The organism is Verrucosispora sioxanthis (assembly GCF_010560025.1).
GTDB classification, from domain to species: Bacteria; Actinomycetota; Actinomycetes; order Mycobacteriales; family Micromonosporaceae; genus Micromonospora; species Micromonospora palythoicola.
The window spans coordinates 1-55964 of sequence record NZ_SAIY01000007.1 but is presented as its reverse complement, the minus strand read 5'-3'; the positions used below and the strand labels follow the sequence as shown (position 1 = coordinate 55964).

The following is a 55964-nucleotide window of genomic DNA, read 5'->3' as shown; positions in this document are numbered from 1 at the left end:
TTTCGGTGCTGCCGGCTTCACCGCCGCTGGCTTGACCACTGCCGGTCGCGATGTGGTTCCCGCCGATGCGGCTTCCGTGCGGGCCGCCGTCGCCTCGCCGGCCACCGTCTGGTCGAGCCGGTCGCCGGCCGCCGAGGACCGCGCGGCACCCGCCGAGGACAGCGGGGCACCCGCTCCGGAGCGCTCGGCGTCCGGTGCGGGCCGGTCGACATCCGGTTCGGCCCCGGGCGTGTGCCGGTCGGAGTCGCCGACCCGCTGCCGGGGCACTACGGGGGCCGCGTCGGGGCCGCTCGACCGGCGGGCCGCCAGCCGGGCCGACCGCTGGGCCAGCGCCGCCACCAGGACCGAGCCCCCGATGCCGACGATCACCGCGTACGGGGCGGTGAGGTGGGCGGACACCTGTTCCGGGCTGATCGCCGTGAGCCTCGGCACGGCGAGGAAGTACGCGATGGCCACCAGCAGTGGACCGGCGGCGCCCGAGGCGGTGGCACCGACCCGTCGATCGGTCGCGCGGACTCCGCCGCGGGCCGCCAGCGCGCCGATCACCAGTGCCGAACCGAGCGACAGGGCCGCACCGGGCCAGTAGAAGTAGTCCCGGACCCAGAACTGCTCGCTGTCCGAGCTGAGTTGCCAGATGCCGAGCTGCGCGGTGGTCAGCCCGCGACCGGCGAGCACCGAGTCGACCACGGCGATGACCGCGAGCAGCCAGAGCCAGCCGGCGGTGGCGATGACGTTCGTGGCGGCGGCGCGGCACCGCAGCGCCCAGATCGCCACGAGTGTCCCGATCAGGACGCCGACTGCCGCGTACCCGGCGGCCATGTCCCGGGGAGACGGGGTGTCCGGCACCACCGCCACCCGCGCCGGCACGGCGACCAGCAGCACCGTGATCAGCGCACCCAGGCCGGCGGCCACGGCCAGCGCGATTCCCCGCAGCCCGCCACCGGCCTGCTCGGCGGTGGCGGACGGCAGCGCGCCGGAGGGCGGAACGGGACCGTCGGACGCGGCCGGTCCGCTGACCGCCGCTGCGGCACCGGACGGCGCTGCGGGGCCGGACGCCACCGGCCCACCGACCGCCGCTGTGCCGGGAACCGCAGTTCGGCGACGGTCGTGCAGCCGCTGCGCGCAGACCGCTCCGAAGATCGTCGACGTGGCGGCGATCCAGGTGGCCCAGATCAGGCTCGCCACCCAGGCCGCCGTGCCGGCGGTCGCCTCAGGGGGTGCCCAGTTGAGGATGCCCAGGCCGTAACCGAAACCCAGTTGGGCGGCACCGGCACCGGCTGCCACGCCGGCCGCGGTGGCGATCAATCCTCCCCAGCCCTGTCTGGCCATGCCGGGCAGCGTAACGTCCTGTGGTCGGTGCGGCGAGTCGTGCGCGGCATCGACCGGCAATGGTCACGGAGAGTGCTTGGCCCCGGTCGGTACGGTCGCGGGGGAATGAGGCGGTGGGCGGGATGACGGACGGAACCACGGATGGGCGGCCGGGGGGCGGTGGTACCGCCCGGGACCGGACGAGAATGGTCATCGGTGGTGGAGTCGCCGCCGTGCTGCTCGCGATCATCGGTGCCGCCGGGGGCTGGGTGCTCGCCGGCGACCAGGCGGGACCGGACCCGGTGGCCTCCGGCGCGACCGGCACCCGCACCCCGACGCCCACCGTCCGGACCTCGCCACCTCGGAAACCGCCGACATCGACCACCCCGACCCGGCCGAGCAGCAGCCCCAGCCCGTCGCGACCGACCGGGCTCACCGTTCCGGACCTGGTCGGCATGGACTTCGAGGAGGCCCGGGACAAGCTGCGCGACCTGGGCCTGGGCTGGCAACTCGTCTTCGGCAGCGGCGACGGCGACGGCGTGCGCAGCACCGACCCGGCCCCGGGCACACCGGTGCGGCGTGGGGTCACCGTAAAGATCAACGTTGCCGGGGCCGCACCGCCGAACGAGGTGCCGGATCTGATCGGCGAGGCGTGCAACGAGGCCGGTGCCGAACTCGTCGACGACGGCTTCTCTCCACGCTATCCGGACGGGCGCTCCGGCACCGTCACCGCACAACAACCGGCGGCCGGCACGGTCGGCAGGTGGAACGACGTGGTCCAGCTCCGGTGCGGCACGCCGCCGAGTGCGGACGCGAGCGCTCCGGCGCCGTGACGCGCACCCGACACGCTGATGCCGACCGATGACCGGCAGAACCGCTAGGTTGACCGTCGAGGGGCCTGTTGCCCGCCCGATCGGCGGAAAGGACGTGCCGTGAGCGACGAGCGCCAGGAGTCGACCGACGGGCAACCGGACGACCGGACCCATCCAATCTCGCCGTCCGGCGACAACCCGGACGAGACCGCGCCGCTCGGGCGTACGCCGGACGAGACGGCGCCGCTTGGTCGTACGCCGGATGAGACGGCGCCGCTTGGTCGTACGCCGGACGAGACCGCGCCGATTGGGCGTACGCCGGACGAGACGGCGCCGATGGACCGCGTGGCCGGAGCGTCGGCCCAGGCACCCGACGCGACCGCGCCGATGGACCGGGCGGCGGGAGCACCGGCAGACGCCACCGCGCAGCTACCGCCTACCCAGCCTTCCGGTCCGGCGGCGTGGTCCGGGCGTGCCGAGGTCCCCTCGGTGCGGCCGGGTGTGGAGCGTGAGTCGGCCGGCGGCGACTGGTACGCCGACGAGCAGCCGGGCCGACCGTGGTGGCTGCCGATTCTCTGGGGCGTCCTGCTGCTGCTCCTGGTCGGGCTGATCGGGGGCGGGTTCTGGTTGGCCAGCCAAGGGCTCGACGACGACGGGCCGTCGGAGTCGCCCTCGCCGACCACCCAGGCTCCACCGACCACGGCGTCGCCGTCGCCGACCACCGCGTCCCCGTCAGCGGCACCGACGACGAGCGCCGCGCCGGCCCAGGTGCCGGTACCGCCGCTGGTGGGTCTGCCGGAGGCCGCGGCACGGGCGGCCCTGGACGGGCTCGACCTCGACTATGAGGTGGAGTACCGCCCGTCGGACCAGCCGGAGGGGACCGTCATCGCCACCGACCCCGGAGCCGGCGAGTTGGTGGCGGCCGGCGACGAGGTTCGGCTGGTGGTCGCCGAGGCCAGCCCGAGTCCGTCGCCGACGACGGACGAGCCGACCACCGAGCCGACCGCGACGGCGAGTCCCACGGGTTGATCGCCCGGGTCACCACATGCGGCGTCTGGTACCGACCAGACCCAGGCCGGCAAGGGAGATCGCCAGCCCGAACACCCCGGACCAGAACAGCGAACGGCTGAGTTCCTCCCGGCTGTGGTCACCGGTGGCCCTGGCCGGCGCTTCCTCGTCGGTCGGGTATGCGGGCTGCGAGGAGTCGGAGGACTCCGTCGGTCGGTCGGCTGGCTGGCCGAAGAAGCCGTCGTGGGCGAAGGCATCCCAGACACCATCGGTCGTCGCGGTGTCCGGCTCGACCGGTTCGCTCTCCACGACAGTGATCTCCGGAGCCGGTACGGGCTCGGCCAGCCGGGTGGACGACAGGGCTGGGTCGCGGCCCAGCACCACCAGGGTGGTGACGGCACCGAGAAGCGCCAGGAGCCCGAAGGTGTAGGCGATGCGGGGCCGGCGTGGCTCCCGCGCGGACATATTGACCATGGCCATCCCAGGTTCGGGGTCCGGGAGGCGCGGGGTTCAGTCATGCCGGGGTGGGCATACCGATTCTATGTCGGCGGCATGCCCCCGAATCCTTTTCACCTCAGGTTCGTGATGCTCAGTGCACCCGAACCGGCGTCCGTGCGACCGGCCGGCGGGCCGACCGTACGGTGTGCGGACGCGGCTGTGGAGCGGCCTGGACCTGCCGCAGCCCGGCCCGCTGGACGAAGATCGATCGACGGTTGACCGCGTCCCCCGTCGCGTTCAACTCGTAGCCTTCGAGCCAGAGCCAACCGTCGTAGGTCGGCCGGTCGAGTACCCGGATCACCCGGAACAGGATGGGTCTGCGGAACTGGACACTCGCCGCGCGTGTCACGTGCAGTACGTCACCGGAGCGGGGAAGCACATGGGCTCCTGGAAGGGTCGGCCGGCGGGGAAGGGCCGGCTGGGAATGATGGGGGGTTGTGCGGCTCCGGCGACGAGGTCGTGTCTCGGGGGCCGGAGTGGCTGGCCGGTCCGTCAGTGCGGAGCTGCTGATGGCGGGCTCCTGCGCGATCGGTCGGTTGATCAGGAGGTGTCGTCTTCGCACGTGGGCGAGCGGCTCCCGATCCCGCGGGCCGGGCTGGCGGGTGTCGACCGGAGGGACTCCTGGTCCGTCGCCCGGCAACGTTGATCACGCGTGGAGACGGATCGGAGACGGTCAGTAACCCGGGTCATACGGACAGAGTGCATCAGGAGGGTGCTTCATGCAAGTTGCACGTCGACTTTTGCCGATACGTGAGCGGCTCGCGCGAAACGGCGCTTGAACGGGCCGCCACCCGGGCGGCACACTGAGAGCCGGTTTCGCCCGCCGCGGCCGGCCGACGACCGGACCACCCATGCCGCGAACGCTCGCCGGGAGGATCGCGCCGTGGGCGGGCGGTCAGCGCGGCGCGTCGAGGCGGAGAGGTGACACGGTGAGCGAGCGGCGCAGCCCGACCATCCGGCGGCGCCGGCTCGGCGCGGAACTGCGCCGCCAGCGCGAGGCAGCCGGCATCACCATCGAGTCCGTGGCGGAGCAGTTGGAGTGCTCGGCGTCCAAGGTGTCGCGGATCGAGACCGGCCACACCACCGCCACGCCCCGCGACGTGCGCGACATGCTCCGGATCTACGGGGTGGTGGGTGCCGAGAGCGACGAGCTGGTGCAGATCGCCCGTGAGGCGCGGCAGAAGGGCTGGTGGCATCCGTACAGCACGGTGCTGGTCGGGGCGTACGTGGGTCTGGAGGCGGCGGCCAGTTCGATTCGCGCCTACGAGCAGCAGGTGGTGCCGGGGCTGCTGGAAACCGAGGACTACGCGAGCGCGATGATCCGCGCGGCCCGCCCCGATTTCAGTCCGGAACAGGTACAGCAACGGGTGCGTGTCCGACTCGGCCGTCAGTCGTTGTTGACCCAGGATGATCCGGTCGATCTGTGGGTGGTGCTCGATGAGGCGGTGTTGAGCCGTCCGGTGGGCGGGGACACGGTCATGCGTGACCAGCTCAAACGGTTGGTGGAGGTGGCCCAGCTGCCGAACGTGACGCTTCAGGTCCTGCCGTTCGAGGTGGGAGCGCACGCCGGCATGGACGGCACCTTCACGATCCTCAGCTTCCCCGAACCCGGTGATCCGGATGTCGTGTACGCGGAGAACGCCACGGGTGGGCTCTTCCTGGAGAAGAGCGACGAACTACAGAAGTACAGCTTCATCTTCGATCACATTCGAGCAGCGGCCGAACGTCCGGAGGAGTCCGTGGAGTACATCGCGAGACTGGCAGAGGAGCCGTTGTGGAAGTGGCGACGCAAGGATTCTCCGTGAACCTGGCGCAGGCGACGTGGTTCAAGAGCTCGAAGAGCGGGCCGAACTGCGACAACTGCGTCGAGGTGGCGTACGTGACCGGGGCGGTCGGCGTCCGTGACTCGAAGGACAAGGCCGGACCGGCCCTGGTCTTCGCGCCGGGCGACTGGCACGCTTTCGTCGCCAGCACCAGGGACGGCGCGTTCCCCCGGGTCTGACGTGCCCCGGGGACGGTGACGACGGATCCCCGCCCGGCCGGTGGCCGAGCGGGGATCCTGCCGTTACCCGACGGTGGTGACGGACAGCAGAGTCGGACGGCGTGGGCGACGGCCCACAGCCCCGCGTGCTGGCGCCGGCTGCCGTCGCCACATCGTGCCCGTGTCGTTGTACCTCTCGGTACGCGCTGGTCGACATCCCCCCGGCAGGGCGGGTAACCGAGCGAGGCAGGCGAGACGGATGACGAGTATCGGGTCGGAGAACCTCACCAACGGGCCGGGAAAGCCGGAACGGTTCGGCGGCAAGTATCGCGGGGCCCGGCGGGACACCGTGCTGACCGAGGTGGTGTCGGCGGAGACCGAGCACGCGGGCCGGGAGACCCCGGCGACCGCGGAGCCGCCGTCGCCGCTCACCCTGCCGTCACTGGACCCGAATCCACTCACCGAGCCGTCCTTCCCGGCCACCGGCTGGTCGACGGTGGACGACGGCTCCCTGGTGGACCATCCGCTGCTGCGTGGGCTGTTGATGGAGTTGCCGCCCAAGGGCAGCGTGCCGCCACCCGGGTGGCTCGACCGCTGGTTCGAGGCGACCAGGGCGATCCTCGAACTGCTATACGTGCAGGGCTCCGGCGGCCGGGCGCGGTGACGCCACCCGTTCGGGCATGGCCCGCTCGGCGAACCGGTTGTGCCGCAACGCGTGGCGTACGCCGATGGCCGCGACGGCCAGCGCCGCGATGGTGATCGCCGGCCCGGTCGCCGAGGGGCCGAGATACTGGCCGGCACCGCTCGCGGTGATCATCGCCGGCAGCAGCGCCAGACCGGTCACCTGCAACGGCAGTCCGATCAGCGGGTGGGCGGCGGCGGCCCGCAGCCCGTGCGGGGCCGGTGTCCCGGCGGCCACGGCAAGTGCGCCGGCTCCCGCCCACAACCGGCGCAACCGACGCACCGTGCAGCCGGCCACCAGCAGGGCGGGTACGGCGGCGAGCGTCAGCCCGTCGGCAGCTCGATCCGCCACCGTCGGCCCGACGGTGACCAGCCCGGCGATCGGCAGAGCCAGCGTCAGACCGAGCCCGGTGAACGTCAGCGCGAGCAGCCGGCCGGCTTGCTGACGCAGCTCGCGCGCATGGCGCAGGCGGGGCAGCCCGTCCGCGAGATAGCCGGCGGCCAACCAGACGGCGGCGACCGGAAGCAGGAGGGCGAGATGGCTCTGCATGGCCATCAGCCTTGCCCGATTTCCGGCCCACCGAATCCGGGTCCGTCCCCCGTTCCTCCCGTACCCGTCCCCGTAGGGGAACCATCTCGTCAGTGTTATGAGGGATCCGACATGTTTAACTGTCCGCACACATCCAACTACCCTCACCGTGATCGGCATTCATCGATCAATCTGCCACGAGCAGGTGGACGTTCGGTGCCGGTCGGAGGGAGGTAGGAAGATGGCTCTTCCACAGAGATCCGTGCTCGTCGGGCTGGCCACACTGGCCATGGTGGCGGCGGCCACGCCGGCCATGGCGGCCGAGCCGGTCGGCACCGTCCGAAGCGCCGGTGGCGCGACCGCGGTCAAGGACAGCTACATCGTCGTGTTCAAGGACAGCGAGGTCAGTCGTACGTCCGTCGGCTCCTCGGTGGACCGGCTGCTGCGTCGGCACGGCGGTGCCACGGCCCGGACCTACAGCGCCGCCGTGCGTGGTGCCGAACTGCGGGTCAGCGCGCGCGCCGCGGCGCGGATCGCCGCGGACCCGGCCGTCGCGTACGTCGAACAGAACCACGTCGTCTCCATCGCGGGAACCCAGACGAACCCCCCGTCCTGGGGCCTGGACCGGATCGACCAACGGAACCTGCCGCTCAACAGCTCGTACACGTACCCCAACACGGCCACGAACGTGACCTCGTACGTCATCGACACCGGCATCCGGACCACCCACTCGGACTTCGGCGGTCGGGCGACCTGGGGCACCAACACGGTCGACTCCAACAACACCGACTGCAACGGCCACGGCACGCACGTGGCCGGCACGGTCGGTGGCTCGGCGTACGGCGTGGCCAAGGCGACCCGCCTGGTGGCGGTCAAGGTGCTCAACTGCTCCGGCAGCGGCACCAACGCCGGTGTGATCGCCGGCATCGACTGGGTCACCGCCAACGCGGTGAAGCCGGCCGTGGCCAACATGAGCCTCGGCGGCGGGGCGAACACCGCGGTCGACAACGCGGTCGTCAACTCCATCAACTCCGGCGTCACGTACGCGGTGGCCGCCGGCAACGGCAACGCCCTCGGCCAGCGGCAGAACGCCTGCAACTACTCGCCGGCCCGGGCCGCACCGGCGATCACCGTCGGTGCCACCCAGAGCAACGACGCCGCCGCCAGCTTCTCCAACTACGGCACTTGTGTGGACATCCTCGCGCCCGGGGTGAGCATCACCTCCGCCTGGCACACCAGCGACAGCGCGACGAACACCATCAGCGGCACGTCGATGGCCTCGCCACACGTCGCCGGTGTGGCGGCGCTGGTGCTGTCGGCCAACCCGTCCTGGACGCCCCAGCAGGTCCGGGACTACCTGGTCAGCAACTCCACCCCGAACGTGATCTCGAACGTCGGCACGGGAACCCCGAACCAGCTGCTCTACGTGGTCAACGGCAGCACCCCGCCGCCGACCAACGACTTCTCGGTCTCGGTGTCGCCGACCTCCGGCTCGGTCACGGCGGGCAGCTCGGCGAGCGCCAGCGTGGCCACCGCCACCACCAACGGCTCCGCCCAGTCGGTGAGCCTCTCGGCCAGCGGCCTGCCGTCCGGGGCGACCGCCTCGTTCAGCCCGGCCACCGTCACCTCCGGCGGATCGTCCACGATGACCATCAGCACCTCGGCCAGCACGCCGGCCGGCACGTACACCGTGACCGTCACCGGCACCGCGGCCTCCGGCACCAGGAGTGCGACGTACTCGCTCACGGTGACCGGCGGCAGCGGCGGTGGCTGCTCCGGGACCAACGGCACGGACGTGTCGATCCCGGACTCGGGCTCGGCGGTGACCAGCTCGATCACCATCTCCGGCTGCAACCGGAACGCCTCGTCGAGCTCGACCGTCGCGGTGAACATCGTGCACACCTACCGTGGCGACCTGGTCATCGACCTGCTCGCTCCGGACGGCTCGTCGTACCGGTTGAAGAACAGCAGCATCTTCGACGGCACGGACAACGTGAACGCCACCTACACGGCGAACCTGTCCAGCGAGGCGGCGAACGGCACCTGGCGCCTCCAGGTTCGCGACGTCTACGGCGGTGACACCGGGTACATCAACACCTGGACGCTCACCCTCTGACGTGCGGTACGGCGAACGGGCCCCGGCGCTACGCCGGGGCCCGTTCGTCGACTCGGGTCAGACCGCGAACTCGGTCGGACGTTCGGTGGCCGGCGCGGGTGGCCGGGCCTTCCACAGCCCGGTCTTCTGCGCGAACAGCCGACCCAGGTACGCGGGATTCAGGATCACGTAGCGCCGCCACAGGCGCTTGGGCTCCAGGCCGAGACGCCAGAACCACTCCAACCCGGCGCGCTGCATCCACGGCGGCGGCTGACGCAGCAGCCCGGCGTGGTAGTCGAAGGCCGCGCCGACCGCCATCATCGGCATGTCCAGCAGCGGGCGCATCGCGTACGTGAAGATCTCCTGCCGGGGGCAGCCGAGCCCGACCAGGACCAGCCGGGCGCCGCTGGCCTTGATCCGGTCGGCGATCTCGACGTCCTCGCCCGGCTGCACACCGCGGAACTTGGACGCCTCCACCCCGGCGATCTTCAGCGCCGGGAACATCCGCTCCAGCGCCGGAATCAGCCGGGTGAGGGTCTCCTCGGTCGAGCCGTACAGGTAGACCGGCAGCCCTTCGTCGGCGAAGCGGGAGAGCACGTGCAGGGTCAGCGTCGGCCCGTAGACCCGGTCGGTGAGCCCTGCGCCGTGCAGCAGGTTCAGCGCCCAGCGCACCGGCTGGCCGTCCGGGGTCACCACGTCGAAGGAGTTGAGCCGGGCGTTGTGCGCCCGGTCCAGCACGCCGGTCATCACGCCGTGCACGGCCAGCGCGGTGAGCGCCAACGGCTGGCGTTCCTGTGCGGCGGCCACCACCCGCTCGGTGGCCTCGGCGTAGTCGGTCGCGTCGACCAGGACACCGAGCACGTTCTTCTTGGTCATGCCGCCGGCACCCACTTGTCCACGTTGGCCTCGTAGATCTCTCGCATGATCATTGGTACGTCGTACACCTGCTTCCAGTCCGGATAGTCCGCCTGGAACGCCTCGTTGGAGCCGATCCACCACTTGTGGTCGCCGATCCGGTTGGCCTCGACGTACTCAGTGATCATCTCCTGGCCGGTGATCTGCTCGGCCAGCGTGAACGCCTCCCGGTTGGAGGTGTTCGAGTGCCGGCCGCCGCCGAGGTTGTAGACGGCGGCGGAGCGGGGGTTGCGGAAGAACGCCTCGAACGCGGACACCACGTCCGAGCTGTGGATGGCGTCCCGGACCTGCTTGCCCTGGTAACCGAAGATCTTGTAGGTGCGGCGCTCCATGTTCGCCCGCATCACGTAGCCGAGGAAGCCGTGCAGCTCGGTCGCCGAGTGCGCCGGCCCGGTCAGCGTCCCGCCCCGGAAGCAGGCCGTCTTCATGCCGAAGTAGCGGCCGTACTCCTGCACCATCACATCCGCCGCGACCTTCGAGGCGCCGAAAATCGAGTGTAGGCAGGCATCGATCGACATGTCCTCCCGGATGCCCTGCTCGTACGGGTGGCCCGGCTCGATCTCCCACCGGGTCGCCAGCTCCACTAGGGGCAGGCTGTTCGGCCGGTCGCCGTAGACCTTGTTCGTGGAGCAGTGGATGACCGGGGCGTCGATGCAGTGTTCCCGGACGCTCTGCAACACGTTGAGCGTGCCGGCGGCGTTGACGTCGAAGTCGGTGAACGGGTCGCGTACCGCCCAGTCGTGCGAGGGCTGTGCGGCAGTGTGGATCACCACAGCCACGTCCCGGCCGTACCGGCCGAACAGCGCGCCGAGCGCCGCCCGGTCCCGGATGTCGATGCTGTGGTGGGAGTACGCCTCACCCAGCTCGTCGGTCAGCCGGCGGACGTTCCACGCGGTGGACGCCTCCTCGCCGAAGAACTCCTGCCGCATGTCGTTGTCGATGCCGACGACGTCGAGACCGAGGCCGGCGAAATGCCGGACCGCCTCGGAGCCGATCAGCCCGCCCGACCCGGTCACGAATGCGACACTCACATGCCACTCCTGGTGCGTCGGAGGCAGAAACCATCGGAGCATAGCGTGACGTCCGGCACGCCCCGATACGGAGCGAGGGCCCCGCATTCCGCGGAGCCCTCGGCTGTGGTGGGGAAGGGGGGAGTTGAACCCCCACGTCCTTTCGGACACACGGACCTGAACCGTGCGCGTCTGCCATTCCGCCACTTCCCCGTGGCTTGACCTCGATGAACGTGGCCTGCACCGGCCTCGCCGGTCACCGGCGAGCCTCGGCCATGCTACGTGACCTCGGTCTGTCGCCGCGAATGGCTTTCGCTGCTCGCAGCGGTTACCGTTCGTGGCGGACGAAAGAGTAGCACGACAATCAGAAGCCGTCCGAACGGGCCGTGGCCTGCCGGCCGAGCGGCGTGTGAGCTGCGTGCGCTCTGGACGGATACCATCATGTCCTCGGGACCCGAGGAGGAGCCGGTGAGCGTGCTGCAACGCTTCGAGAAGCGTCTGGAAGGCCTGGTCGAAGGGGCTTTCGCCAAGGTCTTCAAAGGGGTGGTCCACCCCGTGGAGATCCTCAACGCCATGCAGCGGGAGGCCGAGGCACACAAGGCCATCCTCGCTGGTGGGCGTACGTTGGTGCCCAACCGCTACGTGATCGATCTCTCCCCGTACGACCACAGTCGGCTGGCGCCGTACGCCGCCGCGCTGGCCCAGGAGTTGGCCCAGTCGCAGGCGGAGTTCATCGGCGAGCAGGCCTGGACGGTCTACGGGGACGTGATCGTCGAGATCGAGCGCGGTGAAGGACTGGACACCGGGATGTTCCGGGTCACCGCGGAGGTCTACACCGGTGGCGAGGTCGCCCCGGTCTCGGCGCCCGGTTACGACGCCGGTCCGCCCGGATACGACGCCGGCCCGCCCGGCTACCCGTCCTACGACCAGGGTGGCGGCTACGGCCCGCCGCCGGGTCACGGCGGCGGGCGCAACATCCGGCTGGTCTCCGGTGACGGCCGCACCTATCCGCTGCAGATGGGTTCGACCGTGATCGGTCGAGGCGACCAGGCCAACCTGCGCCTGCCGGACGTCGGCATCTCCCGCCGACACGCCCGGCTGGACTTCGACGGCGGGCAGGTCGTGCTCACCGATCTCGGCTCGACGAACGGCACCATGGTCAACGGCCAGCGGGTCTCCGCCGTGGCGTTGAACCCCGGTGACATGATCCAGCTCGGTACGACCACTCTGACCTTCCGCGTGGACGGCTGATCCGCCTTGCCGGAACTCGTTATCACCGTTGCCCGGTTCGGATTCCTCGTGCTGCTGTGGATCTTCGTGTTCACGGTGGTCGGCGTCATCCGCCGGGACCTCTTCGCGGGGGCCCGCTCGGGTCGGCTGGTGGCCGCGCCCCGGGCGGTGGGCGCGTCGACAGGTCAGGCGACGGCGAAGCCGGCGAAGGTGAAGCGGGGGCGGGCGGCGCACCAGCTGGTGGTGACCGCGGGCCAGTTGGCCGGCACGCGGATCACGTTGGGTGAGGCGCAGATAACGATCGGTCGGGCCGAGGACTCCACCCTCGTCATCACCGACGACTACGCGTCCGCGCGACACGCCCGGCTGGTGCCGCGGGACGGGCAGTGGTTCGTCGAGGACCTGGGTTCGACTAACGGGACGTACCTGGATCGCGCTAAGGTCACCGGACCGACCCCCGTCCCCCTCGGCGTGCCGATCCGGATCGGCCGCACCTCTCTCGAATTACGGCCATGACTCTGACCCTGCGCTATGCGGCCCACAGCGACCGCGGTCTGATCCGAGACGGTAATCAGGACTCCGTCTACGCCGGGCCGCGGCTACTCGCCGTTGCCGACGGCATGGGCGGTATGGCCGCCGGTGACGTCGCTAGCAACATTGTCATCGGTGCCATGGCGCCACTGGACGAGGACGTCCCGGGCGACGCCCTGGTCGACGCGCTCCGCTCCGCCGTGGGCACCGCCAACCAGCAACTCCGCGAGACGGTGGAGGCCAACCCCCAGTTGGAGGGGATGGGCACCACGCTCACCGCGACCCTGTTCTCCGGCAGCAAGCTGGGCATGGTCCACATCGGCGACTCGCGGGCCTACCTGCTGCGCGACGGAGAGTTCGCGCAGATCACCAAGGACGACACCTACGTCCAGATGCTCGTCGACGAGGGCCGGATCAGCCCGGAGGAGGCGAGCAGCCACCCCCAGCGCTCGTTGCTCACCCGGGCCCTGGACGGCCGCGACATCGACCCGGAGTACTCGGTCCGGCAGGTGCTGCCCGGCGACCGGTATCTGATCTGCTCCGACGGGCTCTCCGGCGTGGTCAGCGCGGAGACCATCGCCGAGACCATGCGGGAGTACGCGGACCCGCAGCAGTGTGTCGAGCGGCTCGTCCAGCTCGCCCTGCGCGGCGGCGGTCCGGACAACATCACCGTGATCATCGCCGACGCCACCGACCGGGACATCGTCGAGGCGGCCCCGATCGTCGGCGGTGCGGCGGCCCGGGACCGGGGGATGGCCACCTCGGCCGACGTCTCCACCCCGGCGGCCCGTGCCTCGGCGCTCTCCGCGCCCCGGCCGCCGACGCCCGACGATTCCGCCGCGAACGCCGACGACGAGCCCGAGGCGCGCCGGCGCCCACTGCGTGCGCTCGCGATGACGACCGCCCTGCTGGTGATCGTCGGCGGTGGTGTCTTCGCCGGGTGGAGCTACACGCAGCGCCAGTACTACGTGGGCGCTACCGAGGACGGCCAGGTGGCCGTGTTCCGTGGCGTCCAGGGTCAGATCGCCGGGATGGACCTCTCCAGCGTGCACTCCGAGAGCGAAGCCCAACTGGACGACCTCACCCTGGCCGCGCAGGAGCAGGTGAAACAGGGCATTCCGGCCAAGAGCGAGCCGGACGCGGAACGACGGCTGGCGGAGCTGACGATGGACAGCCCGACAAACGTGAACCTCAAGCCGATCTGTCCGCCGACACCGAGCCCCACGCCCTCGCTCGTCGGATCGCCGTCCCCGACGCCGAGCGCGCCGACGGGATCGCCGAGCGCCCCGGCCGGCTCGCCGAGCAAGGTGGGTGGCGTCCGTCGTCACCGAGCGGCGCGGCGACGGGCACCCCGAGCGGTGCCTCCGCCGCCGCGCCGGACAGCACCCCGACGCGCCCCCGTCGACACCTTCACGCCCACGGTCGACCCGGCGGCCTGCCGGTCGCCCGAGTAGGCACCGGCTCCCACCCGAGGACGATCGTGACCGCAGCGGCCACCCCGGCATCCTCGCCCGCGACCGCGGGCGAGCGACCCGGCGTACGCATGGCCCGGTCCCGCCGCAACGCCGAGCTGTCGCTGCTGCTGCTGGCGATGGCGCTGGTGGCCGCGTACGGGGCGATGGTCGAGGCGAACGTGCTCGACACGGTCACGCCGGGCTTCTGGGTGCCGGCCGCCACGCTCACCGCGGTGTTCCTCGGCATGCACCTGGTGATCCGGTTTCTGGCGCCCTTCGCCGATCCGGCGCTGCTACCGGCGGTGGCCCTGCTCAACGGGCTGGGCGTCGGCTTCCTGCGCCGGCTCGACCTCGCCAACGCGGCCCCCGAGGAGCGGGCCGACCTGGCCATCTTCGCCGGCACCGGCGGCCGCCAGCTCGCCTGGACGCTGATCTCGGTGGTCCTCGCCGGCGGCCTGCTGGCGTTGATGCGCGACCACCGGTCGATCTCCCGGTACGCGTACACCCTGGGTCTGGCGGGCATCGTGCTGGTCATGCTGCCGGCGGTGCTGCCGGCCAGCATCTCCGAGATCAACGGCGCGAAGCTCTGGGTACGCATCGGCAGCTTCTCGATCCAGCCCGGCGAGTTCGCCAAGCTCGCCCTGCTCGTCTTCTTCGCCTACTACCTGGTGCGCAAGCGCGAGGTGCTGTCGCTGGCGAGCCACCGGTTCCTCGGCATCGACTTCCCGCGCGGGCGCGACCTCGGCCCGGTGCTCGTCGTCTGGGTGATCAGCCTGCTGGTCCTCGTCTTCGAGAAGGACCTGGGCACCTCGCTGCTCTACTTCGGCATGTTCGTGGCCACGGTCTACATCGCCACCGAGCGGGTCAGCTGGCTGCTCATCGGCCTGGTCCTCTTCTTCGGCGGCGCCTACCTCGCGTACGTGCTCGGCGAGGCGGTGGGCGGTCCGTTCGCGAACTTCTATCTGCGGGCACAGATCTGGCTCGACCCGTTCGCCCAGCCCTACGACGACGGTTACCAACTGGTGCAGGGGCTGCTCGCGCTCGGCTCCGGCGGGTTGTTCGGTGCCGGGCCGGGCGGTGGTCAGCCGCTGATGCTGCCGGAGGTGCAGAACGACTTCATCTTCGCCGGCATCGGTGAGGAGATCGGCCTCTTCGGTCTCTCCGCGCTACTGGTGATCTACCTGCTCATCGTCGAGCGGGGTCTGCGGGCCGCCCTGGCGGTCCGGGACTCGTTCGGCAAGCTGCTCGCCGGTGGCCTGGCCTTCACCCTCGCGCTCCAGGTCTTCGTGATCGTCGGCGGGATCAGCAAGCTCATCCCGCTGACCGGTCAGACCACCCCGTTCCTCTCCGCCGGGGGCTCCTCGCTGATGGCGAACTGGCTGCTCATCGCGGTGCTGCTGCGCGTCTCCGACGCCGGTCGCCGGCCGGTCGACGGTGCCGGCGGCAAGGTGACCCGCCCATCCGGGCCGCCCGAGCAGCTGCACGGTGCCCCCACGGAGGTGATCAAGCCGTGAACGCACCGCTGCGTCGGGTCGGCGTCGTCGTGATCGTCCTGTTCGGGCTGCTCTTCGCAAACCTGAACTGGATCCAGGCCTACAAGGCCGACGAGTACCGCACCAGCGACTACAACGGTCGGGTCCAGGTCGCCAAGTACGACCGCAAGCGCGGCAACATCGAGGCCGGTGGCACCGCGCTGGCGGTCAGCAAGGAGACCGACGGCGAGCTGAAGTACCTGCGTACCTACCCGGGCGGCGCGAAGTACGCCCACGTGCTCGGGTACGAGCCGGTCAACGGCGCCGCCACCGGGCTGGAGCGCGCCGAGAACGACTTCCTCGCCGGCACCAGCGACCAGCTCATCGTCAACCGGCTGCGGGACATGGTCACCGGCGACACCACCGCCGGCGGCAACGTGCTGCTGACCCTGTCGAAGCGGGCGCAGGACACCGCGTACGACGAGTTGCGCGGCAACAACGTCGGGGCGACCAAGGGCGCGGCGATCGCCCTCGACCCGGCCACCGGGGCGGTGCAGGCACTGGTCTCCATTCCCAGCTTCGATCCCAACCCGCTGGCCAGCCACGACACCGACGAGGCGACCGCCGCGTACAACCGGCTCGAGCAGGAGGCGGGACGACCGCTGCGGAACCGGGCGCTCGGCGAGGTGCTGCCGCCGGGCTCCACCTTCAAGATCGTGGTGGCCGCGGCGGCGCTGGAGAACGGGATCACCAAGGAGACGAACATCCCGGCCGGATCGAGCTACACCCCGCCCACCTCCGGCGAGCCGATCCGCAACGCCGCGCCGTCGATCTGCCCCGAGTCGCAGGTGACCCTGATGAACGCGGTCACCGAGTCCTGCAACACCGGCTTCGCCAAGCTCGGCGTCCAGCTCGGTCCCGACGTGCTCAAGGAGAAGGCCCGGCAGTTCGGGTTCGAGCAGGAGGACCTGACCGTCGGCCGGCTCGGCGAGGGTGGGCTGAGCGTGGCGGCCAGCCGGACGGGCAGCATGGAGAACCCGGACGGCGGCCCCGACCCGGCGGCGCTGGCGCAGTCCTCCATCGGGCAGCGGGACGTGCGGATGACCCCGTTGCAGGGCGCCATGATCGCTGCCGCGGTGGCCAACGGCGGCAGCCAGATGCGGCCGTACCTGGTGCGTCAGCTGCTGGCACCGGACCGCACCACCGTCTACGACACCGCCAACCCGCGCGAGCTGCGCCGGCCGGTGAGCAATCAGGTCGCCGCCGACCTGCGGGACATGATGGTCAGCGCGGTGGAGAACGGCACCGGCCGCAACGCCCGGATCAACGGCTACACCGTCGGTGGCAAGACCGGTACCGCACAGTCCGCGCCGGACCGCCCGGACCACGGTTGGTTCATCGGCTTCGCGCTCGACTCCGAGGGCAAGCCGGTCTCCGCCGTCTGTGTCGTCCTGGAGGAGGCGGGCAGCGGCGGCAGCGCCGAGGCCGCCCGGATCGCCGGTCAGATCATGCGGGCCGCCATCGCCGAGCCCGGAGGGCGCTGACATGCTCAGTCCGGGGGTCCAACTCGGTAACCGCTACCGCCTCGACGAGCGGATCGCCAGCGGCGGCATGGGCGACGTCTGGCGCGGCACCGACCAGGTGCTCGGTCGTACGGTGGCGGTCAAGAGCCTGCTCCCGGCGTTGCTGGACGAGCCCGGCTTCGCCGAGCGGTTCCGCGGCGAGGCCCGCACCATGGCCACGATCAACCACCCCGGCGTGGTCGACGTCTACGACTTCGGCAACGACCAGCACATCGCCTTCCTGGTGATGGAGTACGTCGAGGGCGATCCCCTGTCGGCGACGCTGAGTCGGGTCGGCCGGCTCACCCCGGCGCGGACCATGGCGCTCGTCGCCCAGGCCGCCGACGCGCTGCACGCCGCGCACGTGAAGGGCATCGTGCACCGGGACGTGAAGCCCGGCAACCTGCTGGTCCGCCCCAACGGCACGCTGGTGCTCACCGACTTCGGCATCGCCCGGTCGGACCTGGTCGGGCAGCTCACCGCGGCCGGCTCGGTGCTCGGCACCGCGTCGTACATCTCGCCGGAGCAGGCCACCGGCCAGGTCGCCACCCCCGCCTCCGACGTCTACGCGCTCGGCGTGGTCGCCTACCAGTGCCTCGCCGGACGGCGGCCCTTCGAGGGTGACAACCCTCTCGACATCGCGATGCGGCACGTCCGGGAGACGCCCCGGCCGCTGCCCTCCGACATCCCGCCCCAGGTCCGCGCGCTCGTCGAGCGGGCGTTGGCGAAGGACCCGAAGGATCGTTGGCCGAGCGCCGCGACGCTGGCCGGTGCGGCCCGGCAGTTGAAGACCGCGCTGTCCCGGCAGGCCCGGGCCGGTGGGCAGGCCGCACCGATCTCCGCCGCGCCGGCCTCCCCGGCACCCGGCCGCGCGCAGGTTCCGCCGCCGCAGGCACCGCGTCCGGTGGCGGCCCCGCACTCCCCGGCCCCGGCGCATCCGCCGGCCATGGGGCACCGACCGCCGCCGAGCCACCCACCGGCTGCCCCGCACCGTCCCACCGCAGTGGCACCGGCCGCCGCCGGCTACCCGCGCGGGGCGGCCACGGTCCCGCCCGGGTACGCTCCGCAGCCCGGACCGTCACGCCCGGTACCCCGACGGTCACGATCCGGCATGGTCTTCCTGGTCATCATGCTTGGCGCACTGGTCCTCATCTGCTCCGGCGTGATTTCCTACCAACTGCGGAACAACCTCGGCGCGGGCACGCCGGGGACACTTTCCGTGCCAACGGTGACGTCCGACGCGCTGCGGCCTGACGGGCGAGACGATCTGGTCGATACGGCGTACCGTCGACTGGATCAGCCCCGACCGGGCGGCGACGTGACGACGACGAGCGAAGGACGACAGACGCGATGACAGCGCAGGCCCGCCTGCTCGGTGGCAGGTACCAGGTCGGCGAGCTGCTCGGGTACGGCGGCATGGCCGAGGTGCATCGCGGCCGTGACCTGCGGCTCGGCCGGGACGTCGCGATCAAGATGCTCCGCGCCGACCTGGCGCGGGACGCCACCTTCCAGATGCGTTTCCGGCGGGAGGCGCAGAACGCCGCCTCGCTCAACCACCCGGCCATCGTCGCCGTCTACGACACCGGTGAGGAGCAGGCGCCGACCGGCGAGACCCTGCCGTTCATCGTGATGGAGTTCGTGAACGGGCGCACGCTGAAGGAGGTGCTCGGCGCCGAGGGCCGGTTGCAGCCCCGGCGGGCGCTGGAGATCTCCGCCGACATCTGCGCCGCGCTGGACTTCAGCCACCGGCACGGCATCATCCACCGCGACATCAAGCCGGGCAACGTGATGCTCACCCAGACCGGCCAGGTCAAGGTGATGGACTTCGGCATCGCCCGGGCGCTGGCCAGCGGCGCCACCACGATGACGCAGACCAGCGCGGTCATCGGCACCGCGCAGTACCTCTCCCCGGAACAGGCGCGCGGCGAGGCGGTCGACGCCCGCTCCGATGTGTACGCGGCCGGCTGCGTGCTCTTCGAGTTGCTCTGCGGGCATCCGCCGTTCGTCGGCGACAGCCCGGTCAGCGTGGCGTACCAGCACGTGCGGGAGGCTCCGCCGACCCCGAGCGACATCAATCCGGATGTCAACCCGGCGGTCGACGCGATCGTGCTCAAGGCACTGTCGAAGAACCCGCTCAACCGCTACCAGAGCGCCGGGGAGATGCGGGCCGACCTGCTCCGCGCGGCAGCCGGCCGGCCGGTGCTGGCGACCCCGGTGATGCGCGAGGACGAGACCGTGGCGATGGCCGCGGCCGGCCACCCGGGCTACCCGGCGGGGGGCGCGACGCAGACCCGGCAGATTCCCGCCCGAGTGGGTGATCCGCGTCAGCGCAAGGCGTCGTCCTGGCTGATCGCCACGTTCGCCGCGCTCGGCGTGCTCGCGGTGATCGCCCTGGTCGCCGCCCTGCTGCTGAACCAGCGCGACGAGCCGCAGGACGTCGCGGTGCCCACGGTCACCGGGCTGAGCCAGGACGACGCGTTCGCCCAGATCCAGCGGGACGGCTTCGTGCCGGCACTCGGCGATCCGGAGTTCACCTCGGACTGCAAGGAGGGGACGGTCACCAACCAGTCCCCACCCCCCGGCGAACGGGCGGAACCGAACAGCACGGTGACCGTACGCATCTGCGGTGGCAAGCCCGAGGTGACCATCCCACCCGGCCTTGTCGGCAGCACGCGGGAGGCCGCGCAGACGCAGCTCGAGAACCTCAAACTCGATGTCAAGATCGAGGAAGTCAACAACTCGGCCACCGAAGGCCAGGTGTTGAAGGTCGATCCGCCATCGGGTGAGAAGGTCGCAGAGGGCACTGAGATCACCCTCACCGTGTCCAGGGGCAACGTCGTGGCGGTGCCCTCGGTCGTCGGCCTGCCCCAGGCCGAGGCGAAGCGGACGTTGGAGCGTGCCGGCTTCGAGGTCGACACCGAACTCGGTCCGGAGGTGCCCGCCGATCAGGCCGGGCGGGTGGTCGACCAGAGTCCGAACGCCAACGCCGAGCGCACCAAGGGCAGCACGGTGAAGATCATCGTGTCGGTGCCGGAGCCGGAGGATCCCGATCCGCCGACCCAGACCCCGCCGACCACCGGTGCTCCCACCACGCCGCCGCCGGACGATGACGACGAGGGTGGCGGCGGCGGGCTCCTGCCCTCCTTCTCTCCGTTCCGTCTCGGGGAGTGACGCCGCCGACCCCTTCGGTCGACCTGGTGAAGCGCCGGCGGCGACGCCTGCTGCGGCTGGCCGTACCGGTCTTTGTCGCGCTGCTGCTGACCGTCAGTCTGCCCTGGCTCTGGACGACAGTCGGTGCGCGTGGCCACGTCCACCCGGCGGCGCAGGCTCCGACCGCCGACGTGGTGATCGTGCTGGGTACGGCCGTGACGGAGGACGGTCGACTGCCGGGCGTCCGGCTCGCCGGCCGCTTGGAGACCGCCGCCGAGTTGGTGCGCAGCGGTAAGGCCCGGGTGGTGCTCGTATCCGGCGACGGTGCGGGCCAGTCCGGCGACGAACCGGCGATCATGGCCGCTCACCTGACCGAGCAGCTCGGCGTCGATCCCCAGCGCGTCGTCGCCGACCCGAACGGGCTGGACACGTACGACAGTTGCCTGCGGGCCCGCCAGGTGTACGGCATCGAGCGTGCCCTCGTCGTCACCCAGTCGTATCACCTGTCCCGGGCGGTGACGCTGTGCCGGCATGTCGGCATCGACGCCGACGGGGTGACCGCCCGCTGCTCGGATTGCGGCACCGGCCTGCTGGTGCGCAAGGCGGCCCGGGACTACCTCGCCAGCGGCAAGGCGGCCTGGGACGCGTCCGCGATCGGCCACCGGCCGTCACCTCACCCGCCGATCCCGCCGTCTCCGACGCGCTGGCCCGCTGACCGCCGCCAGGGACCGGAGTGACGACCCCGAGACCTTATTCTCAGGTGGTGGCGAAGGCGGCGCGGCGGCGGGCGTCGACCTCGGCGGCCAGTTCCGGGGCGCGTTCCAGCGCCTCGGGGTGACCGCAGGCGGCGAGCCAGTTGGCCAGCATCAGGTGCCCGCCCTCGGTCAGCACCGACTCGGGATGGAACTGGACGCCCTCGATCGGCAGCGTGCGGTGTCGCATCGCCATCACGATCCCGGAGGCCGTCCAGCCGGTCACCTCCAGCTCGGTCGGCAGGGTTTCCCGCAGCACGGCGAGCGAGTGGTAGCGGGTCGCCGTGAACGGGTCGGGCAGCCCGGCGAGGACGCCGGTGTCGTCGTGCCGGACCTCCGAGGTCTTGCCGTGCAGCAGCTCCGGAGCCCGGGTGACGGTCGCTCCGAACGCCTCGCCGATGGCCTGGTGACCCAGGCACACCCCGAAGATCGGCAGCTTGCCGGCGTACTCGCGGATCACGTCGAGACAGACGCCAGCCCGGTCGGGGGTGCCCGGTCCCGGGGAGAGCAGGACGCCGGCCGCACCGACCCGGCCCACCTCGGCCACCTCGATCTCGTCGTTGCGGCGCACCTCGCACTCCACGCCGAGCTGGCCGAGGTACTGCACGAGGTTGAAGACGAACGAGTCGTAGTTGTCGATCACCAGGACGCGCATCGGGCTCACTCGTCCTCGTCCGGTGGCGGGGTGTTGTTCCGGTCGGTGTCGTACGGCAGGTCGTGCTCGTCGCCCGGTGGGGCGTCCTCGACCGCGCCGTCGTCCCCGGGCCCGACGTCGCCGTCCGGCCCGCCCGGTACGCCGGAGTCCTCCTGGGTCACCTGCACGTCGTCGAAGGGCAGCAGCGGTTCCGCCCAGGGAAACACCACGTACCACAGCAACGCCACCATGGTGGTGGCGAGCAGCAGGCTGCCGACGAGCTTGCCGGGCAGCCCGAAGGGCAGCTTGCGCCAGATCCAGGCGTACATCGTCAGGTCCCCAGCTCCGCCGGGCGTCCCTCGGCCTTCGGCTGGGTACGCGTCAACTCGGCGTGAATGATCAACCGCTCGTAGTTGTCGAACTTCGGGTTGCAGGTGGTCAGGGTCAGCATCCGTTTGGTCGGTTTCTCGCCCGGACGACCCGGCACCGGAGCCACCACCTCGACCTGGGTCGGCTTCACGACCAGGCTCTCGGTCACCTGGTAGACGTACCACTCGTTGCGGCCCTCGACCAGGATCGGGTCGCCCTCACGCAGCTCGTCCAGCCGCCAGAAGGTGGCCCGGTTCCGGTGCCCGGCCACGGAGAAGTTGCCCACCTGGCCCGGCATGGCGCTGTCCGGGTAGTGCCCCGGCGCGTACCGGATGTCCTGCTGGCCGACCCCCTCGACCACGATCCATTCCTTGTCGAACTTCGGAATGTAGAGGCCGGCGATCGGGGTGCCCTGCACCGCAGGTTTCGGCTTGGCGGACGGGCTGGCCGACGCGGACACCGTCGGGTCCGTCACCGGCTCGGGTGCCCACGCCTGGGCCAACTGCTCGCTCAGCTCGCCCTGGTGGGCGTCGACGATCGCCGACTTGCCCCAGATCTCGTAGCCGGCGAAGAGCAGCACCACCAGGCCGAAGGTGATCAGCAGTTCGCCGCTGAACCGGAGACCGGTGCGTACCCGGGACCACAGCGACGGTCGGGTCAGCTCCGAGTAGACGCTCTTGTAGCCCTCACCCGTCTGGTGGGGGCGTAGTTGCACCACCCGGTCGCCACGCCGCGGCTTCGGTGCCTCGGCGGGCTGGTCGGCACCGTCCGACGGTTCCTCGCTCCTGGGCGGCCGAGGTACGGCACCCATCAGGGCGGTCGAGTCCAGGACCGGCGGAGCGCTCGGCCTGGCGGCGGTGACCGCCGGGATGAGGGCGGTCGCCGCCGGGTCGGCCGACCGGCCCGGCGCGGACGGCTGGCCGGCTGCGGACGGCTGGCCGGGTGCGGGAGCTTGCCCCGGTGCCGTCGGCTGGCCGGGTGCCGCCGGGCGGGCCTGCTGACCCGAGGTGGAGTTGACCGGACGGTCCGTGGCCGCCGGGCTGCCCGGGACGGCCGCAGTGCCGGGATGGCCGTTCGTCGCCTGAGTCGCCCTGGTCGACTCCGTCCCCGGCCGGCTGCCGGACCGGCGACGTCGCCGACCTTCGGTATCAGCGCGGTCGGGCCCTCACCGGACCAGTCACTCTGACCGGGTCCGCGTTCCGGCGACTGCCGTGCCGGCTCGACGCCCGCTGCGCGCCGACTCTCGGCGGACCAGGACGGTACGGCCGGCGGCTGGCCCGGCACCGGGTACGCCGAACCGTTCCCGGCGGGCCTGTCCTGGCCGGCCTGCCCGGCATGTGGCGACTGCGGTGCCGACCTGTCCTGACTTGGCTGGCCGGGACGCGGCGGCTGGACCGGGCCGTTGGTGCTCGCCGGTCCGACGAACGGCGCCTGCGATGCTGGCGCTGCGCCGGCAGGCTGCCCGGACCGGGGCGTGGCGGCTGCGGTGCCGACGCTGCGGTGCCGGCCTGGCCGGCACCGGGACGCGGCGCGTGCTCACCGTGGGGTGCGCCGAACTGCGGGTTCGGCGTGGCTGGCGACGGCTGTGGTGACGGACCGGTCGGTGGCGTGGCCGGGCGTATGGTGGCGGGGTTCGTGGCCCCGCCAGGCTGCCTCGGCGGCTCGCGGTCGGGCCAGGTCGCGCCACCGCTGGGTGGCGTCGGTGCGGTCCCGGCCCGGCTCGGACCGGGCGTTTGGGTGCCGGGCCAGGGCGGTGGGGTGCCGGTGACGCCCGGATGACCGGATCCGGCGTGACCGCCGTCCGGGGCTGTTGGGCGGCTGCCGCTCGGTGGCTGCTGTTGGGGGTCGCTCGGGCGCCGGGTGGGCTGGAAGGCGCCGTGCCACGGCGTGGGCCCTACCGGAATGTCCGGCTGACCCGACGGCAGGGGCACGCCATGCCACTGGTCGTTGTCTCCCGCGCTCTGCGGCGGACCGGATGCGCCACGAACCGAACCGGGCACGGAGTCCCACTGGTTGGCCGTGCGGTCGGGATCCGCTGGACGCTGCGCGCCGGGTGCCGGATCCCACTGGTTGGCGCCACGACCGGTGGTCGCGGCGGTGTCCCACTGGTGCGCCGGCGGTGCCGGGTCCCATCGGCCGGAGCCGGCGGGCGAGGTGGGCTCGGCGGTCCCGTCGAAACGGCCGGAGTTGGTCGGCCGCTGGCCGTCCGGCAGCCGACCCCCGGCGGCAGCCTGATCGGTCGGCCGCCGAGCTGGGGTCGGCGACGGATCGTGCGGTGCCGGCGATGGTCCGGACCGGGTGGGCAGCACCGGGTCGGGCCAGGCACCCGCCGTCCGGGCGTCGGCGGACTCGGCCCGGTCGACCTTGGGCAGGAAGGCGGTGGGCTCGTCGGTCTGGTCGCGGTGCCGACCGTCTGACTGCGGGCTCACCGGGGGCTCACTGCGGCACCGCCGGCACCGTCGCCGAACGCAGGGTGGTGGAGTCCTCGAAGGCGGGCACCGTGACGGTGCCAGGGGTCTCTGAGTAGCCGAGTTGGTAGTTGTCGACCGCGTCCCTGAACCACCGGACTCCCTCGGAAGCGGCGAGGGCCTGCCGGAGTGCGGCGGGATCGCCAATTGCTACGATCTTGAAAGGTGGGGAGTACACCCGGCCGTGCAACAGCAGGGTGTTACCCACGCAGCGTACCGCGCTGGTCGTCAGGACGCGCACGTTCATGATTGACATCGCCTCGGCACCGCCGGCCCAGAGCGCGTTGACCACCGCCTGCACGTCGCCCTGGTGGACGACCAGGTCGTCGTTGGAGGCACCTTCGGGCAGATTGCTCAACTGCGGTGCGTCGTTGAGCTCGACGGTCAGGCCGGTGCCGGTGAGGGCGGTGAAGCCGGCGGCGGCCCGGTTGGCGTCGGCCCGCTGCTGCTGTTCCCGGATCGGGCCGTTCGAGTTGGCCAGGACGGCTGTCCGGCTTTCCACTTCGCCGCGCAGCGTGGCGGCCCGCTGCTCGTTCGCCGCCACCTGCGCGCGGCGATCCTCGATCAGCTCGGTCAGTTGGGGTCGGCGATCCTCACGCAGGGCGGTGCCGCCCGCCGTCGTGGCCGTCGTGGTGAAGAGCAGGCCCGCCGCCAGGGCGATCAGCGGCACACCTACCGACCAGAACGGGCGGCGCTGACGTGGCCGCCGGGGCAGCAACCCGGCGACGAGTCGTCGCAGCGCCTTCTGCCACGACGCTGCGCCGGACGTGTACTCCACGGGCCAGTCCCCCTGCTCGTCGCGCTCCGACGCTACCCGGTGCGGGGCGCGGCGTCGGTCGTCCTGCTGCCGTTTTCCGGTGCTGCCCGGTACCGGTCTCACCTCATTCGTGGATCGGACGGGTGTTCCGGACTACGCTAGCTGTCGAACATTATTGGCCATGGACCGTCGCCCTCGCGCCCGGTTGTCAGGCCGGACGAGGTCGTAACCCCTCTGGAGAGCGCCGTGCCCAAGTCTCAGGTCCGCAAGAAGAAGGTGTACACCCCGCCCACGGACGTCCGCCCGACGGCGACGACCGCGGCAACCAACAAGCCCAGCCCGGTGTGGCTGCCGGTTCTGGCGGTGTCGCTGATCGTCTTCGGCATCGGTTGGCTGGTGGTCTACTACCTCTCCGAGCAGGAGTACCCGGTCATGGAGCTGGGGTACTGGAACCTGGCGGTCGGGTTCGGCGCGATGGTCGCCTCCCTGATCGTGCTCTCCCGCTGGCGCTGACCCGCAGCTCAAGGCCGTGGCTGCCCGGCACCTCCGGCGGCCCGCCCGAGCGGCGGTGCCGCCGGCCTCCTAAGGTGTGCCAAGGGCAGCGTGGCCCCGGGTGCGAGATGACTCACGTTACTGCTGGGTAACCTTGCGCGTAGGCTGCACTGCATGACCGAGCGGAGCGAGGTCATCGACCGATCGGGTTGAGGTGCGGCGGCGTTGGTCGACGATCGCACCGACGCCGCCGGTCGCCGAGCCGTCGACAGGCAGCAGACCGGGAGGCCAACTCGATGGGCAGCGTCCAGATCGTCACCACGATCCTCGCGGCCGCCATCACCGCCGTTGCGGTGTGGCTTGCGGTACGCGCGGTCTCGAAGATGGTGGCCGTCATCCGGCTGGGTCAGCCCGATCCGACCCGTTCCGGCGACAAGATCAGCCGCACCAGGACCATGCTGGCGGAGACCGCCGGGCACACCCGGATGCTCCGTTGGAGCGTGGTGGGTGCGGCGCACTGGTTCGTGATGGTCGGCTTCGTCGTGCTGTCGCTGCTGGTGCTCGAGGCGTACTTCGAGGTGGTGTCGCCGACCGGCGGGCTGCCGCTGATCGGCGGCTGGACGCTCTACGGGTTGGTCACCGAGTGGATCGGCATCCTGGGCGTGGTCGGCATCGGCGTCCTGATCGCGATCCGGCTGGCGAATCGGCCGAACCGGGCGGGACGCCGGTCGCGGTTCACCGGCTCCACCATGTGGCAGGGCTACTTCGTCGAGGCGGTCGTCCTCGCCGTACTGGTCATGGGGTTTCTGATCCGGGGCTTCAAGGTGGCCACCGATCACTTCGAGTACCCCACCTGGGCCACCCCGCTCAGTCACGCCGTCGGCGCCGCGCTCCCCGGCTGGGAGTCCGGCGTCAGCGTCGCTGCGCTCGTCAAGATCTCGATCTCGATGGTCTGGGTCATCGTGATCTCGTTGAACGTGACGATGGGTGTCGCCTGGCACCGTTTCCTCGCCTTCCCCAACATCTTCTTCAAGCGCAGGCCGGGTGCGGCCGGCTCGGGTCTCGGCGCGCTGCGGCCGATGATGAGCGACGGCAAGCCGCTCGACTTCGAGGAGGCCGACCCGGAGAAGGATCAGTTCGGCGTCGCCCAGGTCGAGCAGTTCACCTGGAAGGGGCTGCTGGACTTCAGCACCTGCACCGAGTGTGGCCGCTGCCAGTCGCAGTGCCCGGCGTGGAACACCGGAAAGCCGCTGTCGCCGAAGCTGCTGGTGCTCAGCCTGCGTGACCACGCGTATGCCAAGGCGCCCTACCTGCTGGCCGGTGGTGGGAAGGACCTGACCGGTGAGGAGAAGGCCACCGCGGCGCAACTCGCCCACCTCGACGTGCTGGCTCTCGCCGAGGCGGAGAAGCCGCTGATCGGTGACGCCGAGTCCGGTGGCGTCATCGACCCCGACGTGCTCTGGTCCTGCACCACCTGCGGTGCCTGCGTGGAGCAGTGCCCGGTGGACATCGAGCATGTCGACCACATCGTCGACATGCGTCGCTACCAGGTGCTCATCGAGTCCAGCTTCCCCTCCGAGGCCGGCGTGATGCTGCGCAACCTGGAGAACAAGGGCAACCCGTGGGGCGCGCCGCAGAACACCCGGGAGGACTGGACCAAGGGGCTCGACTTCGAGGTGCCCCGGGTCGGTGAGATCGAGGACTTCGAGTACCTGTTCTGGGTGGGCTGCGCCGGCGCGTTCGAGGACCGGGCGAAGAAGACCACCCGGGCGGTCGCGACCCTGCTCAACGAGGCAGGTGTCTCCTTCGCCATCCTCGGTGAGGGTGAGACCTGCTCCGGTGACCCGGCCCGCCGCATCGGCAACGAGTTCGTCTTCCAGATGCTCGCCCAGCAGAACGTCGAGACCCTGAACGAGGCGTTCGAGGGCCGGGAGAAGGCCAAGCGCAAGATCGTGGCCACCTGCCCACACTGCTTCAACACCCTGGGCAACGAGTACGGCCAACTGGGCGGTGAGTTCGAGGTGGTGCACCACACCCAGTTGCTGGCCCATCTGGTCGCCACCGGCAGGCTCACCCCGGTGCAGCCGGTCGACGGCGGGGTGACCTACCACGATCCCTGCTACCTCGGCCGGCACAACCGGGTCTTCACCCCGCCGCGTGAGGTGCTCGGCAGTGCGATCCAGGGCGAGTTGACCGAGATGCCCCGCAACAGCGAGCGCTCCTTCTGCTGCGGTGCGGGTGGTGCCCGCATGTGGATGGAGGAGCGCATCGGCAAGCGGATCAACGTGGACCGGGTCGAGGAGGCCATGTCCACCGGGGCGAGGACGGTCGCCGTCGGTTGTCCGTTCTGTTCGACGATGCTCACCGACGGGGTGAACGGCAAGGGTGCCGGAGAGCAGGTCGAGGTCATCGACGTGGCCAGCGTTCTGCTCCGCTCGGTCAAGCCCGAGCAGGTCGGCGGCGCCGAGGAGACCACGCCGGTGGCCGGCTGACCGGCCCGAACACACCGGGCGGGGCGGCACCCCTATCCAGTGCCGCCCCGCCCGGTTTTGTATTGGCGTACGTAACTATAACGAATCGGCCGACACCCTTTGTGTGCGTACCGTCGCGCAAAGGTGAATGAGCCGTTGGTCGCCTTGATTCCCCACCTACCGTTCCCTAATGTGGGGCACCGACCGCCATGGGTCGTCGGATCCCGCCACATACCTCTCGCGGGACGCCCGGTGGTCGGTTGCAAAGGAGACGCTGCCGGTGGCAACCATGCCCCTCCATCGTCGTGCGCCGGGACGATCCCGTCCGGGTGGCCTGCGTAGGGCCGCCCGCGGGCTGGTCGTCCTGGTCGCCGCCGCCGCGGTCGGTGCCGGCCTGCTCGCCGCCCCCGCGTACGCCGAGCCCTCGGTCGACGAGATCGAGGCCCAGATCGACAAGCAGTGGCAGAAGCTGGAACCCACCATCGAGCAGTACAACAAGGTGCGCTCCCAGCTGCGGGTCAACAAGCAGAAGTCGAAGAGCCTGGAGAAGAAGATCCAGCCGCTGGCCCTGGAGACCGAGCTGGCGATGAACCGGGTGGCCGATCTCGCCTCCCGGTACTACATCACCGGCCCGTCCAAGGAGATCGGTGTCGTCCTGCTCAACTCGAAGCCGAACGAGCTCGGCGAGCAGATGGCCTTCCTCGACCGGCTCGCCTCGCAGGAGCGCCGCGAGCTCGAAGGCGTCATGAAGATCCGCAAGAAGTACGACGACCAGAAGGCCAAGCTCGACGCCCTGATCGCCGACCAGGAGGCGAAGCAGAAGCAGCTGGCGGCCAAGAAGAAGCAGATCGACGCCGAGATCAAGCGGCTGGAGAAGTCGCTGCCGGTGACGACGGTGAAGACCACCAACTGCCCGACCATCAACGGTGTGGTCAGCGACGCCGCCCGCACGGCCATCCGGACCGCGTGCGCCCAGGTCGGCAAGCCGTACGTCTGGGGTGCCACCGGCCCGAACTCGTTCGACTGCTCGGGTCTGACCCAGTACGCGTACAAGGCCGCGGGGATCTACCTCACCCACTTCACCGGTGCCCAGTGGAACGAGGGCAAGGCCGTCTCCCGCGCCGATGCCCGTCCCGGCGATCTGGTCTTCTTCCGCAGCGACGTGAGCCACGTCGGGCTGTACCTCGGCAACAACCAGATGGTGCACGCGGCTCGCGCCGGCAAGCCGGTGAACGTCTCGCCCATCACGACCATGCCGGTCGCCGGTTTCCGCCGCCCCGGCTGAGCCGCCACCAGCGTCCGCTGAGCGGTCGCGTAGGAACGCCCGAGGGCCCCCGGTCAAGTCGACGGGGGCCCTCGCCGTTGTCGGGTATCAGCACCCACGGTAACGGTGCGGTTGTGTTGCGTATCGACGCCGATCGTCCCTACGCTGGGCAATCGTCGGCCGCTGGCAGGTCCGCCCACCCCGGGCGGTAACGGTCCGACACCGCCGAATCGCTCGTCAGCGAGCCGGGGAACCAGGTACCCGGGGTGAATCCGTGACGGTCACGGTAGGGCGTCCCTTCCCGCCCGAACCCGTCAGCTAACCCGGTAGGCGGTAGCGGAAGAAGGAGTGCTGAGCCCGGTGGCAGACCATGCCCCGCGGCCACCGTCACTGCGGCCGGGGATGCCCGGCCGACCGACGGCGGCGCCGCGTTCCAGCTGGTACCGCTGCATTCTCGCCGGCCTGGCCGCGACCGCTGTGATGCTGGTCGGTGGCGCGACGCAGGCCCGGGCCGAGCCCACGGTCGCCGACATCGAGCGCCAGATCGACGAGGACTGGAATCGGCTCGAACCCGTCATCGAGCAGCACAACGCAACCCGGCAGGACCTGGCCGGCAAGCGGCGGGAGGCGGACGCGCTGGCCGCCCGGATGGCACCGCTGCAACGCCAGGTGGACGAGGCCATGGACCGGGTCGGCAAGCTCGCCGCCCGCGCGTACAAGGGCGAACAGGTCCGGGTCGTCAACACGCTGCTCGGCAGCCGGTCGCCGGGCGAGGTGGTCGAGCAGCTCGGGCTGCTCGACCGGTACGCCCGCGTGCAGCAGCAGGACGTGCGGCACGCGAGTGACCTGCGCGACGAACTCGCCGAGGCCAAGGCCGGCCTGGACCGCACGATCGGCGAGCTGACCCGTACCGAGGCTGATCTCGCCGAGCGGCGGCGACAGATCGACGCCGAGATCGACAGGTTGCAACGGCTCCGGCTGCGGGCGTACGGGAAGGGTGGTGGTGGGCCGCTACGGCCGGCGCCCTGCCCGGCCAGCTACCCGGGTGGTGCGGCCGGCGAGGCGGTGACCTTCGCCTGCGCCCAGATCGGCAAGCCGTACTCCTGGGGCGCCGAGGGGCCCGACGCGTACGACTGTTCCGGGCTGACGTTGGCCGCCTGGTCGCGGGCCGGTGTCGCACTGCCGCACAACGCGGCGAGACAGCGCCGGGTCACCGAGTCGGTCAGTCGCGGCGCGTTGCGCCCCGGCGACCTGGTCTTCTACTACCGGGACCTGCACCATGTCGGGATGTACGTCGGCGACGGCTGGGTGGTGCACGCCTCCCGGGCGGGTCAACCGGTCAAGATGAAGCGGCTGGACAGCAGCCCGGTGCACAGTTTCGGCCGGCCCGGCTGAGGATCTGCGGTGTCAGCGGGTGGGCCAGGTGCGCCAGCTCTGCCAGGCACGACTGGGCGTCGGGCCGCGCTGACCCTGATAGCGGGAGCCGTAGACGGCCGAGCCGTACGGATGCTCGGCCGGCGAGGAGAGCCGGAAGATGCAGAGCTGCCCGATCTTCATCCCCGGCCAGAGGGTGATCGGCAGGTTTGCCACGTTGGACAGTTCCAGGGTGACGTGACCGGAGAAGCCGGGGTCGATGAAGCCGGCGGTGGAGTGGGTGAGCAGGCCGAGCCGTCCCAGGCTGGACTTGCCTTCGAGGCGGCCGGCGAGCTGGTCGCCCAGCGAGATGACCTCGAGCGTGGAGGCGAGGACGAACTCGCCCGGGTGCAGCACGAACGCCTGGCCGTCGGGCACCTCGACCGCGGAGGTGAGGTCGTCCTGTCGGGTGGCCGGGTCGATGTGGGTGTAGAGGTGGTTGTTGAAGACCCGGAAGAGTTTGTCCAGACGTACGTCGATGCTGGAGGGCTGCACCAGGGTGGGCTCGAACGGTTCGAGCGCCAGGGTGCCCGCCTTGATCTCGGAGACCAGGTCGCGGTCGGAGAGCAGCATCGCCACACCATAGCTGCCGGTATGCGACACGCGTGTCGGGCTACCCGCTTCGAACGTGTGTTCGATAGGATGTCGGCATGGCTTCCTGGTCCGAATTCGCCGCTGACGAGCCTCGACTCGCCGACGGGATCCGCCTTCTCATGCAGCAGTACGGCCCGGGCTTCGGCTACCTGGCCACGGTCCGCGCCGACGGCGGACCCCGGGTGCACCCGGTCTCTCCGGTGATCACCGACGACGGTCTCTACTGCTTCGTGATCGACTCACCGAAGCGGCGCGACCTGGAGCGCGACGGCCGTTACGCGCTGCACTCGTTTCCGCCGGAGGAGAGCGACGACGAGGCGTACGTCGCCGGGCGCGCCCGGCCCGTCACGGACGATGCCACCGTCGCCCGGCTGGCGTTCGCGGCGCGGGCCGCCCCGCACGCCGACTGGCGCCTGTTCGAGTTCACGGTCGACGTGGCGATGCTGGCCCGACGGGAGCAGTCGGTGGCTGGGCCGAGCGAGCTGGCGGCCCGTCCGGCGGTCCAGGTCTGGCTCGACCCGGCGGGCGCCACGCCCCAGGCCGCGCGCCCGGTGCCGGCCCACTCCGGGCGGCACCACAGCCGCGCCGCCTGACCCACACGCGCAGGTGCCGGCCCCGTTCGACGGAGCCGGCACCTGCGGTACGCGGTGCGGTGAACGCGCTATGCCGCGCGGTAGGAGTTCCAGGCGTTGATCATGCGGGTGGCCTGGCCCGGGGTGAACTGGTACATGCAGCCGTCGTACGAGTAGTCCATGAAGTTGGTGATCGGGTCCAGGCCCGAGCTTGAGCAGGTGTCCCGGCCGGTCGGGCAGCCGCTGGCCGGCGAGGCCTCGGCAGGGGTGTCCGACACCTGGTCACCGCTGCCGGAGCAGCCGCCCTGGAAGGTGTGGTACAGGTTCAGCCAGTGGCCGACCTCGTGGGTGCCGGTGTCACCCTGGTTGTAGTTGGTGGCGGTGCCGCCGGGCAGCGACTCGCTGAGCACGACTACGCCGTCCATCACGTTCAGGCTGCGCTGCGGGAAGGTCGCCCAGCCCAGCAGGTTGTTGCTGAGCGCGCCGAGGTAGATGTTGAGCGTCGCCTTGTTGCCCTGCCGCAGCTGGGTCTTCATCTGCCGCTCGGCCGACGAGCCCTGCCGGATCGGGTACCACGACGAGTTGGTCACCCGGTTGATGCTCTGCAACTGGAACGCGAAGGCGGTCGCGGCGCCACCCGTCGCACCGCTGAACGACTGGTTCAGCACGTTGATCTGGGACTGGATCATCGAGTCGGGGATGTTTCCGCCGGCCCGGGTCGTGTCGCGGCGAATCACGTGCACCACCACCGGGATGGTGACCGAGGCCGCAGCGGCCTGGGCGCTCAGCGTGCGTTGGCCAACTCGCTTGGCGCGCTCTTGCAGGATGTCGGCGAACTCGGCCTCGCGCTGGTGCACCTGGGCGAGGGTCAACTGGTTCGGATCGTGCTTGACGGCGCTGCCACCCTTGGCCCGGGCCAGGGTGCCCGTCGGATCCTCACACACCTCGTCGGCCGTGACGGCGGCCGCCGCCGGGCTCGCGGTCGTGGTGGCGGCCGGCAGGAGGCCGACCGTGGCCACGCCGAGCACCAGTGCGAGCGACGTCGATGCGATGCCGGCCGTACGCCGGTTCAGCAGGACGGGACGCAGTCCCATATGCCCACCTCTTTCTGGCGACGCGACCGGGGGGTTGTGTCGCGCCGTGCGGAAAACGTGGGGCAGACGTTACAACCGATAGACAGATTTGAACATGGCCATATGTTGCGGTGTTGAAACTTCTTGCCGGTCCGTCCGGCCACCTCGCCCGGAGTCCAAGATCCACGCACTTTCGGTGATGTTGCTGCCTCCGGCCCGCCGCGACGCAGCAACATCGGGGATCCTGCTGTCTCGGACCGACCGCGACGCGCAGCGCGCGGGGGTGGAGCCCTGGATGCATCAGCGTGGGCGGCTCGGGTAGAGTGATTTCGCTTGCGGGTGTAGTTCAATGGCAGAACATCAGCTTCCCAAGCTGACAGTGCGGGTTCGATTCCCGTCACCCGCTCGGATCTGAAGGCCCTGGCCAGGACGCATGTCCGCCGGGGCCTTCGACGTTCCGTCGCCCCGAGCACCCCACGGGCCACTCGGTAGCGCCCTGCGGCGTCGTTCATGACGCGGTGGTCCCATAGCCCGCCGGCATCCCGGTCTGCTGGCACTCGGTCTGCGGCGCGTCGCGTCCCTCATTGCCCGGAATTCCTATCCTCACGGTCATGGGAGCTCTCAAGCCGTGGCACCTGATCGTCCTGACGTTCTGCTGCCTCCTGCCGGCTGCGGTGGCCATCGCCGGTGGTGTCTGGGCGGTCAGTCAATCTCGTGACCGTCGCTGAGGACCTGCGCGTCGGCCGGCAGTCTGGCGTCGGATTGGTGCCGAAGCGCCGAAGAGAGCCAACTGTCCACTTTGACCCTCGGGGTCATGCGGCCGGCCCGCCGTTCCTAGGCTCTCCAGCGAGGAACGCCTATTCCCTGGAGAAAGAGGCATCCATGACCATGCGCACCAGGCGGGCCATCGCGGCAACGCTCATCACGGGCGTCGTGACCGCGACCGGCCTGCTGACGGGGGTGGCTGCGGCTCAGGCGGAGCCGGTGACCGCCGGCACCTTCACGATGACCGGTGACCCCGGCGACTACATCACCGGAGGCGCCACCTACAGCTACGACGTCGCCGCAGGCGACCGGATGTCGATCCGCGCCGACGACCAGCTTCGCGGCGTCTACCTGTCGATCGAGGGCAGCAACGGTGACTGGTGGTCGATGGACCTAAAGGCGCCGGCTGGGCAGCAGCTCGCCGTGGGCAACTACCCGGACGCCACCCGCGCACCGTTCAGTGGTGCGGGTGCCGGCATCGACATCAGCGGCAACGGTCGGGGCTGCAACACGATCACGGGCTCGTTCGTGGTCGCCGACGTGGCTTTCGGCCCGCACGGCTACGTGGAGCGGCTCGACGCCACCTTCGAGCAGCACTGCGAGGGCGGCACGCCGGCTCTGCGCGGGCGGGTCGTGATCGGCAATCCGCCGCCGCCGGCTCCGCTGGAGTTCACCGTCACGCCAGCTGCGGACGGCGTCTTCAGCAAGCTGAACGGCAAGGCCACGGTGCATGGCACGGTGGTCTGCAACGCGGACGCGACGGTGCAACTCAGCGGCCTGGTCACCCAGGTCAAGAACAAGGTCATCATTCGCGGCCCGTTCAGCGGCCGGGTCGACTGCGTCCAGGGTGAGACGGCGTCGTGGTCCGCCACGGCGGACCCGACCGGCACCACCCCGTTCCAGCGGGGGAAGGTCGAGGTCACCGGCAGCGCCTGGGCGAACGACCCGAACTACCAGGGTGAGACCGTGCAGGTCAAGATTCCTGCGACCACGGTGACGCTGACCCGGGCGCCGGCAGCTGTCGAAGCCCTCATGTGAGCGCGGCGGGACTGACGCGCCCGCCGATGAACCACCAGGGGCCCGGTCCGAGGAGAGGTCCTCGGGCCGGGCCCCGCCCGTGAACCGGAGGTGCGACCATGGCCCCGCGTACGCTGGCGATCATGCGGATAGGCATCGTGATCCTGCCCGACCAGCGCTGGTCGGTGTCGCGGCACCGGTGGCGACGAGCCGACGAGTGGGGCTTCGACCACGCCTGGACGTACGACCATCTGGGCTGGCGCGATCTGGTGGACGGGCCCTGGTTCGACTCGATGACCACGTTGACCGCCGCCGCGACGGTGACCAAGCGGATCCGTCTCGGCACGCTCGTCGCCTCACCGAACTTTCGGCATCCGGCGGCCTTTGCCCGGCAGGTGACCGCGCTGGACGACGTCTCCGACGGGCGGACGCTGCTCGGCCTCGGCGCAGGCGGCATCGGGTTCGACGCCGCCGTCCTCGGCGGTGAGACGCTGCCTCCACGGCAACGGGTGGACCGGTTCGCCGAGTTCACCGAGTTGCTCGACACCATCCTGCGGCGGGACGGCACCACCTGGCGGGGCGACTGGTTCGCGGCGGTCGACGCGCGGAGCAATCCGGGCTGCGTGCAGGAACCCCGGGCGCCGTTCGTGGTGGCCGCCAACGGACCCCGGTCGATGCGGATCGCGGCCCGCTTCGGGCAGGGCTGGGTGACCACCGGGCCCGCCGTCGACGACCTGGACGACTGGTGGACCGGGGTGGCCGAGTTGACCAGTCGGCTCGACGCGACCCTGGCGGCGCAGGGACGGGACCCGGCCAGCCTGGACCGCTACCTCTCGCTGGACTCGGCACCGGTCTTCTCGTTGAGCAGCGCGCAGTTCTTCGCCGATCAGGTGGAGCGGGCGGCGAAGCTAGGTTTCACCGATGTGATCACGCACTGGCCACGGGCGAGCAGTTGGTACGCCGGTGACGAGGCGGTCCTGGTGGAAGTCGCCACCCGTGTCCTGCCCGAGCTGCGTCGATGAGCCGGCGCACCGCCGGGTCGGTGCAGCGGCGCGGGACTGCGAGCCGGATGGCTCAGGTGCCGAGGTCGCCGGTGGCGATGCCGCCGGCTCCGGCGGACACCAGACGGAAGCGTACGCAGACGATCTGGCTGTCGTCGGTGACCGGGGTGCCGACGCGAGCCCAGTAGGCGGCGTGTCCGGCCCGCCACTCCTCGATCGAGCGGTCGCCCTCGCCCTCGGCGCGGGCGAAGTCCCACGGCACCTCGGCGAACCGGGTCACCTCGACGCTGGTCACCTCGACGACGGCCACCAGCGAGTCGGCGTCGTCCACGAGGACCAGCCGCTCGCCGACGTGCTCAAGTTCCTCGTCCTCCTCGGCGTACTCGTCGAGCAGGCCGGCGGTGGCGGTCTTGACGCCACCCAGCACCAGGCTGTTGAGGCGCGACCGCAGGTCACCGGGGGTGCCGAGGGCTAGTGCGCGGAGACCGCCGATCCGTGGCCACATCCTGTCGAGGCTACCGCCCGGACCCGGCGCGACATCGCCGACGTTCCCGGTGCGCCGAGCCGGCCCGCGGGGGTGCGATTGGGGGTACGGTCGATGGCCGACGACAAGGAGATGTCCATGGCGGACCGACGCGCGGTGCTCATCCCGGGACGCGGGTACGACACCCGGTACCCCCTCTTCCTCTACCTGGGCGAGGCGCTGCGCCGGGTCGGTTTCGGGCTGCACGGGATCTCCTGGCAGGTGCCGGAGCACTTCGACATCGACACCATCGGCAGGTGGGTGTGTGATCAGGTCTCCCCGACCCTGACCGAGCGGACGGACCTGCTGGTCGGCAAGTCGCTCGGCACCCTCGCCGCGCCCCTCGCGGCAGGGCGGGGGCTGCCCGCCGTCTGGCTCACCCCGTTGCTGCACCGGGGTGACCTGGTCGACGCGCTGCGCCGGGCCACCGCCCCGTTCATCCTGGTCGGCGGCACCGCCGACTCGTCCTGGGACGGCGGGGTCGCTAGGCGGCTCACCCCGCACGTGTTGGAGATCCCCGGCGCCGACCACGCGCTGATGGTGCCCGGGCCGCTGGCCCGCTCCGCCGAGGCGCTCGGCCAGGTCTGCAGCGTGGTCGAGGACTTCGTCCGCTGACCCCCACCTCGATCCCTCACCCCGTTGATCATGAAGTTGTAGTCACGCCACGCCGAAGTGAGGGGCAACAACTTCATGATCAGCCGGATCGGCCGGGGGTTCAGGTGGGGAGGTCGGGGGTGGTTAGGAGGGCGGTCAGTCGTAGGTCGGCTGCTACTGCCGGCGGGCAGGTGGCGATCACGGCGGCGGTGCCCACCGGGTCGGCGCCCCGGGACGCGCAGATGTCGTAGACGGCGCGTACCTGGGCGGCGGTGTCCACCCAGTCGTCGACCACCAGTACCCGGTCTCCGGGACCCAGGTGCCGGTCTCGCACCGCGAGGTCCACCCGGCGACCGCGAAAGTCGGGGGGACTCTGCGCCCAGGTCAGCGAGCCGGTGGGCAGCCGTCCGTCACCGGGCTTGTGTGCTGCCACGAACCCTACGCCGAGAGCGGTGGCGGCCAACGGCCCGAGCAGGAACCCGGTGACCGCCGGGGACACGACCACCGTGGGTCGAGTGGCCCGGAACGGCGCCACCAACGCCGGCCCCAGCGCGGCGAGCGTCCCCGGATCCCGCCACCACCCGGAGGTGTCGCTGACCAGGTGACTCGCCCCCGGACCGGGATCGACCCACTCGAACAGCTCGACGAGACGTCTTCTCAGCTCAGCGGGCATGACACCATCCTGCGCCAGGCACCTGCCGGACACCCGCCCGCCCGGCCCACGCCGGATCGGATGATCGGCTGCACGTATAGCCACAATTGCGGGCATAGCGCCATGATCACGTTGACTTCGGAAGTGCTTCTCTCGTTATGGTCCGACCCGGTTTGACCCGCTGAGAAAGGACCGGGCTGGTGGCTGGTAGGCACTCCCGTACCCGCAGGTTCACCTCGCCGGCCGGGCTCACGGCCAGCGCCGTGGTGGCGGTCGCGCTCGCCGTCGGCGGCACCGTAGGTGCCGTTCGGCTGACCGCCGAGTCGGAGCCGGTGCGACCGGCCGCGATCGACCTGTCGCCCACCACCGCGACGAGTGTCCCCGCTTCGCCGAGCGCGTCGCCGACCCCCGGCGTCAGCGCCTCGCCGAGCCCGACGGCCCGCCCGAAGCCGAGCCGCACCGCGCAGGCACCGTCCCGCAGCAAGCAGCGTACGGCCAGCCCGAAGCCGAAGCCGACGGCCAAGAAGACGACGGCCCGCCCGGTGGTCGACACCGGCTCCTGCGGTGCGTCCTTCTACTGGCAGGGTCAGCTGACCGCCAACGGCGAGACGTTCGATCCGGAAGGCTTGACGGCCGCCCACAAGACCCTGCCGTTCGGCACGAAGGTGCGGGTGACGAACCCGGCCAACGGCGAGTCGGTCACCGTTCGGATCAACGACCGTGGTCCGTTCATCGAAGGGCGCTGCCTGGACCTGGCGCGGGCCGCGTTCGCCGAGATCGCGTCGCTCGACCTCGGTCACATCGAGGTCCGCTACGAGGTGCTCGGCTGAGCCGGTGCAGCGTCGGGATCGGCTCCGGCTCCGGCTCCTCGCGACAAGATCCGTCTGGTCCGAGGGGCCTGGCTCATTCTTTCGCTCACCTACATCGGGCATGCTGTCGGATGTACGCACGCAACTCCTCCAGCCGGGCCGCGGCCCGCTGAGCCCCGGATCCCGCGCCGGCCTCGGCGCGGCCCTCGTCCTGCTCGCAATCGTCTCGGCGGTCGAGTTGGCGGACGGCCGTACGGCGAACTACATCGCGCTGATGGTCGCCGCGCCGTTCCTGGCCGCCGCGCTCGCGTCGTGGCGGATCGTGCTGGGCGTTGGTGCGGCCGCCTCCGTGCTGGGGGCGACCTTCGCCCTGGCCGAGCGGACGGTCTCGCTCTCCACCGCGGTCGCGGTGGCCGGCATCGCGCTGGGCACAGGCATCGCGGGGGCGGTGGCGGCAGTACGGCAGCGGCAGGCGGAGCAGATCGCCGAGCTGTCGAAGCTGGCCATGGTCGCCCAGCAGGCGGTGCTGCGTCCGCTCGGTCCTCGGGTGGGCGCTCTTTCCGTGGCTGGCCGGTACATCTCGTCAACCGCCACGGCCGAGATCGGCGGCGACCTCTACGAGGCGATCGAGACCCCGTACGGCGTTCGGATGATCATCGGGGACGTGCGCGGCAAGGGCCTGGAGGCGGTCCGGCTGGCGAGCATCGTCCTGGGCTCGTACCGGCACGTGGCGTACGAGCGGGCCGACCTGCGGGCCGTGGTGGCGGATCTCGACCGGGCGGTGGCGCGCAACGTCGGCGACGAGGACTTCGTCACCGCCGCCCTGGTCGAGGAGCGCGGCGGCACGCTCACCATCGTCAACTGCGGGCACCCCGCACCGCTGCTGCTGCGCCGGGGCGCGGTGATCTCTCTTGAGCCACCTGCGCCGGCGCCTCCGCTGGGGTTCATGCCCACGGTCCGGCCGAGGGTCGAACGGCTGGAGCCGGGTGACCGGTTGTTGCTGTTCACCGACGGGCTGGGCGAGGCCCGGCGGGACGGCGAATTCTTCCCCACCGCGGACCGGGCCTGGCGGCTGCTCGGCCACGGTACGGTCGGCGACGGCCTCGCCTCGCTGGAGACCGCCCTCGTCGAGTGGGTGCACGGCCGGCTCGACGACGACATCGCGCTGGTTCTCATGGAGTACACCGGCTCACCTGGCAAGACGACGGCGGCGGTGCCGAGCTGGGAGGTCGGCGCCGCCGAAGGGTGAGAAATCGAGGGGAGGGGGCCGGCGGACCCGAACGGCAGGTGTGTAATGCCTGTCACTGGCGGAACCGGCTTGTCGCTGCCTACCCGCGAGTAATAGAGTCAGGGTTACTGATCGGTAACACCTGTCCGGAAGCGGGGCCAGCGAGATGACCCACTACAAGAGCAACCTTCGGGACCTCGAATTCAACCTGTTCGAGGTGTTCGGGGCGGACCGGGCGTTCGGCCAGGAGCCGTACTCCGACCTCGACGTCGACACCGCGCGGAGCTTCCTCGCCGAGGTCGACCGGCTGGCTCGACAGGACCTGGCCACCAGTTACCAGGACAGCGATCGCAACCCGCCGGTCTTCGACCCGGCCACGCACACCGCACCGCTGCCGGAGTCGTTCAAGAAGTCGTACCGGGCCTTCATGGAGTCCGAGTTCTGGCGCCTGGACCTGCCCTCGGAGCTGGACGGAACCAACGCCCCCCGGGCGCTGTGGTGGGCGCTCGCCGAGCTGGTGCTCGGCTCGAACGCGCCGGTCTGGATGTACGCCTCCGGCCCGTCCTTCGCGCACGTGCTGCACGTCGAGGGCACCGAGCAGCAGAAGAAGTGGGCCAAGCTCTTCATCGACCGGCAGTGGGGCTCCACGATGGTGCTCACCGAGCCGGACGCCGGCTCGGACGTGGGTGCCGGCCGGGCGCGGGCGATTCCGCAGCCGGACGGCTCATGGCACATCGAGGGCGTCAAGCGCTTCATCACCTCGGGCGAGCACGACCTGAGCGACAACATCGTCCACTACGTACTGGCCCGCCCGGTCGGGGTGGACGGTGTGGGCGGCCCGGGTACCAAGGGCCTGTCGCTGTTCGTCGTCCCGAAGTACCACTTCGACGAGAACACCGGCGAGTTGGGCGAGCGCAACGGCGTCTTCGCCACCAACGTCGAGCACAAGATGGGCCTGAAGGTCTCCAACACCTGCGAGATCACCTTCGGCGAGCACGGCGTACCGGCCAAGGGCTGGCTGCTGGGCGAGAAGCACGACGGCATCCGGCAGATGTTCATGATCATCGAATACGCCCGGATGATGGTCGGCACGAAGGCCATCGCCACCCTGTCCACCGGATACCTCAACGCCCTGGAGTACGCCAAGAACCGGGTGCAGGGCGCCGACCTGACCCAGATGGCGGACAAGACCGCCGAGCGGGTGACCATCACCGCGCACCCCGACGTGCGTCGCTCGCTGCTGCTGCAGAAGTCGTACGCCGAGGGCCTGCGGGCGTTGGTCCTCTACACCGCCACCTGGCAGGACAAGGTCGCCATGGCGGAGGCGGCCGGTGACGAGAAGGCCATCAAGCTCGCCAAGCGGGTCAACGACCTGCTCCTCCCGCTGGTCAAGGGCGTCGGCTCGGAGCGGGCGTACGAGCTGCTCGGGCACGAGTCACTGCAGACCTTCGGCGGCTCCGGCTTCCTCCAGGACTACCCGCTGGAGCAGTACGTCCGGGACGCCAAGATCGACACCCTGTACGAGGGCACCACGGCGATCCAGAGCCTCGACCTGATCTTCCGGAAGATCGTCCGGGACAACGGCAGGGCGCTGATGGCCGTGGCCGGCGAGATCCAGGAGTTCATCGCCACCGAGGCGGGCAACGGCCAGCTCAAGGAGGAGCGTCAGGCGCTCGGCAAGGCACTCGCCGAGATCCAGAACATCCTCGGCGTGATGACCGGCTGGTTGGGTGAGGCGCAGAGCGGGGACACCCGGGCGCTGTACAAGGTCGGGCTCGGCAGCCGCCGCTTCCTGCTGGCCCTCGGTGACCTGGTCGTCGGCTGGCTGCTGCAGAAGCAGGCCGACGTGGCGCTGAAGGCCCTCACCGGTGAGGTGACCGCGGCGGACAAGGCGTTCTACACCGGAAAGGTGGCCGCCGCCCGATTCTTCGCCCGCGAGGTGCTGCCCCGCATCGGCGCCGACCGGCGCATCATCGAATCCACCGACCTAGACATCATGGACCTCCCCGAGGAAGCCTTCTAACACCCACCCCACCCCACTCCACTCCCCGTCTTGTTGATCATGAGGTTAGCGGCGAAGTTGATCTCCAGAACTGCCGCTAATCTCATGATCAACGGGTGGTCGGTGGGGGTTGGGTGGGGGTAACTGGGGGGTGGGTGGGTATGCGTGGCGGGCCAGTCCGAGTACGCCCAGAGCAACCGCACGGGGGAGTGCCGCGCACATGGGCATTGGTAGTGGGATCTTCCTGATCGCGATCGGCGCGATCCTGACCTTCGCCATCCGGGCCAACGTCTGGTGGGTCGACCTGCGGGCGGTCGGCTGGGTCTTCATCCTGGCCGGGCTGGCCGTGCTGCTCACCACGCTCTGGTTCTGGCAGGACCGGCGCAAGCGGGCCCGAACCCTGATCGTGGAGGAGAACCGGCTTTCGCATCCGACCGCGATGATGCCGCCACCGCCCGATCCACCACCACCGACCGCGCCACCGAGCTGAGCGACCACATACACCGCACGTGGCCCTGCTAGCCGCGTGCGGTGTGTCGTGTCTCGATCCGGGCCGTGCCGCGGCTCAGTTCCGCCCAGGGCGCGGCCGTACGGTGCACCACGAGGCCACCGGTACGCAACCCCTCCGGATCCGCCCGGACCGGATCGAGCAGTTCGGACAACAGTGAGACACCCGGGTTGTGGGCGATCAGCAGGACCGTCGTCGCGGTAGGTGCCACCTGTCGGAGCAGGTGCAGCAGATCCTCCGGGTGCGCCTCGTAGGCGTCCGGCTCGTAGCGGATCGCCGGAGCCGGGCCGGCCGGCCCGCTCTCCGGTGATGCGCCGGTGATGCCCGACTGGACGTCGTGCCATGTCTGTCTGGTTCGTACGGCCGCCGAGCAGAGCACCACGTCCGGCAGCAGCCCCTGCCGGGCCAGCCACGCCCCGGCCGCCGTGGCGTCCGCCCGGCCGCGAGCGGCCAACGGACGTTCGACGTCGGGACGGTCCGTGGTGGGCGGTTCGGCCTTGGCGTGCCGCAGCAGCACCAGTGTCCGCTCGTGTGGCGGGCTGTCCGTCATGTCTCCAGCTTGCCCGATTGGCGATCTCCGTGCCGGGGTAAGTCGGTCGGTGCCGCAACCTCATCCGTGGCCGCGGCGGAGTGGAATGCCAGCTTCGATAGCCAAGGAGACGACGAGATGGGCATCGGTGGCAGTATCTTCCTGATCGCGCTGGGTGCGATCTTCGCGTTCGCCGTGGAGGCGGACCTGGGCTGGCTCAACCTGAGCGTCGTCGGCTGGGTGCTGATGCTCGCGGGTGTCGCCGGGCTGATCGTGACCCTCTACTTCTGGAACTCGCGTCGCCGTGCGGTCGTTGCGCCGGTACGCGAGGAACGGGTGGTGGCCGAGCGTGCCGTGCCGGTCCGGGACGACCGGGTGGTCCAGGAGTACCGCGAGGTGCGCCGGCCCGGTCCCACGATCTGACCCGCACCCGACGGACCCAGTGGGGGTGGTGAGCGACGAGGCTCACCACCCCCGCTGTCGTCGTGCTCCGGCTTCAGGCGAACAGTGCGAAGTAGATGGCGATGTGGTGGCAGATGGCGGCGACCAGGGTGCAGGCATGGAAGAACTCGTGGTGGCCGAAGACGGTGGGCCACGGATTGGGGCGGCGCAGCGCGTAGAAGACCGCCCCCACGGTGTAGATCGCGCCGCCCACCGCGAGCAGCACCAGGGCGGTGACGCCGCCCTGGTGCAGGATGTCGGGCAGCATCGCCACCGAGACCCAGCCGAGGGCGACGTACAGCGGCGCGGAGATCCACCGGTTGGCGTGCGGCCAGATCAGCTTGAGCGCCACGCCGCCCAGGGCGCCGCCCCAGACGATCGACAGCATCATGACGGCGGACCGGGTCTCCAGCAGCAGCAGGCAGAACGGTGTGTACGTGCCGGCGATGAACAGGAAGATCATCGAGTGGTCCATCCGGCGCATGACCGCGTATCCGCGGGTCGACCACACCCGACGGTGGTACAACGCGCTGGTGCCGAAGAGACCGCAGACGGTGAAGCTGTAGACGGCGGAACTGATCAGGGGGGTCCAGCCCGGGCGGGTGGCGGCGATCGAACAGAGCACGATGCCGCAGACCAGGGCGACAAAGAAGGCGTACGTGTGCAGCCAGCCGCGCATCCGGGGTTTCCCGATGTCGACCGGCTTGAGCCGGGGGCGTGCTGAGGTGGTCACGCCCATAGGTTACGGCAGCGTAGGTTACTTTCGGGTAGTGCAACTGGTCACGCCGTCCGACAAGTGGCCGACGCGGACGTTTCCGCTCGTCCGGGAGGATGGCGGGATGCGGATCAGAACGGTCGGCACCCAGGCACTCCTGCTCGACCTCGCCCGGCCGGAGCACGCTGGCGCCGCCGGACCGGTAACCGACGTGGCCGCCGTCGTCGAGGCGTGGCGGGCCGAGCTGTGGCGCCGCCGGGAACTCGGCGAACTGGTCGCCGTCGAGATCGTGCCGGCCGCCGCCACCGTGCTGCTCGACGGCGTACCCGACCCACCGGTCACCGCTGCCCGGATCGCCACCTGGACCACCACCGCGCCACCTGCCGAAAGGGCCGCGAGTGTGCCAACCGCCGGCGCACCCGCCCGTCTCGTCGAGGTGCCCGTGACCTTCGACGGGGAAGACCTGGCCCGGGTGGCCGATCACTGGCGCACGGACGGACCCGGGGTCGCACGTCGCCTGCGGGTCACCGAGTTCCAGGTCGCCTTCTGCGGCTTCGCACCCGGCTTCGGGTACCTCACCGGGCTGCCCGCCGAACTGGCGGTGCCCCGACTGCCGACACCCCGGCCACGGGTGCCGGCCGGCTCGGTCGCGCTTGCCGGCCCGTACGCGGGCATCTACCCCACCGCGTCCCCCGGCGGTTGGCTGCTGGTCGGACGCACCGAGGTGACCCTCTTCGACGTGACGGCGGACCCGCCGGCCCTGCTCAGTCCCGGCACCCGGGTCCGGCTGGTGGACCGGTGAGCGGCCTCCTCGAAGTGCTCCGGGCCGGGGCGTTGACCACGGTGCAGGATCTCGGCCGGCCGGGCTGGGCACACCTCGGCGTACCCCGTTCCGGTGCCCTCGACCCGGCGGCGCTGCGCCTGGCCAACCGCCTGGTCGGCAACCCGGAGCAGGCGGCCGGGCTGGAGATCACCCTGACCGGCTGCGAGCTGCGACCCACCCGGGCCACCACCGTCGCCGTGGTCGGTGCCGACGCCGACGTGCGGGTCGGCCAGCGTCCCGGCGACACCGGTCGCCCACTGGCCGTCCCACGCGGGGCGGTGCTGCGCATCGGTCCCGCCCGACGGGGCCTGCGCTGCTGGCTCGCGGTGGCCGGTGGCATCGCCGTCGCACCGGTGCTCGGCAGCCGCTCCACCGACACCCTCGCCGGGCTCGGGCCGGCCCCGCTACGCGACGGCGACCAGCTGCCGCTGGGTGCCCCCGCCGGCCCGCCCGCCCCCGTCGACCTCACCGTGCCGGTGGCGTACCCGACGGAGCTGCGGCTCAACGTACGACTCGGACCCCGGCACGACTGGTTCACCCCGGCGGCACTGGACCGGCTGCTCGGCACGGCGTACCAGGTGAGTCCGTTGAGCAACCGGGTCGGCGCGCGCCTGAGCGGCGCGCCGCTACCCCGCTCGGTCGCCGGGGAGCTGCCGAGCGAAGGACTCGTGCTCGGCGCGGTGCAGGTGCCGGCGGACGGTCAACCACTCGTCTTCCTCGCCGACCATCCCACCACCGGCGGATACCCGGTCATCGCGGTGGTGGCGGACGTGACCCCGCTCGCGCAGGCCCGCCCAGGCACTACGGTGAGATTTCATGGACCTCAACGCTGACCTCGGCGAGGGCTTCGGCATCTGGCGTCTCGGCGACGACCAGGCCCTGCTGGACCTGGTCACCTCGGCCAACGTCGCCTGCGGCTTCCACGCCGGCGACCCGGCCACGATGCGCCGGGTCTGCGCCGCCGCCGCCGAGCGGGGAGTCGCCGTCGGAGCCCAGGTCGGCTACCGGGACCTCGCCGGCTTCGGCCGGCGACACATCGAGTACGAGTTCGCCGAGCTGCGTGACGAGGCGCTCTACCAACTCGGGGCGCTCAACGCCTTCTGCCGGGTGTACCGCACCCGGGTGCGCTACCTCAAGCCGCACGGGGCGCTCTACCACGCGGCGGCAAGCGAGGAACTGCCGGCGGCGGCCCTGCTGGCCGCGATCGAGGATTACGACCCGGAGCTGCCCGTCCTCTGCCCACCCGGCTCGGTCCTCGCCCAGCTCGCCCAGGGCGCCGGGATTCGGGTGGTGGCCGAGGGCTTCGCCGACCGCAACTACCTGCCCAACGGTCGACTGGTACCGCGTACCTCCCCGGACGCGTTGGTCACCGACCCGCAGGAGGTGGCCCGCCGGGCGGTGCGGATGGCAACCGAGCGGGTCGTGGTCACCGTCGACGGCGGTACGGTCCCGTGCGTGGTGGAGTCGGTCTGCCTGCACGGCGACAGCCCCGGCGCGGTGGCCGCCGCGGAACTCGTCCGCGCCGCCCTCGTCGACGCGGGCGTCACCCCCGCCCCGTTCGCCTGAGGCGCGAGGCGGAGCACCGTGGGCGGGCGTCAGCCGGCGTCCATGCCGCGCAGGACCAACGGCAGCCGGCCGACGCCGCCGTCGACCACCCGCACCGGTACGCCCCAGTCCTGCCGGGTGAGGTGGCAGGCCGCGTGCTCCACATCGGCGTCACAGGTGGCTGCCTGGGCGGTGACCTGAAGCACCCCGTCGGGCACCGATCCGTCGATCACCAGCCGTCGGGACAGCTCCGTGCCGGTGCCCGCCCCCTCGACCAGCAGCTCCGGCGGCGACGCCGAGACGACGAGCCGGGTGGACGGTCCGAAGGTGTCGTCCAGCTTCTGCCCGGGGGCCGGGGTGAAGACGACGTCCAGCACCACCTCGCCCGCGCTCAACTCCGTCGGCCTGCGCTCGGTACGGTGCCGGGGACCGTCGACGGTCTCCGCGCCGGCCGCCGAGAGCGCACCGGGAGCCAGCCGGGTGATCCGATGCGCCGCCGACTCCACCACCAGCACCGCGCCGTCGGCGGTGAGTACCAGGTCGCTGGGCTCGGCCAGACCGGCGGCGACGGTGGCGACCCGGTCATCGGCCGGGTCGTACCGGCGTACCGCGCCGTTGTAGGTGTCGGCGATCAGGACCGAGCCGTCGGGCAGGGCGCAGACGCCGAGCGGATGCTGGAGCAGGGCCTGCGCCGCCGGCCCGTCCACGTGCCCGAAGTCGAACAGGCCCTGACCCACGGCGGTGCCCAGGACACCGTTCTCGACGTAGCGGATGGCGCTGGTCTCGCTGTCGGCGACCCACAGCCGGCTGCCGTCGGTGGAGACGGCGAGCCCGGACGGTTGGGCCAGCCACGCTTCGGCCAGTGGCCCGTCGCGCAGCGCCTCGACCGTCGTGCCGGCGTACATGCCGGCGGTGCGCTTGATCGGGTCGAACCACCAGAGCTGGTGGATGCCGGCCATGGCGATGACGATCTTGTCGTCGTACCAGGCGAGATCCCAGGGAGAGGAGAGGTCGACCGAGCGGGCGTCGTGCGCGTGGTCGTCGACCGTCGACCGCCACTGCCGCCCGGTGCCGGCCACGGTGAGCACCTCGCCGGTGGCCAGCCGGACGCCCCGCAGCAGGTGGTTGACGGTGTCGGCGACCACCAGGTCGTAGCCGGCGACTTCGGCCACGTGCGGCGGCAGGGGACACAACCCCTGCGGCTCGGAGAAGGTCGCGGCACCGGCACCACCGTCGGTCCGGCCCCGCTCACCGGTGCCGATGGTCCGGACGACGGTCTCGGCGTCGGCGGCCAGCTCGACCAGGCGGTGCCGCGCCGAGTCGGAGACCAGCAGGCCGCCGTCGGGCAGGGCCACCGCCTTGCCGGGAAAGCGGAGGGTGGTCTCCGGCTCGGTGACCGGGACGTACGGGCCGTCGCCCCGGTGCAGCGTGCCCTTGGCCTCGTGGGTGGCGATCAGGTCGTCGATCAGCCGGGCCAGCCCGTCGGCGTGGCCCTCGCCCGCCATGGTGGCCACCACGTACCCCTCCGGGTCGATCACGGCAAGGGTCGGCCAGGCGCGGGCCGCGTACTGCTGCCACATGTCGAGTTCGGGGTCGTCGAGGACGGGGTGGTGCACGCCGTACCGCTCGACGGCGGCGGCCAGCGCGTCGGCGTCCTTCTCGTGCTCGAACTTCGGCGAGTGCACACCGATCACCACGAGGACGTCGGCGTACTTCTGCTCAAGGGGACGCAGCTCGTCGAGCACGTGCAGGCAGTTGATGCAGCAGAAGGTCCAGAAATCCGCAATGACGATCTTGCCCCGGAGGTCGGCGAGCGTCAGCCGCCGCCCGCCGGTGTTCAACCAGGCTCGACCCCGCAGTTCGGGAGCCCGCACGCGTGCACTCATGACCCCATCGTGCCCTACCGGCTGACGCCCACCAGCGTGAAGGGGTGGGCCGGCGCGGCGACGGACACGGATTGCGGCAACGCGGGCCCTCACGCCGGCCGGACGCCGCGACGTGCCGCGAACTGGGAGCTTGGCCGGCGGGCAGGGCGAGCCCCGAAACAGCGGCGGCGGGGTCACGGACGAGCCGTGACCCCGCCGTCGGGTAGGCCGGCTCAGCCGCCGGTCGCCTCCTTGAGGCAAAGCACCGGGTTGGCGGTGGCGCCACGGAGGTCCACATGCGGCATGGCCGGGTCGGGGCACTTGTCCTTCGACTCGACCTTGGACACCACGCTGAACGCCTCCGGTTCGGCGCAGTCGGCGGCCACCGCGGTGCTGCCGGAACGCTTGACGCACGAGCCGATCGGCGGGTCGAAGGCGTTCGCGTCGTCCGACCCGCCGATCATGCCGAGCAGCATCAGCAGGCCGAGCGGAATGGCCAGGATGAGCACGGCGGCGACCAGTACCGCGGCGAGTACCCGTCCGTTGCGTACCTTCGGTGCCGGGGTTTCCGCAGCCGGTTCGGCGACCGGCTTGAAGGCGTCGAAGCGGCCCTGCTCCGCCTCGCCCGATCCGCTGCCCGGACCCGGGCTCCACGGCGGTGCGGACTGCGGCGGCGGAGGGTACGCCGGATTGTGCTCGCCGCCCGGCTCGGACCGGAAGGGGGCGCCGTAGGTGCCACCCGGGCGCTCGGACGGCCCGCCGAACGGGTCGTTGCCCGGCGCACCGAACGGGTCACGCGGCGCGCCGCCGAACGGGTCGGCCGGGCGGTCCGGCTCGGGGTGCGGCCGTACGCCGTTGACCGGCCGGTTGGCTGGCGGCGCGTCGACGAAGGACGGAATGCCCGGCGGGAAGGGAGGTGGGGCAGCCGGCGACGCCGGAGCGGCCGGACCGGCGAAGGCATTGGGCCCGCCCATCGGCGGCTCCCGGTCGGCGAAGCGGGGCTCCGGGGTCGGCTCGTACCGCTCCGGGCCCTGATCGCCGCGCGCCGCGCCGGGTCCACGTCGAACCGACCGGACCCTGGTCGAAGCGGGCACCAGCGGCTGCTCGTCGTGCTCCGGTGCCGGCCCTCGGTGTGCTCGGTGCGGGCCGGCCGGCCGTACACCCGTGGTTGTGGCGCGGGCGAACCGGCCGGGCGAACCGGGTGGTCGGCCGGGGGCATGACCCGACTGGACAGTGGCACGGAGGCGCTTGCCGCGACAGCACCGCCGGCCGGCGACGCGGGCCGGCCCTCGGCCTCGGGAGAGGTACGGGGCGCCGGGATCGCCGGGGACTGCGCTTCGTCGTGTCGGGGCTCAGGGTGACCCCAGGCCGGGCCACCGGCCGACCCGGCCGGGTCGTCGTTGAACGGCGGGGGCTGCGCGAAGTCCGCGGGCGGCGTGGCGGCCAGGCTGGCACCCGGCACTCGCTGCTCCTGCGGCGGCAACGGCACCATGTTGGCCGGGGAGATGCCCGGTGCGGGTGCCGGCTGATAGACCGGATCGTCGGACCGACCCGGATCGGGCTCGGTGTTGGTTCGGGGTGCGTCGGGCTCCGCGGCCGGCTGACCCCACGCCTCTCCGGGCGCCCACGGCTGGATGTCGGGCATGGCGCTTCGGTCGGCGGCGGTACAGGACGGAGCGGCTCGGCGGACGGGCTCCAGGACGCGGCGGCCCGGCAGCCGGGTTGCCGCCAGCCCAACCGGGCGACTCCTCCCGGGCGGGGGTGGCCCAGTCGGGCTGCGACGGCCGGTCACCGCCCGCGTGCCAGCCCTCCACCGGTTGGTCGCTGGCCCATCCGCCAGCAGGTTCCCGCCGCTGGCCGGCCGCCCAGCCGGGCTGCTCCGACTGCTCGGCGGGCCACGCCTCGGCGTGGGACGACCCGTCGGTGGGCCGCTGCTGCTGACCCGCGTCGGCGACGGGCACCTGAGCGCTGGCCCGGGCCGCCGGCTCGCGGGCGGGCGTCGGCTGGTCGTTCTGCGCCCAGGCCGGCTGGGGCGGCTCGGGCTGACCGGGGTCGAGGACCAGCCGGGGGTCTGATCGTCGCTGCGGGGCACGCCGGCCCAGTCGGGCTGCTGACCGCCCCAGCCGCTGGGCGCTGCCGAGTTGGACTGGCCCGCGCCGGCTGACCGCTGGCCCAGCCCGGCTGGCTGGTGGTCCAGTCCGGTTGGCCTGCCGGTGGTTGACCGTTGGCGCGGTCGGGCTGGCCGGCGGCCGGCTGGTTCGGCGTCCACTCTGCCGGCTGCGCGGTGTCCGCAGTGGCGGGCTCGGTGGCCCAGGCGGGCGCGGTCTGGTCGCCGTTCGCCCAGGCTGACCCCTCCGATGTGGGCGGACCGGCCGGCGCCCAACCCGGGGTCGGCTGCTGCGGCTGGTCTCCCGGGGTGCCCAGGGCTGCTGGCTGCCGGCGGGCTGGTCCCAGTTGCCGGGCACGGCTTCCGCCTGACGGGTCGCCTGGGCGCTGCCCCACGCGTTGCCCTGCTGGTTCGCCCACGCTGGTGCGGACGTGTCCGGGCGGGCGGGTGGTGGCGGAGCCCAACCGAGGTCGGGGGCGGATGCGCCGTACCCGTTGTCCTGCTGAGTCGGACGGTCGCCGTACGGCGCCGGTCCGCCGCCGCCCGGCGGCGCCTCGTCCGGCTCCTGGCCGGGGCGGTGCGGGCCCTCGGACGTCATGCGTGCGCCTCCTCCATCACATGTCGGCCGCCGTCGCCGATGGTCTCGGCAGGGCAGCCGGCGGTGCCGGCGTACCGGCGATGCCGGCTCCCCGCACCGTATCCCGGTAGCCGCTGGTGGGCTTCCGGGGAGCTTCGATCGTCACTGTCCGTCGCCGGGCGGTGTCGAGGTGCTTCTATCGCCTCGGCCTGCCCCGAGCGCGGACGACGACCGAGCCCCACCGTACCGGGCGCTGCGTCGGGGCGGTATCCCGGTGTCAGCGGCCGGTCGTAACGCCGACGACCCGCCCGGTGTGCCCGGGCGGGTCGTCGATCTGGAGGAGGCGGATAACGTCGTGTGGCGTCAGTGCATGTGACGCTGGGCGATGGCGAGGATCTCGTCGCGGACCGCGGGCGAACTGGCGGAGCGCAGGGCCCGCTCGATGGCACGGGCGCGGCGGTTGGCGTCGCGGCGGTTGCGGATTCGCTCGATCATGCTCATGGTGTCTCTCCTCCTGGCTATTCGGTTGTCGTCCCGTCGTCTCTTCAATTGAAGCGCAGTGGGGCCGGATTTTCCAGCGATTATTAGGTGAGCTGAGCCACCAGCCTACGAATCTTAGGTTGGCAACCCGCGTCGGCAACCTTTTCTTCGTCCAACGGAAACGGCCGGTGCGCCGGGCGGCAACCCGTGGCACACCGGCCGTAGCCGTACGGACGCGTCAGGTCCAGGCGAGCAGCGCCGCCTCCGGATCGGCGAGGAAGTCGCCCACGTCACGGAGGAACTTCGACCCCAGCTCACCGTCGACGATCCGGTGGTCGAAGGAGAGGCCGAGCGTGGTGACCAGGCGCGGCTTGACCTTGCCCTTGTGGACCCAGGGCTGCTCGCGTACCGCACCGAACGCCAGGATCGCCGACTCACCCGGGGGCAGGATCGGCGTTCCGGTGTCCACCCCGAACACCCCGACGTTGGTGATGGTCAGAGTGCCGCCGGACATGTCGGCCGGCGAGGTCCTGCCGGCCTTGGCGGTCTGCACCAGGTCGGTCATCGCGTCGGCCAGCTCACGCAGGGTCAACCGGCCAGCGTCCTTGATGTTCGGCACGATCAGGCCGCGTTCGGTGGCCGCCGCGATGCCGAGGTTCACGTACTCCTTGACGACGATCTCGTCGCCGGCCCAACTGGAGTTGACCATCGGGTGCCGCCGGACCGCCAGCAGCACCGCCTTGGCGACCAGCAGCAGCGGCGAGACCCGCACGTCACGCCACTCCCGCCGCCCGCGCAGCCGGTCCAGCGCCTTCATGGCGCGGGTCACGTCCACGGTCAGGAACTCGGTGACGTGCGGGGCGGTGAAGGCCGAGCGGGACATGTTCTCGGCGGTGAGCTTCCGTACGCCCTTGACCGGGATGCGCTGCTCGCGATCCGCGCCGAAACTCGCGGCCGAGCTGACCGGGCTGGTGACCGTCAGCGGCTCGGTCGCCGCCGGGGCCGCCGCCCGTTGTACGTCCTCCCGGGTGATCGAGCCCGACGGGCCGGACCCGGTGAGCGTGCTCAGGTCGACCCCCAGGTCCTTGGCGAGCTTGCGCACCGGCGGCTTGGCCAGCACCGGTCCGCTGCTCCGGCCGTTGCCATTGACCGCCGGAGGCGGGGGCTGCACCGGTGCCGGGACGACCGGCACCGGGCTGTGCTGGACCGGTGCGGCCGGTACCGCCGCCGGTGCGGAAGCGGCCGGAGCAGCGCCCTTGCGGGGGCGACGCTTCGCCGCCGTGGTACGCGGGCCGTACCCGACGAGAACGGCGGTACGGCCACCCGGGGCTGGACCACCGATCAGGCCCGGCTCGACCGCACCCTCGGTCGGCGCGACCTCGACGGCGGCCAACGACGCCGCCGACGGGGTGGGCAGGTCAGTGGCTGGCGCACCGGTGGTGGACTGCTCGACCGGGCCGGCGCCCGGTTCGGTGTCGATCGCGATGATCGGGGTGCCGACCTCGACGGTCGAGCCCTCCGGGTGGAAGATCGCCTGGACCTGGCCGGCCCACTTCGCCGGGATCTCCACGGCCGCCTTCGCCGTCTCCACCTCGACGATCGGCTGGTTCAGCTCGATCGTGTCGCCCACCTTGACCAGCCAGGCGAGGATCTCGCCCTCGGTCAGACCCTCGCCCAGGTCGGGCAGGTTGAATTCCTTGATCCGCGACATGCCGCTCACCAGCCGAAGGTGCGGTCGACGGCGTCGAGCACCCGGTCGAGGTCGGGAAGGTACTCCTCCTCCACCCGGGCCGCCGGGTAAGGGGTGTCGAAGCCGGCCACCCGCAGCACCGGCGACTCCAGCGAGTAGAAGCACTCCTCGGTGATCCGGGCCGCGACCTCCGCACCCATGCCTAGGTTGGACGGCGCCTCGTGCACCACCACCGCGCGACCGGTACGACGCACCGACTCGTACACCACACCGAGATCCAGCGGGGAGAGCGTGCGCAGGTCGATGACCTCCAGGTTCCGTCCGTCCTCGGCAGCGGCGGTCGCCGCGTCGAGGCAGGTACGCACCATCGGGCCGTACGCGAGCAGGGTGGCGTCGGTGCCGGCCCGCGCGACCCGGGACGCGTGCAGCGGGTACGCCTCGGACAGCGGGGCGTCCAGGTCGACCGGCCCCTTCTCCCAGTAACGCCGCTTCGGCTCCAGGAAGACGATCGGGTCGTCCGAGGCGATGGCCTGCTGGATCATCACGTACGCGTCCTGCGGGTTGGCGCAGGAGACCACCTTCAGCCCGGCGGTGTGCGCGAAGTACGCCTCGGGCGACTCGGAGTGGTGCTCCACCGCGCCGATGCCGCCGCCGAACGGGATCCGGATCACCATCGGGATGTTGAGCTTGCCCCGCGAGCGGTAGTGCATCTTCGCCACCTGCGACACGATCTGGTCGTACGCGGGGTAGACGAAGCCGTCGAACTGGATCTCGCAAACCGGACGGTAGCCCCGGATGGCCAGGCCGACCGCGGTGCCGATGATGCCGGACTCGGCCAGCGGGGTGTCGATCACCCGCTGGTCACCGAAGTCCTTCTGCAACCCGTCGGTGATCCGGAAGACGCCGCCGAGCTTGCCGACGTCCTCGCCCATGATGACGACCTTCGGGTCGTTCTCCAGTGCCTTGCGCAGGCCGGCGTTGAGGGCCTTGCCGAGGGTGAGCGTCTCCGTGGCCATCAGTGCGCGCTCCCCTCGAACGACTCCAGGTACCGGCTGAACTGCGCGCGCTGCTCGTCGAGCAGCGGCGACCCGTTGGGGTAGACGTGGTCGAACATCGTGTCCGGATCCGGGTTCGGCATGGCGAGCACCCGTTCACGCAGGTCCACCGCCTCCCGGCGGGCCTGCTCGTCGACCTCGCCGAAGAACCCGGCGTCGGCGATCTTCTCCCGCTCCAGGAACGCCTTCATCCGGGCGATCGGGTCCTTGGCCTGCCACGCCTCGACCTCGCTGGCGATCCGGTAGCGGGTCGGGTCGTCGGAGGTGGTGTGCGCGCCCATCCGGTAGGTGTACGCCTCGATCAGGCTCGGGCCCTGCCCGTGCCGGGCGTTGTCCAGCGCGTGCCGGGTCACCGCGTACGTGGCCAGCACGTCGTTGCCGTCGACCCGGATGCCGGGGAACCCGAAGCCGGCGGCCCGCCGGTAGAGGGGGATTCGGGTCTGTCGCTCCAGCGGCTCGGAGATGGCGTACTGGTTGTTCTGGCAGAAGAACACCAGCGGTGAGTTGAACACGCCGGCCCAGACGAACGCCTCGTTGACATCGCCCTGGCTGGTGGCACCGTCGCCGAAGTAGGCGATCACCGCCTCGCCGTCGTCGGTGCCGGTCTTGCCGTCCATCGCGACGCCCATGGCGTAACCGGTGGCGTGCAGGGTCTGCGCCCCGATCACGATCGTGTACATGTTGAACTTGAACTCGTTCGGGTCCCAGCCACCCTGGTCGACCCCGCGGAACAGGCCCAGCGGCATGATCGGGTCGATGCCACGGCAGTAGAGCACGCCGTGCTCGCGGTAGGTGGGAAAGGCCATGTCCTGCGTACGCAGCGCCCGGCCGGAACCGACCTGCGCCGCCTCCTGGCCGAGCAGGCTCGCCCAGATGCCCAGCTCGCCCTGCCGTTGCAGGGCCGTCGCCTCGGCGTCCAGCTTGCGGACGAGCACCAGGTCGCGGTAGAGGCCGCGGTACTCCTCGTCGGTGAAGTCGACGCGGTACTCGGTGCCGTCCGGGCCGGTCACGCTCTCGATCCGCTCGCCGGAGGGCGTGAGCAACTGCACCAGCTCCGGATCGCCGGTGGTGGCCTTCCTGGATCGGGGTGCGGCTCGCCGGCCGCGGGCCGGGGCCCCGGGGTCGCCCTTTGCCATCCGTCTCTCCCTGTCGTGTCTGCGTCGGCACCGGGGGGTCACCCGGCCGCGCGACTCGTGCGCCCGTCCCGGCTGGTGCCGGGATGGTTCCTGGCGGCCGCGCCTGACCCCGGTAGGGGTTGCCGCGCGGCATGAGCCGGATTCTGGCCGAACCCGGTTCGGGAGCGCCGGTGCCCAGTCGCGCCTACCGCGTGGGTGCGCGGAGGTCGCGGCTGCGCTGCCGCCGTGACTCCAGTTTCGCATCAGAGGTGAGGCGTCCCACACCCCGCCCGCCCCGCATCCGGTGGCCAGCCCGCTTCGTTACCCGAAGTGCCGCAGTGTCGGGTCGAGCGACTCGCGGCCGTTCCGGTGGTGGTTCGTCACCATTCGGCCAGATACGCGTGTCGACACGCGGTGTGGTCTTGGCTGACGCAGAGTCACTGCCCCAGGCTGATCGCGCGGGTCGGCTCCAGCTTCCGAAAGGCCCGCGAGGGCGCCCGGAGGGCGGCTTCGACCAGGGGTGACGACGAGGGGGTGCGTGGTGTCCGAACCAGGTGAAGGCCCCGGTGCGCCGATCCTCGGCCGGCATCGGGCGCCCGGCTACCGGCGCGTGGTGGGTGCGCACCGGGCCGTGCGTACCGCGGGGCCCACCCGGGGCTATCTGCTGACGGTGGCGCTGCTCGCGGGCACCGCCTCGATGCCGGTCCTCGCCGCGATCAGCACCGGCTCCGCGACCGTCGGCAGTACGGCGCTGCCGGACGGCAGCACGCCGTTCATCCCGACACCCTCGGTCGGACCGGTGGTGGTCCCACCGCCACCCAGCGGCTC

Annotated in this window: 54 protein-coding genes, 2 tRNA genes, 1 pseudogene and 1 riboswitch (1 of these 58 running past the window's edge); of the genes and pseudogenes, 34 read left to right on the top strand and 23 right to left on the bottom strand. The window is 71.3% G+C overall.

The features are described 5' to 3' along the window. On the bottom strand, window positions 1-1329 hold the 5' portion of the coding sequence (locus ENC19_RS20440) for a hypothetical protein (protein ID WP_164448729.1). Its footprint begins 150 nt before the window's first position; 1329 of the gene's 1479 nt are visible here — the first part of the coding sequence; the start codon lies at window positions 1327-1329; its stop codon lies off the left edge, out of view. A gap of 122 nt (window positions 1330-1451) precedes the next feature. Between ENC19_RS20440 and ENC19_RS20435 the strand changes: the two genes are divergently transcribed. Together ENC19_RS20435 and ENC19_RS20430 are read left to right on the top strand one after the other, a co-directional pair. After that, entirely contained in the window at window positions 1452-2141 is a 690-nt protein-coding gene (locus ENC19_RS20435; protein ID WP_235944960.1) for a PASTA domain-containing protein, read from the top strand. Between the two features lie 99 nt (window positions 2142-2240). After that, complete coding sequence (locus tag ENC19_RS20430) at window positions 2241-3149, top strand: PASTA domain-containing protein (RefSeq protein WP_328824315.1); 909 nt, start codon at window positions 2241-2243, stop codon at window positions 3147-3149. A gap of 9 nt (window positions 3150-3158) precedes the next feature. Here the strand turns inward: ENC19_RS20430 and ENC19_RS20425 are convergent, their stop codons facing one another. Both ENC19_RS20425 and ENC19_RS20420 read right to left on the bottom strand, forming a co-directional pair. Continuing rightward, window positions 3159-3608 carry a hypothetical protein gene (locus ENC19_RS20425; protein ID WP_373688913.1) on the bottom strand — a complete coding sequence of 150 codons (450 nt, stop codon included), beginning with the start codon at window positions 3606-3608 and terminating at the stop codon, window positions 3159-3161. A gap of 109 nt (window positions 3609-3717) precedes the next feature. Then, window positions 3718-4005, bottom strand: coding sequence for a hypothetical protein (locus ENC19_RS20420; protein ID WP_164448727.1), 288 nt, complete (start codon window positions 4003-4005; stop codon window positions 3718-3720). Between the two features lie 550 nt (window positions 4006-4555). On the opposite strand from ENC19_RS20420, the gene ENC19_RS20415 reads away from it, so the two are divergent. The 3 genes from ENC19_RS20415 (at window position 4556) to ENC19_RS20405 (ending at window position 6271) form a co-directional block, all read left to right on the top strand. Then, window positions 4556-5431 carry a helix-turn-helix domain-containing protein gene (locus tag ENC19_RS20415; RefSeq protein ID WP_164448726.1) on the top strand — a complete coding sequence of 292 codons (876 nt, stop codon included), beginning with the start codon at window positions 4556-4558 and terminating at the stop codon, window positions 5429-5431. Then, complete coding sequence (locus ENC19_RS20410) at window positions 5407-5628, top strand: DUF397 domain-containing protein (RefSeq protein WP_164448725.1); 222 nt, start codon at window positions 5407-5409, stop codon at window positions 5626-5628. Before ENC19_RS20415 ends, ENC19_RS20410 begins: the two co-directional genes overlap by 25 nt. 238 nt (window positions 5629-5866) lie before the next feature. Then, on the top strand, window positions 5867-6271 hold the full coding sequence (locus ENC19_RS20405) for a hypothetical protein (protein ID WP_164448724.1): 405 nt from the start codon (window positions 5867-5869) through the stop codon (window positions 6269-6271). Here ENC19_RS20405 and ENC19_RS20400 read toward each other — a convergent pair. Next, complete coding sequence (locus tag ENC19_RS20400) at window positions 6236-6838, bottom strand: hypothetical protein (RefSeq protein ID WP_164448723.1); 603 nt, start codon at window positions 6836-6838, stop codon at window positions 6236-6238. The two genes, ENC19_RS20405 and ENC19_RS20400, sit on opposite strands and share 36 nt — an antisense overlap. A gap of 220 nt (window positions 6839-7058) precedes the next feature. Between ENC19_RS20400 and ENC19_RS20395 the strand changes: the two genes are divergently transcribed. Continuing rightward, a complete protein-coding gene (locus ENC19_RS20395; RefSeq protein WP_164448722.1) occupies window positions 7059-8933 on the top strand; it encodes a S8 family peptidase in 1875 nt (624 codons plus the stop codon). Window positions 8934-8990: 57 nt separating this feature from the next. Here ENC19_RS20395 and ENC19_RS20390 read toward each other — a convergent pair whose 3' ends face one another. The 3 genes from ENC19_RS20390 to ENC19_RS20380 all read right to left on the bottom strand — a co-directional run bounded on the left by ENC19_RS20390 (window position 8991) and on the right by ENC19_RS20380 (window position 11050). Then, window positions 8991-9788 (bottom strand): WecB/TagA/CpsF family glycosyltransferase, encoded by a 798-nt coding sequence (locus tag ENC19_RS20390; protein ID WP_164448721.1) that lies wholly within the window; start codon window positions 9786-9788, stop codon window positions 8991-8993. After that, window positions 9785-10900 carry an NAD-dependent epimerase/dehydratase family protein gene (locus ENC19_RS20385; RefSeq protein WP_166458889.1) on the bottom strand — a complete coding sequence of 372 codons (1116 nt, stop codon included), beginning with the start codon at window positions 10898-10900 and terminating at the stop codon, window positions 9785-9787. The genes ENC19_RS20390 and ENC19_RS20385 overlap by 4 nt, the downstream gene beginning before the upstream one ends. A 64-nt stretch (window positions 10901-10964) precedes the next feature. Further along, window positions 10965-11050: transfer RNA gene (locus ENC19_RS20380), tRNA-Leu, on the bottom strand. Window positions 11051-11278: 228 nt separating this feature from the next. Between ENC19_RS20380 and ENC19_RS20375 the strand changes: the two genes are divergently transcribed. Genes ENC19_RS20375 through ENC19_RS20340 form a run of 8 tightly spaced genes read left to right on the top strand, consistent with a single transcriptional unit; the run spans window position 11279 to window position 20973 of the window. Beyond that, window positions 11279-12088, top strand: coding sequence for an FhaA domain-containing protein (locus ENC19_RS20375; protein ID WP_093409193.1), 810 nt, complete (start codon window positions 11279-11281; stop codon window positions 12086-12088). 6 nt (window positions 12089-12094) lie between these two features. Next, entirely contained in the window at window positions 12095-12583 is a 489-nt protein-coding gene (locus tag ENC19_RS20370; RefSeq protein ID WP_111242783.1) for an FHA domain-containing protein FhaB/FipA, read from the top strand. Beyond that, entirely contained in the window at window positions 12580-14052 is a 1473-nt protein-coding gene (locus ENC19_RS20365; RefSeq protein ID WP_164448719.1) for a PP2C family protein-serine/threonine phosphatase, read from the top strand. The genes ENC19_RS20370 and ENC19_RS20365 overlap by 4 nt, the downstream gene beginning before the upstream one ends. Before the next feature lie 26 nt (window positions 14053-14078). Next, window positions 14079-15566, top strand: coding sequence for an FtsW/RodA/SpoVE family cell cycle protein (locus tag ENC19_RS20360; RefSeq protein WP_164448718.1), 1488 nt, complete (start codon window positions 14079-14081; stop codon window positions 15564-15566). Beyond that, complete coding sequence (locus ENC19_RS20355) at window positions 15563-17068, top strand: peptidoglycan D,D-transpeptidase FtsI family protein (RefSeq protein ID WP_164448717.1); 1506 nt, start codon at window positions 15563-15565, stop codon at window positions 17066-17068. Before ENC19_RS20360 ends, ENC19_RS20355 begins: the two co-directional genes overlap by 4 nt. A gap of 1 nt (window position 17069) precedes the next feature. Further along, a complete protein-coding gene (locus ENC19_RS20350) occupies window positions 17070-18440 on the top strand; it encodes a serine/threonine-protein kinase (protein ID WP_164448716.1) in 1371 nt (456 codons plus the stop codon). Then, entirely contained in the window at window positions 18437-20257 is a 1821-nt protein-coding gene (pknB, locus tag ENC19_RS20345; protein WP_164448715.1) for a Stk1 family PASTA domain-containing Ser/Thr kinase, read from the top strand. Before ENC19_RS20350 ends, pknB begins: the two co-directional genes overlap by 4 nt. Continuing rightward, window positions 20254-20973, top strand: coding sequence for a SanA/YdcF family protein (locus ENC19_RS20340; protein ID WP_328824313.1), 720 nt, complete (start codon window positions 20254-20256; stop codon window positions 20971-20973). The genes pknB and ENC19_RS20340 overlap by 4 nt, the downstream gene beginning before the upstream one ends. Window positions 20974-20992: 19 nt before the next feature. Here the strand turns inward: ENC19_RS20340 and ENC19_RS20335 are convergent, their stop codons facing one another. The 3 genes and pseudogenes from ENC19_RS20335 to ENC19_RS20325 form a co-directional block, all read right to left on the bottom strand. Next, the gene (locus tag ENC19_RS20335) at window positions 20993-21643 is read right to left on the bottom strand and encodes an aminodeoxychorismate/anthranilate synthase component II (RefSeq protein ID WP_164448714.1); all 651 of its coding nucleotides are present in this window, start codon (window positions 21641-21643) and stop codon (window positions 20993-20995) included. 5 nt (window positions 21644-21648) lie between these two features. Next, window positions 21649-21951 (bottom strand): hypothetical protein, encoded by a 303-nt coding sequence (locus ENC19_RS20330; RefSeq protein WP_164448713.1) that lies wholly within the window; start codon window positions 21949-21951, stop codon window positions 21649-21651. A 2-nt stretch (window positions 21952-21953) separates the two neighbouring features. After that, window positions 21954-23126, bottom strand: a pseudogene (locus ENC19_RS20325) (class E sortase); the annotation flags it as partial. Window positions 23127-23427: 301 nt separating this feature from the next. Between ENC19_RS20325 and ENC19_RS20320 the strand changes: the two are divergent. Beyond that, a complete protein-coding gene (locus ENC19_RS20320) occupies window positions 23428-23583 on the top strand; it encodes a hypothetical protein (RefSeq protein WP_164448712.1) in 156 nt (51 codons plus the stop codon). Window positions 23584-24427: 844 nt separating this feature from the next. On the opposite strand, the gene ENC19_RS20315 is transcribed toward ENC19_RS20320, so the two are convergent. Further along, complete coding sequence (locus tag ENC19_RS20315) at window positions 24428-25237, bottom strand: DUF881 domain-containing protein (protein WP_164448711.1); 810 nt, start codon at window positions 25235-25237, stop codon at window positions 24428-24430. 225 nt (window positions 25238-25462) lie between these two features. Between ENC19_RS20315 and ENC19_RS20310 the strand changes: the two genes are divergently transcribed. From ENC19_RS20310 to ENC19_RS20295, 4 genes are all read left to right on the top strand, one after another. Next, window positions 25463-25729, top strand: a complete 267-nt coding sequence (locus ENC19_RS20310; protein ID WP_093409169.1) for a cell division protein CrgA — start codon at window positions 25463-25465, stop codon at window positions 25727-25729. Window positions 25730-26004: 275 nt separating this feature from the next. Next, window positions 26005-28200 (top strand): (Fe-S)-binding protein, encoded by a 2196-nt coding sequence (locus ENC19_RS20305; protein ID WP_164448710.1) that lies wholly within the window; start codon window positions 26005-26007, stop codon window positions 28198-28200. Window positions 28201-28468: 268 nt separating this feature from the next. Further along, window positions 28469-29464, top strand: coding sequence for a C40 family peptidase (locus ENC19_RS20300; RefSeq protein WP_164448709.1), 996 nt, complete (start codon window positions 28469-28471; stop codon window positions 29462-29464). Between the two features lie 192 nt (window positions 29465-29656). Further along, a riboswitch (cyclic di-AMP (ydaO/yuaA leader) is annotated at window positions 29657-29791 on the top strand. Between the two features lie 12 nt (window positions 29792-29803). Then, on the top strand, window positions 29804-30838 hold the full coding sequence (locus ENC19_RS20295; RefSeq protein WP_164448708.1) for an NlpC/P60 family protein: 1035 nt from the start codon (window positions 29804-29806) through the stop codon (window positions 30836-30838). 12 nt (window positions 30839-30850) lie between these two features. On the opposite strand, the gene dcd is transcribed toward ENC19_RS20295, so the two are convergent. Next, window positions 30851-31429, bottom strand: coding sequence for a dCTP deaminase (gene dcd, locus ENC19_RS20290; protein WP_093409429.1), 579 nt, complete (start codon window positions 31427-31429; stop codon window positions 30851-30853). Window positions 31430-31506: 77 nt separating this feature from the next. Here dcd and ENC19_RS20285 point away from each other — a divergent pair, with 77 nt between their 5' ends. Beyond that, window positions 31507-32043, top strand: a complete 537-nt coding sequence (locus ENC19_RS20285) for a pyridoxamine 5'-phosphate oxidase family protein (RefSeq protein ID WP_164448707.1) — start codon at window positions 31507-31509, stop codon at window positions 32041-32043. A gap of 68 nt (window positions 32044-32111) precedes the next feature. Here ENC19_RS20285 and ENC19_RS20280 read toward each other — a convergent pair whose 3' ends face one another. Continuing rightward, on the bottom strand, window positions 32112-33116 hold the full coding sequence (locus ENC19_RS20280; RefSeq protein ID WP_164448706.1) for a zinc metalloprotease: 1005 nt from the start codon (window positions 33114-33116) through the stop codon (window positions 32112-32114). A 314-nt stretch (window positions 33117-33430) separates the two neighbouring features. Between ENC19_RS20280 and ENC19_RS20275 the strand changes: the two genes are divergently transcribed. From ENC19_RS20275 to ENC19_RS20265, 3 genes are all read left to right on the top strand, one after another. Then, window positions 33431-33501 (top strand) — tRNA-Gly (locus ENC19_RS20275). Window positions 33502-33977: 476 nt separating this feature from the next. After that, window positions 33978-34898 carry a hypothetical protein gene (locus tag ENC19_RS20270; protein WP_164448705.1) on the top strand — a complete coding sequence of 307 codons (921 nt, stop codon included), beginning with the start codon at window positions 33978-33980 and terminating at the stop codon, window positions 34896-34898. A 98-nt stretch (window positions 34899-34996) separates the two neighbouring features. After that, window positions 34997-35899: an LLM class flavin-dependent oxidoreductase gene (locus ENC19_RS20265; RefSeq protein ID WP_164448704.1), complete on the top strand. Its 903-nt coding sequence runs from the start codon at window positions 34997-34999 to the stop codon at window positions 35897-35899. A gap of 52 nt (window positions 35900-35951) precedes the next feature. Here the strand turns inward: ENC19_RS20265 and ENC19_RS20260 are convergent, their stop codons facing one another. Beyond that, window positions 35952-36383: an ASCH domain-containing protein gene (locus ENC19_RS20260; RefSeq protein ID WP_164448703.1), complete on the bottom strand. Its 432-nt coding sequence runs from the start codon at window positions 36381-36383 to the stop codon at window positions 35952-35954. Window positions 36384-36500: 117 nt separating this feature from the next. Between ENC19_RS20260 and ENC19_RS20255 the strand changes: the two genes are divergently transcribed. Beyond that, entirely contained in the window at window positions 36501-37016 is a 516-nt protein-coding gene (locus ENC19_RS20255) for an alpha/beta fold hydrolase (protein WP_164448702.1), read from the top strand. Window positions 37017-37116: 100 nt separating this feature from the next. On the opposite strand, the gene ENC19_RS20250 is transcribed toward ENC19_RS20255, so the two are convergent. Further along, window positions 37117-37668: a phosphoribosyltransferase family protein gene (locus ENC19_RS20250; RefSeq protein ID WP_164448701.1), complete on the bottom strand. Its 552-nt coding sequence runs from the start codon at window positions 37666-37668 to the stop codon at window positions 37117-37119. Between the two features lie 179 nt (window positions 37669-37847). Here ENC19_RS20250 and ENC19_RS20245 point away from each other — a divergent pair, with 179 nt between their 5' ends. From ENC19_RS20245 to ENC19_RS20230, 4 genes are all read left to right on the top strand, one after another. Further along, window positions 37848-38477, top strand: a complete 630-nt coding sequence (locus tag ENC19_RS20245; RefSeq protein ID WP_164448700.1) for a septal ring lytic transglycosylase RlpA family protein — start codon at window positions 37848-37850, stop codon at window positions 38475-38477. A 100-nt stretch (window positions 38478-38577) separates the two neighbouring features. Beyond that, window positions 38578-39705: a PP2C family protein-serine/threonine phosphatase gene (locus ENC19_RS20240; RefSeq protein ID WP_164448699.1), complete on the top strand. Its 1128-nt coding sequence runs from the start codon at window positions 38578-38580 to the stop codon at window positions 39703-39705. A 145-nt stretch (window positions 39706-39850) separates the two neighbouring features. Continuing rightward, window positions 39851-41707, top strand: coding sequence for an acyl-CoA dehydrogenase (locus tag ENC19_RS20235; protein ID WP_164448698.1), 1857 nt, complete (start codon window positions 39851-39853; stop codon window positions 41705-41707). Window positions 41708-41906: 199 nt separating this feature from the next. Continuing rightward, window positions 41907-42176: a DUF6458 family protein gene (locus ENC19_RS20230; RefSeq protein ID WP_043961115.1), complete on the top strand. Its 270-nt coding sequence runs from the start codon at window positions 41907-41909 to the stop codon at window positions 42174-42176. Between the two features lie 28 nt (window positions 42177-42204). Here ENC19_RS20230 and ENC19_RS20225 read toward each other — a convergent pair whose 3' ends face one another. Then, window positions 42205-42744 (bottom strand): SixA phosphatase family protein, encoded by a 540-nt coding sequence (locus ENC19_RS20225; protein ID WP_164448697.1) that lies wholly within the window; start codon window positions 42742-42744, stop codon window positions 42205-42207. Window positions 42745-42861: 117 nt separating this feature from the next. Here ENC19_RS20225 and ENC19_RS20220 point away from each other — a divergent pair, with 117 nt between their 5' ends. Then, on the top strand, window positions 42862-43146 hold the full coding sequence (locus tag ENC19_RS20220) for a DUF6458 family protein (protein ID WP_164448696.1): 285 nt from the start codon (window positions 42862-42864) through the stop codon (window positions 43144-43146). A gap of 73 nt (window positions 43147-43219) precedes the next feature. On the opposite strand, the gene trhA is transcribed toward ENC19_RS20220, so the two are convergent. Continuing rightward, entirely contained in the window at window positions 43220-43897 is a 678-nt protein-coding gene (trhA, locus tag ENC19_RS20215) for a PAQR family membrane homeostasis protein TrhA (RefSeq protein WP_164448695.1), read from the bottom strand. Window positions 43898-44003: 106 nt separating this feature from the next. Here trhA and ENC19_RS20210 point away from each other — a divergent pair, with 106 nt between their 5' ends. From ENC19_RS20210 to ENC19_RS20200, 3 genes are read left to right on the top strand one after another with little or no spacing between them, the layout of a single operon-like run. Then, window positions 44004-44681: a 5-oxoprolinase subunit B family protein gene (locus ENC19_RS20210; RefSeq protein ID WP_164448694.1), complete on the top strand. Its 678-nt coding sequence runs from the start codon at window positions 44004-44006 to the stop codon at window positions 44679-44681. Beyond that, the gene (locus ENC19_RS20205) at window positions 44678-45535 is read left to right on the top strand and encodes a 5-oxoprolinase subunit C family protein (protein ID WP_164448693.1); all 858 of its coding nucleotides are present in this window, start codon (window positions 44678-44680) and stop codon (window positions 45533-45535) included. Before ENC19_RS20210 ends, ENC19_RS20205 begins: the two co-directional genes overlap by 4 nt. Beyond that, entirely contained in the window at window positions 45519-46268 is a 750-nt protein-coding gene (locus ENC19_RS20200) for a LamB/YcsF family protein (protein ID WP_164448692.1), read from the top strand. Before ENC19_RS20205 ends, ENC19_RS20200 begins: the two co-directional genes overlap by 17 nt. A gap of 29 nt (window positions 46269-46297) precedes the next feature. On the opposite strand, the gene ENC19_RS20195 is transcribed toward ENC19_RS20200, so the two are convergent. After that, the gene (locus tag ENC19_RS20195) at window positions 46298-48133 is read right to left on the bottom strand and encodes an NHL domain-containing thioredoxin family protein (RefSeq protein WP_164448691.1); all 1836 of its coding nucleotides are present in this window, start codon (window positions 48131-48133) and stop codon (window positions 46298-46300) included. 212 nt (window positions 48134-48345) lie between these two features. After that, window positions 48346-49086 carry an LppU/SCO3897 family protein gene (locus tag ENC19_RS30455; RefSeq protein ID WP_235944958.1) on the bottom strand — a complete coding sequence of 247 codons (741 nt, stop codon included), beginning with the start codon at window positions 49084-49086 and terminating at the stop codon, window positions 48346-48348. 843 nt (window positions 49087-49929) lie between these two features. On the opposite strand from ENC19_RS30455, the gene ENC19_RS30450 reads away from it, so the two are divergent. Continuing rightward, window positions 49930-50187 carry a hypothetical protein gene (locus ENC19_RS30450; RefSeq protein ID WP_235944957.1) on the top strand — a complete coding sequence of 86 codons (258 nt, stop codon included), beginning with the start codon at window positions 49930-49932 and terminating at the stop codon, window positions 50185-50187. Window positions 50188-51159: 972 nt separating this feature from the next. Here the strand turns inward: ENC19_RS30450 and ENC19_RS29370 are convergent. The 4 genes from ENC19_RS29370 to pdhA form a co-directional block, all read right to left on the bottom strand. Further along, window positions 51160-51297, bottom strand: coding sequence for a hypothetical protein (locus ENC19_RS29370; RefSeq protein WP_165521953.1), 138 nt, complete (start codon window positions 51295-51297; stop codon window positions 51160-51162). A 217-nt stretch (window positions 51298-51514) separates the two neighbouring features. Further along, window positions 51515-52987 (bottom strand): dihydrolipoamide acetyltransferase family protein, encoded by a 1473-nt coding sequence (locus ENC19_RS20185; protein ID WP_164448895.1) that lies wholly within the window; start codon window positions 52985-52987, stop codon window positions 51515-51517. A 5-nt stretch (window positions 52988-52992) separates the two neighbouring features. Beyond that, entirely contained in the window at window positions 52993-53982 is a 990-nt protein-coding gene (locus tag ENC19_RS20180; protein ID WP_164448690.1) for an alpha-ketoacid dehydrogenase subunit beta, read from the bottom strand. Further along, window positions 53982-55157: a pyruvate dehydrogenase (acetyl-transferring) E1 component subunit alpha gene (gene pdhA / locus ENC19_RS20175; RefSeq protein ID WP_164448689.1), complete on the bottom strand. Its 1176-nt coding sequence runs from the start codon at window positions 55155-55157 to the stop codon at window positions 53982-53984. The genes ENC19_RS20180 and pdhA overlap by 1 nt, the downstream gene beginning before the upstream one ends. A 520-nt stretch (window positions 55158-55677) precedes the next feature. On the opposite strand from pdhA, the gene ENC19_RS20170 reads away from it, so the two are divergent. Next, the coding region (locus ENC19_RS20170) for a hypothetical protein (protein ID WP_208020962.1) at window positions 55678-55964 on the top strand (287 nt) is incomplete at its 3' end.

Coding starts and splice junctions, on each gene's coding strand:
- ENC19_RS20240 (WP_164448699.1), top strand. CDS start 38,578: ATGCTGTCGGATGTACGCACGCAACTCCTCCAGCCGGGCCGCGGCCCG.
- ENC19_RS20235 (WP_164448698.1), top strand. CDS start 39,851: ATGACCCACTACAAGAGCAACCTTCGGGACCTCGAATTCAACCTGTTC.
- ENC19_RS20280 (WP_164448706.1), bottom strand. CDS start 33,116: ATGGGACTGCGTCCCGTCCTGCTGAACCGGCGTACGGCCGGCATCGCA.
- ENC19_RS20230 (WP_043961115.1), top strand. CDS start 41,907: ATGGGCATTGGTAGTGGGATCTTCCTGATCGCGATCGGCGCGATCCTG.
- ENC19_RS20425 (WP_373688913.1), bottom strand. CDS start 3,608: ATGGCCATGGTCAATATGTCCGCGCGGGAGCCACGCCGGCCCCGCATC.
- ENC19_RS20400 (WP_164448723.1), bottom strand. CDS start 6,838: ATGCAGAGCCATCTCGCCCTCCTGCTTCCGGTCGCCGCCGTCTGGTTG.
- ENC19_RS20195 (WP_164448691.1), bottom strand. CDS start 48,133: ATGAGTGCACGCGTGCGGGCTCCCGAACTGCGGGGTCGAGCCTGGTTG.
- ENC19_RS20180 (WP_164448690.1), bottom strand. CDS start 53,982: ATGGCCACGGAGACGCTCACCCTCGGCAAGGCCCTCAACGCCGGCCTG.
- ENC19_RS20395 (WP_164448722.1), top strand. CDS start 7,059: ATGGCTCTTCCACAGAGATCCGTGCTCGTCGGGCTGGCCACACTGGCC.
- ENC19_RS20330 (WP_164448713.1), bottom strand. CDS start 21,951: ATGTACGCCTGGATCTGGCGCAAGCTGCCCTTCGGGCTGCCCGGCAAG.
- ENC19_RS20300 (WP_164448709.1), top strand. CDS start 28,469: ATGCCCCTCCATCGTCGTGCGCCGGGACGATCCCGTCCGGGTGGCCTG.
- ENC19_RS20265 (WP_164448704.1), top strand. CDS start 34,997: ATGGCCCCGCGTACGCTGGCGATCATGCGGATAGGCATCGTGATCCTG.
- ENC19_RS20390 (WP_164448721.1), bottom strand. CDS start 9,788: ATGACCAAGAAGAACGTGCTCGGTGTCCTGGTCGACGCGACCGACTAC.
- ENC19_RS20185 (WP_164448895.1), bottom strand. CDS start 52,987: ATGTCGCGGATCAAGGAATTCAACCTGCCCGACCTGGGCGAGGGTCTG.
- ENC19_RS20385 (WP_166458889.1), bottom strand. CDS start 10,900: ATGCTCCGATGGTTTCTGCCTCCGACGCACCAGGAGTGGCATGTGAGT.
- ENC19_RS20260 (WP_164448703.1), bottom strand. CDS start 36,383: ATGTGGCCACGGATCGGCGGTCTCCGCGCACTAGCCCTCGGCACCCCC.
- pdhA (WP_164448689.1), bottom strand. CDS start 55,157: ATGGCAAAGGGCGACCCCGGGGCCCCGGCCCGCGGCCGGCGAGCCGCA.
- dcd (WP_093409429.1), bottom strand. CDS start 31,429: ATGCTGCTCTCCGACCGCGACCTGGTCTCCGAGATCAAGGCGGGCACC.
- pknB (WP_164448715.1), top strand. CDS start 18,437: ATGACAGCGCAGGCCCGCCTGCTCGGTGGCAGGTACCAGGTCGGCGAG.
- ENC19_RS20320 (WP_164448712.1), top strand. CDS start 23,428: ATGCTGGCGCTGCGCCGGCAGGCTGCCCGGACCGGGGCGTGGCGGCTG.
- ENC19_RS20305 (WP_164448710.1), top strand. CDS start 26,005: ATGGGCAGCGTCCAGATCGTCACCACGATCCTCGCGGCCGCCATCACC.
- ENC19_RS20220 (WP_164448696.1), top strand. CDS start 42,862: ATGGGCATCGGTGGCAGTATCTTCCTGATCGCGCTGGGTGCGATCTTC.
- ENC19_RS20250 (WP_164448701.1), bottom strand. CDS start 37,668: ATGCCCGCTGAGCTGAGAAGACGTCTCGTCGAGCTGTTCGAGTGGGTC.
- ENC19_RS20225 (WP_164448697.1), bottom strand. CDS start 42,744: ATGACGGACAGCCCGCCACACGAGCGGACACTGGTGCTGCTGCGGCAC.
- ENC19_RS20375 (WP_093409193.1), top strand. CDS start 11,279: ATGTCCTCGGGACCCGAGGAGGAGCCGGTGAGCGTGCTGCAACGCTTC.
- ENC19_RS30455 (WP_235944958.1), bottom strand. CDS start 49,086: ATGGGCGGGCCCAATGCCTTCGCCGGTCCGGCCGCTCCGGCGTCGCCG.
- ENC19_RS20200 (WP_164448692.1), top strand. CDS start 45,519: ATGGACCTCAACGCTGACCTCGGCGAGGGCTTCGGCATCTGGCGTCTC.
- ENC19_RS20270 (WP_164448705.1), top strand. CDS start 33,978: ATGACCATGCGCACCAGGCGGGCCATCGCGGCAACGCTCATCACGGGC.
- ENC19_RS20365 (WP_164448719.1), top strand. CDS start 12,580: ATGACTCTGACCCTGCGCTATGCGGCCCACAGCGACCGCGGTCTGATC.
- ENC19_RS20255 (WP_164448702.1), top strand. CDS start 36,501: ATGGCGGACCGACGCGCGGTGCTCATCCCGGGACGCGGGTACGACACC.
- ENC19_RS20350 (WP_164448716.1), top strand. CDS start 17,070: ATGCTCAGTCCGGGGGTCCAACTCGGTAACCGCTACCGCCTCGACGAG.
- ENC19_RS20335 (WP_164448714.1), bottom strand. CDS start 21,643: ATGCGCGTCCTGGTGATCGACAACTACGACTCGTTCGTCTTCAACCTC.
- ENC19_RS20405 (WP_164448724.1), top strand. CDS start 5,867: ATGACGAGTATCGGGTCGGAGAACCTCACCAACGGGCCGGGAAAGCCG.
- ENC19_RS20210 (WP_164448694.1), top strand. CDS start 44,004: ATGCGGATCAGAACGGTCGGCACCCAGGCACTCCTGCTCGACCTCGCC.
- ENC19_RS29370 (WP_165521953.1), bottom strand. CDS start 51,297: ATGAGCATGATCGAGCGAATCCGCAACCGCCGCGACGCCAACCGCCGC.
- ENC19_RS20285 (WP_164448707.1), top strand. CDS start 31,507: ATGGCTTCCTGGTCCGAATTCGCCGCTGACGAGCCTCGACTCGCCGAC.
- ENC19_RS20435 (WP_235944960.1), top strand. CDS start 1,452: ATGACGGACGGAACCACGGATGGGCGGCCGGGGGGCGGTGGTACCGCC.